General features: G+C 41.1%; 53 protein-coding genes, 4 tRNA genes and 1 pseudogene. 21 read left to right on the top strand and 37 right to left on the bottom strand.

Annotated features, from left to right (window positions below):
* Positions 1 to 483: 483 nt before the first annotated feature.
* Positions 484 to 2,004, top strand: a complete 1,521-nt coding sequence (locus FTU16_RS11900) for a catalase (protein ID WP_111884100.1) — start codon at positions 484 to 486, stop codon at positions 2,002 to 2,004.
* Between the two features lie 82 nt (positions 2,005 to 2,086).
* Here FTU16_RS11900 and FTU16_RS11895 read toward each other — a convergent pair whose 3' ends face one another.
* The 9 genes from FTU16_RS11895 to hcaE all read right to left on the bottom strand — a co-directional run bounded on the left by FTU16_RS11895 (position 2,087) and on the right by hcaE (position 11,020).
* Positions 2,087 to 3,142 (bottom strand): MBL fold metallo-hydrolase, encoded by a 1,056-nt coding sequence (locus FTU16_RS11895; protein WP_180024485.1) that lies wholly within the window; start codon positions 3,140 to 3,142, stop codon positions 2,087 to 2,089.
* Positions 3,143 to 3,202: 60 nt separating this feature from the next.
* Positions 3,203 to 4,144 carry a cation diffusion facilitator family transporter gene (locus tag FTU16_RS11890; RefSeq protein ID WP_180034972.1) on the bottom strand — a complete coding sequence of 314 codons (942 nt, stop codon included), beginning with the start codon at positions 4,142 to 4,144 and terminating at the stop codon, positions 3,203 to 3,205.
* Positions 4,145 to 4,375: 231 nt separating this feature from the next.
* A complete protein-coding gene (locus tag FTU16_RS11885; protein WP_180163331.1) occupies positions 4,376 to 5,278 on the bottom strand; it encodes a DMT family transporter in 903 nt (300 codons plus the stop codon).
* Between the two features lie 436 nt (positions 5,279 to 5,714).
* Entirely contained in the window at positions 5,715 to 6,950 is a 1,236-nt protein-coding gene (hcaD, locus tag FTU16_RS11880) for a 3-phenylpropionate/cinnamic acid dioxygenase ferredoxin--NAD(+) reductase subunit (RefSeq protein WP_168377925.1), read from the bottom strand.
* A gap of 11 nt (positions 6,951 to 6,961) precedes the next feature.
* On the bottom strand, positions 6,962 to 7,924 hold the full coding sequence (locus tag FTU16_RS11875; RefSeq protein ID WP_180163330.1) for a 3-carboxyethylcatechol 2,3-dioxygenase: 963 nt from the start codon (positions 7,922 to 7,924) through the stop codon (positions 6,962 to 6,964).
* 66 nt (positions 7,925 to 7,990) lie between these two features.
* Positions 7,991 to 8,809 carry a 3-phenylpropionate-dihydrodiol/cinnamic acid-dihydrodiol dehydrogenase gene (hcaB, locus tag FTU16_RS11870; RefSeq protein WP_078192772.1) on the bottom strand — a complete coding sequence of 273 codons (819 nt, stop codon included), beginning with the start codon at positions 8,807 to 8,809 and terminating at the stop codon, positions 7,991 to 7,993.
* Between the two features lie 2 nt (positions 8,810 to 8,811).
* On the bottom strand, positions 8,812 to 9,138 hold the full coding sequence (hcaC, locus tag FTU16_RS11865) for a 3-phenylpropionate/cinnamic acid dioxygenase ferredoxin subunit (protein WP_067763933.1): 327 nt from the start codon (positions 9,136 to 9,138) through the stop codon (positions 8,812 to 8,814).
* Positions 9,138 to 9,656 (bottom strand): 3-phenylpropionate/cinnamic acid dioxygenase subunit beta, encoded by a 519-nt coding sequence (gene hcaF / locus FTU16_RS11860; protein ID WP_106985355.1) that lies wholly within the window; start codon positions 9,654 to 9,656, stop codon positions 9,138 to 9,140. The genes hcaC and hcaF overlap by 1 nt, the downstream gene beginning before the upstream one ends.
* On the bottom strand, positions 9,653 to 11,020 hold the full coding sequence (hcaE, locus tag FTU16_RS11855) for a 3-phenylpropionate/cinnamic acid dioxygenase subunit alpha (protein ID WP_078192774.1): 1,368 nt from the start codon (positions 11,018 to 11,020) through the stop codon (positions 9,653 to 9,655). The genes hcaF and hcaE overlap by 4 nt, the downstream gene beginning before the upstream one ends.
* 279 nt (positions 11,021 to 11,299) lie before the next feature.
* Between hcaE and hcaR the strand changes: the two genes are divergently transcribed.
* On the top strand, positions 11,300 to 12,205 hold the full coding sequence (gene hcaR / locus FTU16_RS11850; protein ID WP_078189744.1) for a DNA-binding transcriptional regulator HcaR: 906 nt from the start codon (positions 11,300 to 11,302) through the stop codon (positions 12,203 to 12,205).
* 406 nt (positions 12,206 to 12,611) lie between these two features.
* Here the strand turns inward: hcaR and FTU16_RS11845 are convergent, their stop codons facing one another.
* From FTU16_RS11845 to FTU16_RS16695, 8 genes and pseudogenes are all read right to left on the bottom strand, one after another.
* Positions 12,612 to 13,469, bottom strand: coding sequence for an alpha/beta fold hydrolase (locus tag FTU16_RS11845; protein WP_078192776.1), 858 nt, complete (start codon positions 13,467 to 13,469; stop codon positions 12,612 to 12,614).
* A gap of 293 nt (positions 13,470 to 13,762) precedes the next feature.
* A complete protein-coding gene (locus FTU16_RS11840) occupies positions 13,763 to 15,031 on the bottom strand; it encodes an OprD family outer membrane porin (protein ID WP_180163329.1) in 1,269 nt (422 codons plus the stop codon).
* A gap of 536 nt (positions 15,032 to 15,567) precedes the next feature.
* Positions 15,568 to 16,587, bottom strand: a complete 1,020-nt coding sequence (dmpG, locus tag FTU16_RS11835) for a 4-hydroxy-2-oxovalerate aldolase (protein WP_180163328.1) — start codon at positions 16,585 to 16,587, stop codon at positions 15,568 to 15,570.
* A gap of 11 nt (positions 16,588 to 16,598) precedes the next feature.
* Positions 16,599 to 17,495, bottom strand: a complete 897-nt coding sequence (locus tag FTU16_RS11830) for an acetaldehyde dehydrogenase (acetylating) (protein WP_180163327.1) — start codon at positions 17,493 to 17,495, stop codon at positions 16,599 to 16,601.
* Positions 17,496 to 17,531: 36 nt separating this feature from the next.
* On the bottom strand, positions 17,532 to 18,329 hold the full coding sequence (gene mhpD, locus FTU16_RS11825; RefSeq protein WP_078189749.1) for a 2-keto-4-pentenoate hydratase: 798 nt from the start codon (positions 18,327 to 18,329) through the stop codon (positions 17,532 to 17,534).
* Between the two features lie 692 nt (positions 18,330 to 19,021).
* The gene (locus tag FTU16_RS11820) at positions 19,022 to 19,690 is read right to left on the bottom strand and encodes an HAD-IA family hydrolase (protein ID WP_180026628.1); all 669 of its coding nucleotides are present in this window, start codon (positions 19,688 to 19,690) and stop codon (positions 19,022 to 19,024) included.
* A 153-nt stretch (positions 19,691 to 19,843) separates the two neighbouring features.
* Positions 19,844 to 20,815, bottom strand: a complete 972-nt coding sequence (locus FTU16_RS11815; protein WP_168377932.1) for an RluA family pseudouridine synthase — start codon at positions 20,813 to 20,815, stop codon at positions 19,844 to 19,846.
* A 54-nt stretch (positions 20,816 to 20,869) separates the two neighbouring features.
* A pseudogene (locus tag FTU16_RS16695) lies at positions 20,870 to 21,180 on the bottom strand (hypothetical protein).
* Between the two features lie 394 nt (positions 21,181 to 21,574).
* Between FTU16_RS16695 and FTU16_RS11810 the strand changes: the two are divergent.
* From FTU16_RS11810 to FTU16_RS11785, 6 genes are all read left to right on the top strand, one after another.
* Positions 21,575 to 24,988, top strand: coding sequence for an Rne/Rng family ribonuclease (locus tag FTU16_RS11810; RefSeq protein WP_180163326.1), 3,414 nt, complete (start codon positions 21,575 to 21,577; stop codon positions 24,986 to 24,988).
* Positions 24,989 to 25,173: 185 nt separating this feature from the next.
* Positions 25,174 to 27,015 carry a long-chain-acyl-CoA synthetase gene (locus FTU16_RS11805; protein ID WP_180163325.1) on the top strand — a complete coding sequence of 614 codons (1,842 nt, stop codon included), beginning with the start codon at positions 25,174 to 25,176 and terminating at the stop codon, positions 27,013 to 27,015.
* 140 nt (positions 27,016 to 27,155) lie between these two features.
* Positions 27,156 to 27,231 (top strand) — tRNA-Lys (locus tag FTU16_RS11800).
* A 21-nt stretch (positions 27,232 to 27,252) separates the two neighbouring features.
* Positions 27,253 to 27,328, top strand: a tRNA-Lys gene (locus tag FTU16_RS11795).
* Between the two features lie 49 nt (positions 27,329 to 27,377).
* Positions 27,378 to 27,453, top strand: a tRNA-Lys gene (locus FTU16_RS11790).
* A gap of 262 nt (positions 27,454 to 27,715) precedes the next feature.
* Positions 27,716 to 27,791, top strand: a tRNA-Lys gene (locus FTU16_RS11785).
* 137 nt (positions 27,792 to 27,928) lie between these two features.
* Here FTU16_RS11785 and FTU16_RS11780 read toward each other — a convergent pair.
* A complete protein-coding gene (locus tag FTU16_RS11780) occupies positions 27,929 to 28,582 on the bottom strand; it encodes a hypothetical protein (RefSeq protein WP_180163324.1) in 654 nt (217 codons plus the stop codon).
* Between the two features lie 301 nt (positions 28,583 to 28,883).
* Here FTU16_RS11780 and FTU16_RS11775 point away from each other — a divergent pair, with 301 nt between their 5' ends.
* Positions 28,884 to 29,141: a PspC domain-containing protein gene (locus FTU16_RS11775; RefSeq protein ID WP_180007126.1), complete on the top strand. Its 258-nt coding sequence runs from the start codon at positions 28,884 to 28,886 to the stop codon at positions 29,139 to 29,141.
* Between the two features lie 118 nt (positions 29,142 to 29,259).
* Here the strand turns inward: FTU16_RS11775 and FTU16_RS11770 are convergent, their stop codons facing one another.
* Entirely contained in the window at positions 29,260 to 30,366 is a 1,107-nt protein-coding gene (locus FTU16_RS11770; RefSeq protein ID WP_168377935.1) for an HPP family protein, read from the bottom strand.
* Positions 30,367 to 30,641: 275 nt separating this feature from the next.
* Here FTU16_RS11770 and FTU16_RS11765 point away from each other — a divergent pair, with 275 nt between their 5' ends.
* Positions 30,642 to 31,223 carry a hypothetical protein gene (locus tag FTU16_RS11765; RefSeq protein ID WP_180163323.1) on the top strand — a complete coding sequence of 194 codons (582 nt, stop codon included), beginning with the start codon at positions 30,642 to 30,644 and terminating at the stop codon, positions 31,221 to 31,223.
* On the top strand, positions 31,223 to 31,825 hold the full coding sequence (locus tag FTU16_RS11760; protein WP_168377937.1) for an OmpA family protein: 603 nt from the start codon (positions 31,223 to 31,225) through the stop codon (positions 31,823 to 31,825). Before FTU16_RS11765 ends, FTU16_RS11760 begins: the two co-directional genes overlap by 1 nt.
* A 291-nt stretch (positions 31,826 to 32,116) precedes the next feature.
* Here the strand turns inward: FTU16_RS11760 and FTU16_RS11755 are convergent, their stop codons facing one another.
* A complete protein-coding gene (locus tag FTU16_RS11755) occupies positions 32,117 to 32,371 on the bottom strand; it encodes a hypothetical protein (protein WP_252725794.1) in 255 nt (84 codons plus the stop codon).
* Between the two features lie 344 nt (positions 32,372 to 32,715).
* On the opposite strand from FTU16_RS11755, the gene glyQ reads away from it, so the two are divergent.
* Together glyQ and glyS are read left to right on the top strand one after the other, a co-directional pair.
* A complete protein-coding gene (glyQ, locus tag FTU16_RS11750; protein WP_067666981.1) occupies positions 32,716 to 33,699 on the top strand; it encodes a glycine--tRNA ligase subunit alpha in 984 nt (327 codons plus the stop codon).
* The gene (gene glyS / locus FTU16_RS11745) at positions 33,699 to 35,768 is read left to right on the top strand and encodes a glycine--tRNA ligase subunit beta (RefSeq protein WP_180163322.1); all 2,070 of its coding nucleotides are present in this window, start codon (positions 33,699 to 33,701) and stop codon (positions 35,766 to 35,768) included. The genes glyQ and glyS overlap by 1 nt, the downstream gene beginning before the upstream one ends.
* Positions 35,769 to 36,016: 248 nt before the next feature.
* On the opposite strand, the gene FTU16_RS11740 is transcribed toward glyS, so the two are convergent.
* Positions 36,017 to 36,928, bottom strand: coding sequence for a hypothetical protein (locus tag FTU16_RS11740; RefSeq protein ID WP_180163321.1), 912 nt, complete (start codon positions 36,926 to 36,928; stop codon positions 36,017 to 36,019).
* 233 nt (positions 36,929 to 37,161) lie between these two features.
* On the opposite strand from FTU16_RS11740, the gene FTU16_RS11735 reads away from it, so the two are divergent.
* The 4 genes from FTU16_RS11735 to FTU16_RS11720 all read left to right on the top strand — a co-directional run bounded on the left by FTU16_RS11735 (position 37,162) and on the right by FTU16_RS11720 (position 39,921).
* Positions 37,162 to 37,551 carry a hypothetical protein gene (locus tag FTU16_RS11735; protein WP_078189759.1) on the top strand — a complete coding sequence of 130 codons (390 nt, stop codon included), beginning with the start codon at positions 37,162 to 37,164 and terminating at the stop codon, positions 37,549 to 37,551.
* A 351-nt stretch (positions 37,552 to 37,902) separates the two neighbouring features.
* Complete coding sequence (locus tag FTU16_RS11730) at positions 37,903 to 38,550, top strand: hypothetical protein (protein ID WP_180163320.1); 648 nt, start codon at positions 37,903 to 37,905, stop codon at positions 38,548 to 38,550.
* Between the two features lie 213 nt (positions 38,551 to 38,763).
* Positions 38,764 to 39,300, top strand: a complete 537-nt coding sequence (locus tag FTU16_RS11725; RefSeq protein WP_373683899.1) for a hypothetical protein — start codon at positions 38,764 to 38,766, stop codon at positions 39,298 to 39,300.
* A gap of 111 nt (positions 39,301 to 39,411) precedes the next feature.
* Positions 39,412 to 39,921: a hypothetical protein gene (locus FTU16_RS11720; protein WP_180163319.1), complete on the top strand. Its 510-nt coding sequence runs from the start codon at positions 39,412 to 39,414 to the stop codon at positions 39,919 to 39,921.
* A gap of 30 nt (positions 39,922 to 39,951) precedes the next feature.
* Here the strand turns inward: FTU16_RS11720 and FTU16_RS11715 are convergent, their stop codons facing one another.
* The 4 genes from FTU16_RS11715 to FTU16_RS11700 form a co-directional block, all read right to left on the bottom strand.
* Positions 39,952 to 40,377 carry a hypothetical protein gene (locus FTU16_RS11715; RefSeq protein ID WP_180163318.1) on the bottom strand — a complete coding sequence of 142 codons (426 nt, stop codon included), beginning with the start codon at positions 40,375 to 40,377 and terminating at the stop codon, positions 39,952 to 39,954.
* A gap of 56 nt (positions 40,378 to 40,433) precedes the next feature.
* The gene (locus FTU16_RS11710) at positions 40,434 to 41,387 is read right to left on the bottom strand and encodes a 2-hydroxyacid dehydrogenase (protein WP_180026635.1); all 954 of its coding nucleotides are present in this window, start codon (positions 41,385 to 41,387) and stop codon (positions 40,434 to 40,436) included.
* A 97-nt stretch (positions 41,388 to 41,484) separates the two neighbouring features.
* Positions 41,485 to 41,676: a hypothetical protein gene (locus tag FTU16_RS11705; protein ID WP_078189765.1), complete on the bottom strand. Its 192-nt coding sequence runs from the start codon at positions 41,674 to 41,676 to the stop codon at positions 41,485 to 41,487.
* A gap of 124 nt (positions 41,677 to 41,800) precedes the next feature.
* Positions 41,801 to 43,072, bottom strand: coding sequence for an alpha/beta fold hydrolase (locus FTU16_RS11700; protein ID WP_180163348.1), 1,272 nt, complete (start codon positions 43,070 to 43,072; stop codon positions 41,801 to 41,803).
* 116 nt (positions 43,073 to 43,188) lie between these two features.
* On the opposite strand from FTU16_RS11700, the gene FTU16_RS11695 reads away from it, so the two are divergent.
* Both FTU16_RS11695 and FTU16_RS11690 read left to right on the top strand, forming a co-directional pair.
* Positions 43,189 to 43,965: a class I SAM-dependent methyltransferase gene (locus tag FTU16_RS11695; protein ID WP_180163317.1), complete on the top strand. Its 777-nt coding sequence runs from the start codon at positions 43,189 to 43,191 to the stop codon at positions 43,963 to 43,965.
* A 9-nt stretch (positions 43,966 to 43,974) separates the two neighbouring features.
* Positions 43,975 to 44,553: a hypothetical protein gene (locus FTU16_RS11690; RefSeq protein ID WP_180163316.1), complete on the top strand. Its 579-nt coding sequence runs from the start codon at positions 43,975 to 43,977 to the stop codon at positions 44,551 to 44,553.
* A gap of 77 nt (positions 44,554 to 44,630) precedes the next feature.
* Here FTU16_RS11690 and FTU16_RS11685 read toward each other — a convergent pair whose 3' ends face one another.
* The 3 genes from FTU16_RS11685 to FTU16_RS11675 form a co-directional block, all read right to left on the bottom strand.
* A complete protein-coding gene (locus FTU16_RS11685; RefSeq protein ID WP_180163315.1) occupies positions 44,631 to 45,041 on the bottom strand; it encodes a GFA family protein in 411 nt (136 codons plus the stop codon).
* 73 nt (positions 45,042 to 45,114) lie between these two features.
* Positions 45,115 to 46,320, bottom strand: coding sequence for a TIGR03862 family flavoprotein (locus FTU16_RS11680; protein WP_180163314.1), 1,206 nt, complete (start codon positions 46,318 to 46,320; stop codon positions 45,115 to 45,117).
* Positions 46,321 to 46,326: 6 nt separating this feature from the next.
* Positions 46,327 to 46,977: a DUF938 domain-containing protein gene (locus FTU16_RS11675; protein WP_180163347.1), complete on the bottom strand. Its 651-nt coding sequence runs from the start codon at positions 46,975 to 46,977 to the stop codon at positions 46,327 to 46,329.
* 83 nt (positions 46,978 to 47,060) lie between these two features.
* Between FTU16_RS11675 and FTU16_RS11670 the strand changes: the two genes are divergently transcribed.
* The gene (locus tag FTU16_RS11670; RefSeq protein ID WP_078189771.1) at positions 47,061 to 47,246 is read left to right on the top strand and encodes a DNA gyrase inhibitor YacG; all 186 of its coding nucleotides are present in this window, start codon (positions 47,061 to 47,063) and stop codon (positions 47,244 to 47,246) included.
* Between the two features lie 87 nt (positions 47,247 to 47,333).
* Here the strand turns inward: FTU16_RS11670 and FTU16_RS11665 are convergent, their stop codons facing one another.
* From FTU16_RS11665 to FTU16_RS11645, 5 genes are all read right to left on the bottom strand, one after another.
* Positions 47,334 to 47,978, bottom strand: coding sequence for an MBL fold metallo-hydrolase (locus tag FTU16_RS11665; RefSeq protein WP_180132726.1), 645 nt, complete (start codon positions 47,976 to 47,978; stop codon positions 47,334 to 47,336).
* A gap of 20 nt (positions 47,979 to 47,998) precedes the next feature.
* Positions 47,999 to 49,012 carry a ferrochelatase gene (hemH, locus tag FTU16_RS11660; RefSeq protein ID WP_180163313.1) on the bottom strand — a complete coding sequence of 338 codons (1,014 nt, stop codon included), beginning with the start codon at positions 49,010 to 49,012 and terminating at the stop codon, positions 47,999 to 48,001.
* A 65-nt stretch (positions 49,013 to 49,077) separates the two neighbouring features.
* Complete coding sequence (locus FTU16_RS11655; protein ID WP_067764038.1) at positions 49,078 to 50,106, bottom strand: DUF4062 domain-containing protein; 1,029 nt, start codon at positions 50,104 to 50,106, stop codon at positions 49,078 to 49,080.
* 121 nt (positions 50,107 to 50,227) lie between these two features.
* The gene (gene murI, locus FTU16_RS11650; protein ID WP_180089039.1) at positions 50,228 to 51,112 is read right to left on the bottom strand and encodes a glutamate racemase; all 885 of its coding nucleotides are present in this window, start codon (positions 51,110 to 51,112) and stop codon (positions 50,228 to 50,230) included.
* A gap of 48 nt (positions 51,113 to 51,160) precedes the next feature.
* Entirely contained in the window at positions 51,161 to 51,769 is a 609-nt protein-coding gene (locus tag FTU16_RS11645; protein ID WP_180163312.1) for a DUF1285 domain-containing protein, read from the bottom strand.
* Between the two features lie 194 nt (positions 51,770 to 51,963).
* Here FTU16_RS11645 and FTU16_RS11640 point away from each other — a divergent pair, with 194 nt between their 5' ends.
* Positions 51,964 to 53,676 carry an electron transfer flavoprotein-ubiquinone oxidoreductase gene (locus FTU16_RS11640; protein WP_180163311.1) on the top strand — a complete coding sequence of 571 codons (1,713 nt, stop codon included), beginning with the start codon at positions 51,964 to 51,966 and terminating at the stop codon, positions 53,674 to 53,676.
* Between the two features lie 230 nt (positions 53,677 to 53,906).
* Here FTU16_RS11640 and FTU16_RS11635 read toward each other — a convergent pair whose 3' ends face one another.
* The 4 genes from FTU16_RS11635 to FTU16_RS11620 form a co-directional block, all read right to left on the bottom strand.
* Positions 53,907 to 54,284, bottom strand: coding sequence for a hypothetical protein (locus tag FTU16_RS11635; RefSeq protein WP_180163310.1), 378 nt, complete (start codon positions 54,282 to 54,284; stop codon positions 53,907 to 53,909).
* A gap of 341 nt (positions 54,285 to 54,625) precedes the next feature.
* Complete coding sequence (locus FTU16_RS11630) at positions 54,626 to 55,105, bottom strand: hypothetical protein (protein WP_180163309.1); 480 nt, start codon at positions 55,103 to 55,105, stop codon at positions 54,626 to 54,628.
* Positions 55,106 to 55,233: 128 nt separating this feature from the next.
* Positions 55,234 to 56,025 carry a hypothetical protein gene (locus tag FTU16_RS11625; RefSeq protein ID WP_067764051.1) on the bottom strand — a complete coding sequence of 264 codons (792 nt, stop codon included), beginning with the start codon at positions 56,023 to 56,025 and terminating at the stop codon, positions 55,234 to 55,236.
* A partial coding sequence (locus tag FTU16_RS11620; RefSeq protein ID WP_180163308.1) for a DUF2345 domain-containing protein occupies positions 56,026 to 57,671 on the bottom strand: 1,646 nt, incomplete at its 5' end.

The following is a 57,671-nucleotide window of genomic DNA, read 5'->3' as shown; positions in this document are numbered from 1 at the left end:
TACGATATGCGATCACGTAAGGTTGCCTAGTATGTTGATATGATGTAGGAATCGATTCACGCTGGAGTGACAACACCTGACCTGACAACAATAAAGATAGGTGTGCCAACTAGCATCACCCCATCACCCCATCACCCCATAAAACATTAAAACAAAATATATAAATAATATAAATTCAATAACTTAATCAATAGAATTAACCATTCGTTCAAAACTATACTTCCATTTATCAAAAGCTAAATAAAGTTTTAGAGTAAATGAGTAGATAAAGACTCTTAAGCTTTCAATCACAACAGTTTTATGATATCTCGTCGATTTATTGCTGCCTAAAAATTTTTTACAATAAGAGAAAAACTGTTGTCACATTGTCACTTTAAAATGAATTAACAAAACGGTTAATGTCATGTGCTGTTGAGCGTGTTATCAATTGATAAGGTTATAACTCCCAACTTTAATACATGATTATAATAATGGAGATACTCAATGAGCGACGACGTTAAAAAATGTCCTGTCACCCACCTAACAACTGATGCTGGTGCTCCTGTTGTAGATAATCAGAACAGTATGACGGCAGGTGCACGTGGTCCTTTGCTTGCCCAAGACCTATGGCTTAATGAAAAACTCGGTAATTTCGTTCGTGAAGTAATTCCAGAGCGTCGTATGCATGCCAAAGGTTCTGGTGCTTTCGGTACGTTTACCGTGACTAACGATATTACCCAATATACCCGCGCTAAAATTTTCTCAGAAGTTGGTAAAAAAACTGAACTTTTTGCTCGTTTCTCTACCGTAGCGGGTGAGCGTGGTGCTGCAGATGCAGAACGCGATATTCGTGGTTTTGCCCTTAAATTCTATACTGAAGAAGGTAACTGGGATTTAGTTGGTAATAACACCCCTGTCTTCTTCCTACGTGATGCTCGTAAATTCCCTGACTTAAACAAAGCAGTAAAACGCGATCCTAAAACCAATAAGCGTAGTGCAACTAATAACTGGGATTTTTGGACTTTACTACCTGAAGCTCTACACCAAGTTACGATTGTGATGTCTGACCGCGGTATTCCAGATGGTTACCGTCATATGCATGGTTTTGGCAGTCATACTTTCAGTTTTATTAATGCCAATAATGAACGCTTCTGGGTTAAATTCCACATGCGCACTCAACAAGGCATTAAAAACTTAACCGATGCTGAAGCTGAAGCGATTATTGCCAAAGACCGTGAAAGCTCACAAACCGATCTGTTCAATGCAATTGAACGCGGCGATTTTCCAAAATGGAAAATGTACGTTCAAATCATGCCTGAACTTGATGCAGAAAAAGTACCTTATCACCCATTTGATTTAACCAAAGTATGGCCTAAAGGCGACTATCCGTTGATTGAGGTGGGTGAATTCGAACTCAATCGTAACCCTGAAAACTATTTCCAAGATGTTGAACAAGCCGCTTTCGCACCAAGTAACTTGGTGCCGGGTATTAGCTTCTCACCTGACCGTATGCTGCAAGCGCGTTTATTCAACTATGCTGATGCTGCACGTTATCGCGTGGGTGTAAACCATTACCAAATTCCTGTAAATGCACCACGTTGCCCTGTTCATTCCAACCGTCGTGATGGACAAGGCCGTATGGATGGTAACTATGGTGCAACACCGCATTATGAACCAAACAGCTTCAGCCAATGGCAAGAGCAACCACAATACAAAGAACCACCATTGAAAATTACTGGTGATGCTGACTTGTGGGATTATCGTGAAGATGACAGCGACTATTTCAGTCAACCACGTGCATTATTCAACTTAATGAATGATGAACAAAAACAAGCATTGTTTAATAACACTGCTGGCGCAATGGGCGATGCACTCGACTTCATCAAATATCGTCATATCCGTAACTGTTACGCATGTGATCCAGCTTATGGTGAAGGTGTTGCAAAAGCATTAGGCTTAACTGTAGCGGATGCGCAAGCTGCTCGTGCAACTGATCCAGCTCAAGGTAATCCAGGCTTGCTTTAAGTTTTATCTTTGAATAAAAAAACCACCTTTTAAGGTGGTTTTTTCTTGGCATTAAATATTCCAATTACCTTTTAATTAATTCTTAAACAATCAATTTTTTGCCTTCATGCATGGTTAAAAATGGATTCATTAACTTTGATGTTTTTCGCATTGCATGATGTAAGTCATGTTCAGGTTGGTCTCTAGCTTCATCAGTCAACTGAAAAGTCCGATAATGCATTGCCAATGAACATTTTGACTGTAAATCTTTATGCGCCTGAAAAGCTTCTTCGGGATTCATGTGCAAATATTTCATTAAACGACGTGGCTCATAAGCTCCAATCGGTAATAACGCTACTCGGGGTGCACCTAAGCGTGTATGGATTTGTTTGAAATGCGCGGCATAGCCCGTATCTCCAGCAAAGAAGAAATGTCCTGTACTATGCACGATGGAAAAACCTCCCCATAAGGCATGATTTTGATCTCGCCAACCACGACCTGAACCATGCTGTGCAGGCGTATAAACGATACGCAAATCTTCAAACATTTCCGATTGCCACCAATCAAGTTCAATGACATTGAAATGTGTGGGTAAATAATAAGCATTGCCTAAACCAGTATAAATCGGCATAGCGAATTGTTCATGTAACCAATTCAAGGTTGCTAAATCCATATGATCATAATGATTATGGCTTAGTAAAACCCCATGAATTGTAGGTAATTCTTCTAAGGCAATTCCTGCAGGACAAGCACGTCGTGGTCCAGTCCCTTGACGTGGGCCTGCATACTCCGCCCATACAGGATCGGTCAAAAAATTATATGGCCCAATTTGAATCAAGACCGTCGCATGTCCGACAAACCAAACCAACCAATCATCCATTTTAGCCAATGGCCGATTGTGTGGAATGCTACGCGAAGAAGCAAAAAACTGTTGGTATTCTTGCTCACGATCTACTTTCCATGTATCGCTTTTACGCGTCATGATCCATTTCAGCATATCTTTACGCGTAAACGCATCTGGATTTTGAAGGGTATTAAAGAATTTTTCCCCATTAAAATGGTCAGTTGCCAGATAATCAAATACAGGCTTCGTCCACGTATGTTTCATACAGCTTTTAGTACTGATTTGAAACTGTGCTGATTGAGTTTTTTGATTCATGTGTATTTAAAATTCATTCACTATGCTGACAAACCTTGCAAAGTATTTAACCTCGCAGACCTATTGATCAAGACGACCTTTCATGCGCTCAAGCCAAACCTTCCGAGATTGAGGCTTGACAAAGAGTGCCACAATTTCAGGATGAAGCTGTTTAATTTGTGCTTCAATTCTGTTGACACAAGCTTCTATATCATCTGACGTTAAATTATCTTTAAATTCAAGACTCAAAGATGCCAAAACTTGATGTGCACCCATCTGCTCTGTTAACACCCCATTGGCAGAATGCACTGCTGGATCTTGCTCTGCAACCATCAAGACATTATGCCTCAATTGTGGATCAGCAGTTTCTCCCATGAGCAATCCTTTAGTCTCACGTGCAAGTAAAATTGCTGAAATAGCGAGTACAACCCCAATTAGAATTGATGCCAGACCATCAAGCATTGGCATATTCAGCGCGTGTGATAAATAGATACCGATCAGGGCAATAAACAGACCAATCAGCGCTGCTGAATCTTCAAATAACACGGTAAAGGTCGTCGGATCTTTACTGCGTCGAAATGCTTCAAAATAGCCCTGTTTCCCTTTGATTTTACGAAATGCTTTCAATGCCACAAACCAAGAGGTCCCTTCACACAAAATCGCAATACCTAATACGATATAGTTAATCATCGGATTTTGCATTTCTTCGGGATGATAAATATGACTAACCCCTTGATAAATCGACACGATCGCACCCAAAGCAAAGACCATCAACGCCACAATAAAAGCCCAAAAATACAGCTCTCGCCCATAGCCAAACGGATGGCGTGCATTTGCTGGCTGCTGCGATTTTTTCATACCGTAGAGCAGTAAGATTTCATTTAAAGTATCAACCACAGAGTGAATAGCTTCACTCAACATGGCCGAACTATTCGTGATGTAGGCAGCGACAAACTTCACCAGTGCAATCGCTAAATTGCCGAAGAGCGCTGCATACACCACGATTTTGTTAGATTCAGACATTTAAAATTGTCCTAAATTTATTTTTATCAAACAGATCTATTTGATTTTATAGCTCATTCCATAGTACTCAAACTGACTGTAGCTGTTGTTTGTTATTTTGTTGTTTTTACACCAACTGTCGATTGTTTCGACAATGCCATCATATTCCATGTGAAACACGCTCTTTAGCGCAAAGGTATAGAACAAAAAAGGAAGCCGCAGCTTCCTTATAATTCTCTAGATGTACGAGGTTCAACGTACTTTATTAAAATATTGCTCGCTCCACTCTTTCCAAAAGTACATCACAATACCAAACATCACGACCACGATTCCAACAAAGGCATTGGAGCTAATATGTTCACTGTTCAACGTAGCTCCCAAAACCAATGCTATGACAGGTGTCATCACATTACTGAGTGACACCGTTGATGCGGCCAAACGTCTTATAAGCCAGAAGTAACACAGCATTGCCACAATGGATGACATGATCATGGTAAAGACAAAACCTATCATGGCACGGCCACTTGGCAATTCGGTTGGAAAATGCTGCCAAATAAATGGAATAATGAGCATCGATCCTAAAGCAGAAACAATCAGAGAACCTGTTGCCTGAGACATCGGCTTTAACGGTGCATTAATCTGCTTCACCCAAAAAATCGAACTAATATACGACACCATGCTGATTAGCATCAGTACAACGCCAATTGGATTGACTTTGCTATCAGCAGAATCTGCAAAGACAAAAGTTAGACCTCCCACTGCAACCGCCATGCCCAACCACTGCAAAGCGACCAATTTATGTGTTTTTAAAATTACATGCCCAATCAAACCGGCAATTAAGGGTGAAAAACCAAAAATCAGTGCCATTAAACCAGAGGTGAGATAATTGGCTGCCAGATAAATAAATAACTGTGCGCCAATCAAATTCAAACTCCCTGCCACATAACTTTTTAATGAGGTTTCATCAAACGGCAAAGGATCACGCATCAATTTCAACAAAAACAGCGCAATAATAGATGCACCGAAGTAACGGATAATCAACACCCACATCGGATGTATTTCCTGTACACTCCACACAATCGCGAGCGGCGTCGTCGCCCAAATCAGTACCAAAAGAGCATATATACTTGCCGTCAGCGGCAGTGAAGATTTCATTTCATTCTCAAATTTGATTGTTCTAACGACTTAACCTGAAACCCACTATTCAGATCTGGAACTACTCGTAAGACCATTAACTAATAAAGTTTAAGACCAATTATTGTTCTCCCCTTTATCAACTAAATTGGAGGCGGTATGAATGCCACCCGATCGTTTGGGGTATAAGGACTTCTCTTCAAACGATCAATAATCTCCCCTAACCACTCTTAAAAAAAAGAGGAGGGAAACATCTAAACGAAATCCATTCTTCACAAAGACTACTCCCTCCTTTGAAAAAGGAGGGCTGGGGAGGATTAAAACCGTTGAATAGATCTACATAAGCTAAAACTATATACATGGACTACAAAATAGCTTTATAAGTGCGATGCTAAAACTAAAGACATAAAAAAACAGACCTACGTTACCGCAAGTCTGCTCATCTTAGACATTCAGCTTACTTTACAAGTTTACGTAAATCTTGGCTTAAATCTAAATATTTATCTGCTTCAAACGCTGCATTCTTGCTGATCAGCTTTTTCAGGTGACGCATTTCTTTTGCCGCATTTACCGTAATACCGCCGACAATAACGCCATCAGTCACACCAAACATCACGAATGATGATTCAGCGCGAAGCTCTGGATTGATTTCACCACGAACTTGCCATTCAGCAGCCGCCATGTCACCTACGAACTGATAATTGATGTCCAACTGATCTGTCCAGAACCATGCCGGGTTAGGTGTCGGATGCTCAACGCCCATCACATGACGTGCAAAGATCCCTGCTTGCAGGTTGGCATTTTCCCAAGTTTCGACACGACGGTGGTTACCGCAATTACGAAGTTGAGTTGCCACATCACCTGCTGCATAGATGTCTGCATTTGAAGTCTGGCAGTTTTCATTTACTTTAATCGCGAAATCAACATCCAGGCCAGCTTCTACAGCCAATTGTGCATTTGGCACGATACCAATACCATAAACTACAGCATCAGCGCGAAGTTCTTCACCACCCTCAAGGGTAATCACCACTTCTTCACCATCCAGTTTGCAATCTGCAATTTTGGTTTCCAGACGAACGTCGATCCCTGCCAAACGTTGTTGTTCAAGCAGGAATTCGCTCAGGATACGAGGTGAACAGCGGCCCATCACCATAGGACCCATTTCGATCACAGTTACCTGACACTCTTTGAAACGTGCTGAAGAAGCAAGCTCAAGACCAATCACACCACCGCCGATCAATACAATACGGCGACCCGCTTGTAATACAGGCACCAATGCTTGTGAATCTTCTAGGTTACGTAGCGTATAAACATGTTTACCCAGCGCATCGAAATTCGGTAAACGGCGTGCTGCACCACCGGTTGCTAGAAGCAACTTGTCAAATGCAACAATTTCGCCATTTTTCAGTTCAACTGTTTTTGCATCGCTATGGATTTTCACAACGCCATTGCCACGAATATGTTCAACACCGAGTTCTGCCAATTTTTCTTCTGACAGAATTTCGATTTTGGTCTCTTCAGGTTTTAGAATTACGTCTTTAGACAAAGGCGGACGTTCATAAGGAAGATGTGTTTCATCACCCACCAAAATGATTTTGCCTTCATACTTGTTCGCACGGAGTTCTAAAATGGCGCTAGCACCAGCTTGACCAGCTCCAACAATAACGATGGTTTCGATACCATTTTGGCTCATGGGTTTGTTCCTTATTTCAATTCTGCAGATACGATGCCGAAGCCCGCAATCCACTCACTAATGTCTTCGTAGCAATGTGTTGTCATGTCGTATTCGCCAACTTCATGTAGTGCAGCAAAAGCAGCCATCCAAGAACGAACTTCTTGACCGCCACGACCACCTTCAACACGAATTTCAGCTTCAGTCATCGCTTCAATGGCAGCAAAGTCAGCTTTGGCGAAAGTATCAAGCAATGCACGATCCCATTCTGGGTTTAAAGGCACTGCGACAGAAGTATCACCCGCTGCGAGTTTTTGACCGACAGCAATGATTTTGCCTTGACGTGTATTACGTGCCTCTTCAGTTGGATTACGACCTGCAATCAGGAACTCTTCCACTTCAGGTGGAACTGAACCCATTTGCGGTGTTGGTGGATCATGTGAAAGACCACCTGTACCCAAAATCAATACACGTTCATTCTCTAAGTTCAATGATTGAATAAACTGACCGACTGCACGACCCAAAGCGACTGTACGCTTAGTTGTTGGCATCGGTGCAGCAGCACCATTGATAAAAATTGGAATCGTTGGATAACGATCAAGCTTGCCACCACATAGGAAATGTAATGGTTGAGTCACGCCATGATCTGCTTGCATACGGTATGAGTACGCAACATCAACACCTTCATCCAACACACGACGTACTAAATTCACTGCAGTTTCTTCAGGTACGTTGATGTGATCATTGTCTTTACCATAATCCCAGTCACCTGCGGCTTTGGCACGAATACCCACGCAGAAAGATGGCATGAGGTCATAGAAGAAACCATTGAAATGGTCTGGACCAAAAGTAATGATCAATGTTGGATTATAGTCTTCAACTTCTTTAGCGAGTTTGGCAAAAGTTTCGCGAACTTTTTCCTCTTTGTATTTCTCTTGCGGAGAAGCGAATTCCATTAGGGGACTGTGCGATGCACAAATAAGTTTAACGGCCATGGGTGACTCCTAAACGGAAGGCAGCCAAAAACGGCTGCCGAGTAAGTCCTTTACGGTTTTGGCGAATTAAATCTCGTCAAAGAAGCCAGCACGTGGTTGTCGTAAACCACGGATACCCAGACCACATTCAGCATTAATTAAAACACCAGTTAATGGGCGGTTGTTTTGACGAGAAGCCAATAACACGTATGAACCAGTCATATCTTCAGGTTCGGGTAAGAAATTGAGCGGCATGCCGCGTGCAATCTTCTCAGGATCGCGTGCATCGAGTAGACCGAGGTTTTCTTGGCCTAAAGAAGCAGCACCTTTGATGTTTACATTCATACCCGACGGAGCAACAGCGTTCACTCGTACTTTAGGCGCAAGCTCGTAGGCTAATTCTTTCATGATCCCAACGCCAGCATGCTTAGACGCTGTGTATACAGGGCCTCCGCCTGCCGAATACAGTGCTGAGTTAGACAAAGTAAATATGATAGAACCTTCCGAAGCTATCAATGCATCAAGTGCAGCTTTGGCACCTAAGATGAGAGATTTGGTGTTAATACCCATAATCTCATCAAAAGCTTTTTCCAGCTGTTCACCCGATGTATTGACGATATCTGCGTAATGATCCCAGATACCTGCGTTTCCGACGAAACAGTCAAGTTTGCCATAATGTTCTACAGTTGCTTGAACTGCACGAACATTATCCTCATAGCTGGCTACATCTCCTGCGATCGCAAGCACGCGGTCACCAAAATGTTCTTTCAATGCATCAACTTTCGATTGAGAACGTTGAAGAACAGCAACTTGTGCACCTTCTTCTAAGAAACGTTCAACCAATGCCCAGCCTAAGCCTGAACCACCACCGGTAATAAGTGCAACTTCGCCTTGTAGCCAACCCATGATTACTCTCCTGCCATCTCTACGTATAAAGCACCATCTTCAACAATCACAGGGAATGTTTTGATAGGATCTGTTGCTGGTAAGCATAATGCTTGACCAGTTTTCAAACAGAATCGAGCCGAATGAAGTGGACATTCAACAGTGCCATCATCTTCAAGGTAACCTTCAGACATTGAAGCATTACCATGTGAACAACGGTCGTTCATCGCGAAAAATTCGCCATTGTTGTTGAATACTGCAAGCGCATCGATACCATTCACGCCGCAATCTACTTTCAATGCTTCGCCTTCGTCTAATTCGTCAACTTGGCAAACAAAAATCTTATTCATTAGAAGAACACGCTCAGGTTATGTGAGTTGTAAGTCACCTGATCAAGGGTAATCTTACGGTTGAAGATTTCGAAACCTTGCTCAGTGTCAACTTTGCGGATCTTGTCGTGACGCTTACCACAGTAGATTGTTACATCTTTCTCTTTCTGGGTACGGTACAACAAGTACGTTACGTAAACGTCGTATTCGCCTTCAACTTCTGTCGCTTCAACAATCACATTTGAAACCATGTGTGTTGTACGTGAAGGAGGTTCTTCAGCCCAAGCCATACCTGTCTCTAAACGAGCTACACGGCGTTCCAACAAATCTTTAGTATCGTTAAATACCCAAGTTGTTGGCGGCTCAATCGAACGACGACGGTCACGTGTTTGCGCGTTTGGTGTTGTGCGTAGCGTATAAGAAATATCTTCCGCTAATACAGCTAACCAATCACGGAACTTCCAATCGTCCAGCAATTTTGCTTCACGATAAAGGAACTGACTAATTTGGTGATGGAGTTCTAAACTAACTTGACTCATTTCATAAGCTCCTTCTCATATTCGTCAGCCGCAGCTTCAACGTCTTCCCATTTTTCATGAATCAATAGGTCAGCCCAACGACGGTACATACCGCGCGCTGCAGTTTCAGAGAAAATGTAGTTAGTGATACCCGGGATACCATCTTCACGTACTTTCTCGTTACCTTTACCCATTTCCATAATGAGTTTGTTTTGACGGGCTTTATAACCACGTAAAACTTTTTGAATTTCAATCCAGTTTTCAGAGTCATCTTGCTCTAGGAAACCAGCAGGACCGAAGGCACGTGTTGCAGAACGTTCAAATGCTGCTTGTACATCTTCTGGCGCGTCCGCATCACAGATACAGAATGCCCATACTTCAGTTTTGTTTGGACCACGTGGGTGCCATACACGAAGCGTTGCAGTACCGTTCAACCAAGATAGTGTTGGGAACATAGTGTTGTGACCAGCAAGACGCAGTGCACGAGTTTCACCTAGGCGTTCTTTCACTTCTTCATACGTTTCACGGAAGTAGTTTGCTACTTCACCATCCACCCATACGTTTGCGTCTGGTTTCTCAGTGAAGAAGAAGCCTGAACCGTGACCACGTGAACCGTATTGGATCGCGTCTTTGGCAGTTTCCCAAACTGGACGGGCAGTTTGTGCAGCACCTAATTTCTTAGAAGATTCATCATCTGGTTTCGCGCCAAGTACTTGGATCGCAGATGCATGAGAGAACAACGCGTGGTATTGGTCAGAAGCGAACTGTTCAGCTGCAAATTTCCAGTTACAGTCGATTTCCCATTTGTGTACACCACCAACGATCACAGTACCACCTTCACGACGGTCTACAACGCCGTCCAGGTACCAAGCGATATCGCCCATGTATTCTTCTAGATCTGGAGTTGTTTCATCCCAGCAGCCGAATACTAAGCCTTTGTATGATTTAACGCGGTTAACTTCTACCAGACCCCATTGCTCTTTACATGCACCATGTGGGTAAGCACGATCTTCAAGCGGGATATCTTTTAGAGAACCGTCAATACCGTATGACCAGCCGTGGTATGGGCAAGTAAACGCACGTGTATTACCACAGTCCGCGAAGCTCACACGCATAGAGCGGTGACGACATTGGTTTAAGAATGCTTTGATTGAGCCATCTTTTTGACGTGCCACGATGATTGGATCTTCACCCATATAGGTATTGAAGAAATCGCCGGCTTTAGGAATTTGGCTCTCATGGCATAGGAATAACCATGTACGACCGAACACACGTTCTAGTTCAAGTTCGTAAATGTCTGGATCGGTATAGATAGATGGCGTGATACGTCCATTTTGTGCATCGACTAAAGCATCGATTTCGCGCACATCAATTTTTCCACTCATGAAAAGCTCTCCTGTGACCAGTAAGGCACAAAGTAATAGACTCAACTTTTCAACGATGATGGATTTTAGACCGATTTTCGGGAAATATTTATTTTGTTTTAATTAAGAGATTTTATGGATTATTACGGTAGATTTTTTTTATGGCATTTTTTTTAAATTGCCGAGAACACCATTTATTTCGTGAATGGTAAAATAATCCTCACGCAATAGTTGTTTATAGATTATACTGAACGGACTTCTAAGTAAGACATTTTTTGGATTACTCCACGGGTTGATTATATGGAATTACGACACTTACGCTACTTTATTACTGTCGCTGAAGAACTCAATTTCAGTAAAGCTGCGTTAAAACTTTATACTGCTCAACCTTCTTTAAGCCAACAAATTAAAGATCTTGAAGAAGATGTCGGCGTAAAACTGTTGCACCGTACTAAACGTAAAGTTGAGCTCACAGAAGAAGGTGCCGTATTTCTAGAACAAGCACGTTTAACCTTGGCACAAGCAGACAAAGCTGTGGCTATGGCACGTCAGGTTTCACAAGCCAAACAGCAGATGCTGCGCATTGGTTTTGTCCCTGTTGCAGAGATGAAAATCTTCCCTTATGTGCTGCCAAATTTACGTGTTCAGAACCCAGAACTCAAGATTGAATTACTCAGTTTAAATAACCGTGATCAGATGAAATTGCTGCAAAAAGGTGAACTGGACATCACTTTTACCCGCAATAACTTCCACAGCGACGAAATTGAAAGTCAGTTTGTACTGCGTGAACCGCTGATCTTTATTTTACCCAAAGATCACCCTTTAGCGAAGTACGAGCGCATTCCAGTTAAAGCATTGAATGGGATTGATTTTATCATTCCTGCACGTGAACAATCTGGCACGTTGCATGAAGCCATTTTGGACTTTGCTTCGACCCATGGTATTCAATTTAATATCGTGCAAAAAGCCGACAATATCCTGTTTAACATTAACTCCATCGGCATGGGCTTAGGCTGCACGATCCTACCGGGATACATCGCGCCATTGACCATGAACAATACTGTGATTCGTCCTTTAGATGTCGAATTACCGTATCTAGACCTGTACGTAAGTTACCGAAAAACGGCAAGTTCTGTGGCTGTAGATAAATTCCTTGAACTGCTAACCAAAGTTTTTTATCTAGATATCAATCGCGAACAGCGTTAATTTTCGCCAAGTCATAATTTATAGATATAGCACCATTATTTTTGAAATAAATAATGGTGCTTTTTTTATGGCTAAAAAGTCGCTTTTTTAATCGTTTAAATGTTTTAATCGACGCATTTTATCTATCATGCATATCGACTTGATGGAAAATAACTTATAAATTTTAGTTTAGACATTGATAAAAATTGCTAAGAATAGCCGATTTACAACTTAAGTCTAATAAATAATTCCCCTTCCCCAACCATTTAGATGAGCTTATTTTATGCCTTTTTACTGATTTAGACCGTACACTGTCGACCTTTTAATGAGAATAATACTCACTTAAAGTGTTTCTTTCAAAAGATTTATATAAAAAAAAGGATGGCAAAACCATCCTTTTTTTGAATTTCATGTCAGTGACAAGAAATTACACACCACGCGCTTTTAAATAATCTTTAATCACGGTGTTGAATTCTTCTGCTTTTTCAACTTGAGACCAGTGGCCACATTGGCTGAAAATATGCGCATCAGCATGAGGAACGGTATTCAAAATATCCCACGTACGAGATACAGGAATCACCACGTCTTGTACACCGTGAATCAACAATACTGGCACAGTAATGTCTTTCATTTTTTCGAAGTCGAGTGGGAATTCGAAACGGTCACGGTCGCGTGCGCCAACAACATCCATCAAACGGTTAGATGCATAGTCATTTGCAGCAGATGCAAAACGTACTTTTACCAATTCGTCTGTGATCAAGTCTTTGTTTACAACAAACATAGACAAGGTTTTCTTGATGCCTTCTTCGGTTAATACAGGGTTTGCATGTGCTTTAAGTGCTGCAGTTTGTTTAGCACCGCCTGTACCCATAGAAACGATACCCAATACACGTTCTGGATAGTCCAAAGCCATTTGGAATGCTAACCAGCCACCGAGTGAGTTACCCACTAACCAAGTTTTTTCAATACCTAGGGCATCTAACGTACGTACAGCGTGATCAACCCAAGCACGGATACCATAAGCAGTATTCGGTGCAACAACAGTTTGACCATAACCAATAGTATCGATAGCGATACAACGTGCTTGTTCACCAATTTGTGGAAGGTTTAACCACCAGTTTGCAGCAGCAGATACACCTGTACCTGAACCGTGTAAAAATAGAATTGGTGTGCCTTCACCCACTTCGTGGTAATGCGTTAATTCGCCTTCAGCAGTTTCAATCCATTTATCTTCTAAACCAAAGAATGAATCAGTTGTATAGTCAGGAATCTGAACAGTGCTCATACATGCTCCTCGTATTGCGTAGAGCTTATGTTTCAATCCATAGCGGATTTAAACACAAGGGGGACTCTTTTGGATTTTGTGGTTTTTACAGTCTCATATTACCTGTTCAGCCACTGCTAACTGATACATATTTACGATCATAAACAACAAATAGACTATAATTTAAGTTATTGTTTTTAAATACATAACTCAAAAATATATCCATAAAATCTTTGAGGTATTTCTTTTTTAAATAACCCAGCAAATAAAAAGGGAAGCAATGAATCCACTTCCCTCTTTTTTATCCTGAGAAATTAGAACTTATAGGTATAAGTTGTCGCGACACGGTACTCTTGCAAGTCAGATTTGTAATCGAAATCGGCATCGATATACATTGCCTGGAAGCCTAAGCCCTTCAACTTACCTTCAGGCACGGTGTAGTTCACAATTAAGTTCAATTCATCTGACTTCTGATCTTTAAGACCAGCAATTTCTGCATCTGAACCTGTGAAATACACAGCAGTTGTATTTAAGCCTTTCACACCCATTTCTGAGAAATCATAGCCATAAGTAAAGCCCCATGATTTTTCATTTTTTGCAGTAAATGTTGCTATACCCCAGTTGACTAAGTACGGCTGCGGCACCCATCCACCCAGTGTTGGGAATGCATTATCACCAAACATTTGTTGATAACCCAAACCAAAGGTATGCGAACCGTAATTCACTTTCGCACCAACCGATAACGCTTGGTTATCAATTTCGCCATATAGTTTGTCACCAGAATCCGAGTTATCGAAGTAACGGATATGACTATCCAGTTTGGCTTTTTCACCTAACTTAGTTTTATAGTTCGCGCCGACATATTGCTGTGTGTAAATGTCTTGAACATCGGCATACCAATAGCTACCACCAATTTCAGGTGTAAATTGATGGTCAATACCCGCAATATACATACCATCAGAAGTTGGCCCAAGATCATAATGACCTATGATGCCATCTGGTAATCTTTTACCTGGAGCGAACATTGATAAATCACGGAATTGGTTGTCATAACGGTTATTAATCCCGTCAATGTAAGCCAAAGTTAACTTGGTATCTTTAATCTCTTTCGATTCTAACCATGCACCGCTATAAGTCGTCATTAACTGACGTGATGGATCGAAAACCAACACTGGAGAAACCGGTAATAACTCACCGACTTTCAACTCAGTTTCAGATACTTTAGCTTTCAGGGTCACGCCCACTTTACCAAAGTTATCTTTTGATTCTTTACCGTCGTGCGGCAAGATCCAGTCTGGGTTTTTATCACGTGCATTAAGTTTAAATGCATGTTGAACCAAAAGGTCAGCACCCACTTGAATACCTGCACCAATATCTTGATACCCTGACTTGGCATCCAAAGTCACACCCTGTGACCATGAACCCCAATTACCCGCCGGATTTTCTTTAATTTGACGGTCTAAGTAGAAGTTTTTAAATTTCAATTGTACTTGGCTGTCGTCAACAAAGTCCGCATAAGTTGCAGATGTTCCTAATGTTGCTGTCGCAGCAAGAATTGCTATCCATAAATTTTGACGACGCATGGCTTATTCCCAGTGATCAAATTAAGCTATGACATCATCATGCTCAACAATACCTTGGAAAAAAATCCGACTACAGTATTAAGGTTTATCAGGCTTTTGTGCGACTTGAACTTTGGAAGCTATTTCTGCTTATTTTCCTTAGAGATTAAAACAATAACTCTTTTTTATCATTTAGAACAACTGATTAAATTAACCCCATGTTTTATTAACATAAAATTTAAAGTTTTTTATTTTTTGCAATTACATGCGCTGTATTAATTGCTTTTAAGTTTAAACAAAGTTTTTTGCTGAGATTTATCCTTATTTGAGTTATAAAATTTAGCTATGACATGATATTTAATTTATATAATCATCAACAACTTAAAGTTAAATTTTACTACTATGGCTGCTCGAAATCAGCCATTGGTTCGCAGAATTTTTCTTATTTCAATCCGCTTTCTATGCATCAATTCAATCTCAACTAAAAACCAAGCCCATATAGTCAGTTGAGACATAAAAAAAGCGCCCATTTCGGGCGCTTTTTGACTTAAAGCAAATTAAGCATTGGCTTCTTTTGCTTTAGACATGGTCAATGCCAAGTCTTCAATCATATCTTCTTGACCACCAACCGTACCACGACGACCAAGCTCAAGAAGAATTTCACGAGCAGATACGCCGTATTTCGCTTCAGCGCGTTTTGCGAATAATAGGAATGAAGAATACACACCTGCATAACCTAAAGTTGCTGCATCACGGTCAGCACGGATAGGCTGATGCATCACTGGTATAACCAATTCTTCAGCAACGTCCTGAACTTTGAACAAGTCTACGCCAGTGTCCATACCCATACGGTTCGCCACCGCAACGAATAGTTCTAATGGTGTATTACCTGCGCCTGCGCCTAGGCCAGCAGATGCCAAGTCGACACGGATCGCACCCGCTTCAACAGCAGCAACAGAGTTTGCCACGCCCATACCTAAGTTATGGTGACCATGGAAACCAAGTTCAATCTCTGAACCCAAGTTTGCACGTAAGATACCTACACGGTCAGTCACATCTTGAGGAAGCATGTAACCTGCAGAGTCTGTTACATAAATACAGTTTGCACCGTAAGACACCATTTTTTGTGCTTCTTCGAGTAATTTCTCTGGTGTAGCCATGTGCGCCATCATCAAGAAGCCCACAGTGTCCATGCCGAGTTTACGCGCAGCCGTAATATGCTGTTCAGAAACGTCTGCTTCAGTTGAATGTGTTGCTACACGAATCGTAGAAACACCAACATCATGTGCCATATGCAAATGATCAACCGTACCGATACCAGGAAGTAAAAGTGCAGACACTTTCGCCTGTTTTAGGTTTGGAATAACGGCTTTTAAATATTCTTCATCAGTTGCTGCAGCAAAACCGTAGTTCACTGAGTTACCACCAAGACCGTCACCATGAGTAACTTCGATCAGCGGTACACCGGCATCATCAAGCGCAGTTGAAATAGCAATCATTTGCTCGATTGATGTTTGATGGCGCATTGGGTGCATACCATCACGTAAAGTCATATCGTGAATAATAACCTTAGACATGTGGCTACTCCTTAAGCTTCAACAGTGGATAAAACGCGTTCTGCAAACATTTCTGCAGTACGTGCAGCTGCCGCAGTCATAATGTCGAGGTTACCTGCATATTTAGGAAGATAATCACCTAAACCTTCAACTTCTAAGAAGATTGAAACACGGTTACCGTCAAATACAGGACCATTTACAAGTTTGTAACCTGGTACATATTTTTGAACTTCAAGAATCATCGCATGTACAGATTCAGTGATTGCTGCTTGATCTGGTTCACCTTCAACAAGACAGTGAACAGTATCACGCATCATCAGTGGTGGCTCAGCAGGGTTAATGATGATGATCGCTTTACCTTGTTTCGCACCGCCCACTTTTTCAATAGCGCCGGCAGTGGTACGAGTAAATTCATCAATGTTTTTACGTGTACCTGGACCCACAGATTTTGTTGAAACTGTTGCAATGATTTCGCCATATTCAACAGGCTGAACTCGTGAAATCGCAGCAACCATAGGAATCGTTGCCTGACCACCACATGTCACCATGTTGACGTTCGGAACTTCACCTGCGTTCAATAACGCTTCTAAGTTTACTGGTGGTACGCAGAATGGACCGATTGCAGCAGGTGTTAAGTCAATCATTAACACGCCAAGTTCATTTAATTTGCGGCTGTTTTCAGCATGAACATAGGCAGAAGTTGCATCAAATGCGATTTTAATGTCGTCTTCAATTACGTGTGCAAGTAAACCATCTACGCCTTCAGCAGTGGTTTTTAAACCCATTTTAGCAGCGCGAGCCAAACCTTCAGACGTTGGGTCAATACCGACCATCCATACTGGTTCTAAAAATTCGCTGCGTTGAAGTTTGTAAAGCAAGTCAGTACCAATGTTCCCTGGACCGATCAATGCACATTTAATCTTTTTCATGAATGTGTACTCTTAAAAATTCCGTAAAACCCAAGCTTATTTCGCTGCAAATGCTGCAGTCACAGAACCAAAGCCTTCAATTTCAACTTTGAATTCATCACCAGGATTTGCCACAACCATTGGGCCTAAGGCACCGGTCAATACGATGTCACCTGCAAGCAATGGACGACCACGACGAACCATTTCGTCAGCCAACCACACTGCTGCATTTAATGGGTTAGAAAGACACGCTTTACCCACACCTTGTGAAACCACTTCTTCACCACGAGTCATGACCATTTTGCAATTTACAAGGTCAAGATCTGCAAGTTTTACAGGCTTAGAACCCAGCACAAAACCTGCTGAAGATGCGTTATCTGCCACAGTATCAATCAACGAGATTTTCCAGTTTTCGATACGGCTATCGACCACTTCAATTGCAGGCAGTGCATATTCTGTTGCACTAATAATGTCTGCATAGGTGTGTTTTTCTTTGGTCAAATCTTGGTTAATCACCAAAGCAATTTCTGCTTCAACTTTTGGCTGAATCAATAAACCAGCAGGGATTTCTTCACCATCGCCATACGCCATGTCAGCAAACAACATACCGAAGTCAGGTTGATCAACGCCTAACTGCGCTTGTACAACTTTTGAAGTTAAGCCAATTTTACGACCTACAAGGCGACGACCTTCTGCCACCGCACGTTTGGTATTCACTTCTTGAACGGCATAAGCAATATCTACATCAGCACTTTCACCACCAAGTTGTGGACGGATTGGTGCAATCGCAGCCTGATTTACTTCCGCATCGCGTAATGCTTGCGCAACTGATTCAACAACAGCAGAATTCGACATCAATGTTTCCTTAAACTGCAAAAATTGGATGCACAACGTGTTTCATCCCGATCACCATCAAAATCAAAGTGATGAAAGTCATGTCAGGATTCGCCTAAAGCATTTCACTTGACATACTACACGTTATGTTTAGATGCATTTAGCATCGAGATTTTAGAAAGTGAATACCAATACTTATTTTATTTATGACTATAGCTATTAGCTATAAATTAATCATTATTTATTATTAATATTCAAAAACTTAAGTCAAAATAATTAAATAAAATTCACTATTTTTTTCGCCCTTAAATCTGAATCTCTACTAAAAAACTTGGCTTATACGACTAAAAGATAAGATTAAAAGATTATTTTAGCGTCAGCCTAATACCCGAATAACAATGTTCAATTATGATAAATTAAGTACGCCACTTTCTTCAAATAAAAATAATTCAATAAATAACAACAAGATAAATCATAAAATTCAAACAAAACCCTATCCTGGCTTGTGCTAAAAAAGCAAATAGTCGCGCCAAACTACACAGATAAATCAGCTTGAGGACCGCTTGTTATTGTTAAAAAATCTAGTGTTATCAGTTTTTTAAAATAATTCAGTTCAATACTTCTCAAAAGAGATGAATGATGTATTACCCCCTATGATTGGCAATAAAAAAGGTGAAAACCAGTTTCACCTTTTTACTCGTTTGTATCCGCAACTAGACAGCGAGACGCAATTTAACGTGTTCCAGTAGAAATTCCGCCAAATCATCGACTGTATGTGCAATATGTAGGGGGTGAAAATGTTGCAGGGTTTCAACCGTATGCACCCCATAGCTCACACCTACACGCGGCATCTGAATATTCAGTGCCATTTCCAAGTCATACGATGTATCACCGACCATAATGGCTTGATCGGCACGCAGCCCCGTTTCCGCCAAAATTTCTGCCAACATCAACGGATCTGGCTTAGATTTGGTTTCACTGGCTGCACGTGTCGCACGAAACAGCGCATGACTTTGCGTTTGAGCCAAGACTCGATCTAAACCTTTACGGCTTTTCCCCGTTGCAACAGCCAATTGTAAACCTGCATCACGTAGTTCCTGCAACATGTCAGCGACACCATCAAACCACATATCACCTTTGGAATGGGCAACATAGTGATCGGCATAGCTTTGCAAAATTTCGCTGTGCAATTCGGGAACCGTCGGAAATAAACGCTGTGCGACTTCTGGTAGACCTAAACCAATAATACTTTTCGCATCAGCATCGGTCAGCGGCTGTGAATATTGATCCGCTGCGAATTTTAAACTCGCCACAATTTGACCCACAGAATCAAATAAAGTGCCATCCCAATCGAAAATGACTAGTTTTACAGCTGAGTTCATACGTTTTCCTAGATTTGATTCAGTGTTGACACCCTCTCCTGAGCAAAATTTAAAGCCATGCTGTTAAATTAAAGTTCAAGCGAGGGTTTGGGGAGAAGTCAAATATACCCCTTGCGAAGCAGTACTGCTCAGGGAGAGAAGTCATATTTAAACTTACTCGCCATCTTCCGAAGACTTCACCACTTTGTCGGCTTTTTGAGCGCGAAGCTGAGCCACAAGGCTTTGCATATCTTCTGGCAATGGCGCTTCAATGGTTTGGTAACCTGGAATTTCTAAACGCATGGCATGTAGACATAAACGACGTGGCTTTGGACCACGGTATTCTGTTTCATGACCATATTTTTCATCGCCCACCAATGGGTGACCAATACTTAAACCATGTACACGGATCTGATGGGTACGGCCCGAAAGTGGAGACGCATACACCAATGTGGCATGCATAAAACGTTCTTTCACGTTCCACAACGTCTTCGACTCTTTACCTTCTTTAGGTGACACACGTACACGACGCTCGCCATTCGCCAGTTCATAACGATGCAATGGCTGATCAATCAGTTGCTTATCCAAACTCACCACACCCTTCACCACAGCAGCATAAGTTTTTTGGATTTTGTGCTCACGTAACATGTCTTGCAGGCTTTTTAACACGCTACGTTTTTTCGAAATCATCACCAAACCAGAAGTGTCGCGGTCAATTCGGTGAATCAGCTCAAGGTATTTCTTCCCTGTTGCGGCACGTAAACCTTCGATCAAGCCATACGCCACACCACTCCCGCCGTGAACAGCAATACCAGAAGGTTTATTCACTACCATTAAGCCTTCATCTTCGTACACCACACGGCTCAGTAAGCTTTGCGCTACTTTGTCCGATACGGGAACCGCAGACTCATCTTTTTGCTCATAGCGAATTGGAGCAACTCGAACTTGGTCACCAATATTGAGCTTGGTTTCGGCTTTGACGCGTTTTTTATTGACGCGGACTTGGCTTTCACGAATCAGACGATAAATGCGACTTTTAGGCACACCTTTAAGACGACTAAACAGGAAATTATCAATACGTTGACCCGCCTGATGCTCGTCCACTTCAAACCAGGTGACGCTTTGCCATTCTTGCGTAGAATTCATACAGTTAAGAGACCTAAAAAAATACTAAAATTGATTAAAAACTGATCATTTAAGCTATACTTTTCGCAAGAAACATAAGCTTAGCCCATAGGCAGATGATGCAAGGTTTGATATAGTCAGCGCACGGAAACCACCGTAACTGAGTAAAAGTTGATTCATTTCAGTATTTACTGTCATTGAGCTTTCAAGCAATTACTCATTTAGCTCGGAAAGGTCCCAAAAGAATTATGCCGACGCCGAAGGCTTATTATATCGGCAAAACTGCAAACTGTTGCGTTTAATTGTGCCGTAGGTACATAAAACACAGTTTGCCCCAAAAAAATATGTGCCAACCAAGGTTGGTTTTTAAACGTAAACTGATACACATCAGACCAGTCGCTCCCTGGAAATCGTGTTCAGGCCACAACGTTTGATGCATTGGATCTGCACAGTTTGTAAAGGTACGATGATAATTCCGTATCAAGACGCTCTATCAGATATGAATGGATGCTCTTCGAGCAATGTGACAGTGAAAGTTACTCACATCCAATGCACCGTTTGTCCGCCAGTGAAACGCATTCAGGTGACTTTAATCGTTTAAAAGATTGAAGCCGTATTGCCATCATCAATACGTGAATCAAAAACCGTTGCCCACCCAAAGAAGGTCGGTACACATGCACAGAGGATGTTTTTCGATCTGTGTAACTTGATCCATGCTATCTGATGCTCGCTACGAGTCAGGCGATGTTCTTCTGTGTATCACTATTAGGTGTTACACCCATGAAACGTATGTTGATTAATGCAACACATGCCGAAGAAATTCGCGTTGCACTTGTCACTGGTCAGCGTCTTTACGATTTTGACTTAGAGAATCGTACCCGTGAACAAAAAAAATCGAATATCTATAAAGGTCATGTGACCCGCGTAGAACCTTCATTAGAAGCTGTATTTGTTGAATACGGTGCAGGTCGTCAAGGCTTCTTGTCGATGCGCGAAATTGCCAATTCTTATTACAAAGCAGATCCTCGCCAAACTTCAAACATCCGCGAATTGATCACTGAAGGCACTGAACTTTTGGTTCAAGTGGAAAAAGAAGAACGTGGTAATAAAGGTGCTGCCCTTTCTACATTTATCTCACTTGCTGGTCGTTATTTGGTATTGATGCCAAACAACCCGAAAGGTGGCGGTATTAGCCGTCAAATTTCAGGTTCAGTTCGTGAAGAATTGAAAGAAATGTTGGCGTCTTTAAATGTCCCTCGTGGCATGAGCGTGATTGTACGTACTGCAGGTATTGGTCGTTCTCAAGAAGAACTCCAACTTGACCTTCAACACTTGCTGGACCTTTGGGCACAAATCCAAAGCACATCAAGTTCTGGTCCATCACCAATGTTGGTTCACCAAGAAGCCGGTGTGGTTACACGTGCGATCCGTGACTATTTACGTGATGATGTTGCTGAAATTCTGATTGACTCTGAGCAAGCGTATAACGAAGCGTATAACTTTGTTAAAGCAGTGATGCCACGTCAAATCGACAAATTAAAAACCTATACTTTAAATGAACCGTTATTCGCTCATTTTGGTATTGAAAGTCAAATCCAAACTGCCTATGAACGTGAAGTAAAACTTCCTTCAGGTGGTTCAATTGTGATTGACCAAACTGAAGCATTGGTTTCAATTGACATCAACTCAGCAAAATCAACTCGTGGTAGCGATGTAGAAGATACTGCACTCAATACCAACCTTGAAGCTGCTGAAGAAATTGCACGCCAATTACGCTTACGTGATATCGGTGGTTTAGTTGTGATCGATTTCATCGACATGACCAAAGACCGCAACCAACGTATGGTTGAAGCAAAACTTCGTGAAGCAACACAAAGCGACCGTGCCCGTATTCAATTCGGCCAATTGTCTCGCTTTGGTTTAATGGAAATGAGCCGTCAACGCTTACGCCCATCACTTGAAGAAGCCACTGGTTATGTTTGCCCTCGCTGTCATGGCACAGGTATGGTACGTGACCTACGCTCTCTATCACTTTCAATCATGCGCAAAGTGGAAGAAATTGCACTACGTGAACGTCATGGTGAAGTTCAAGTACAAGTTCCTGTTGAAATCGCTGCATTCTTATTGAATGAAAAGCGTCACAGCCTTGTTTATTTAGAGCAAACTTCAAATGTACGTGTGACTGTGCTTCCTCACCCACACTTAGAAACACCACATTACGAAATTTCGTATAATCCTGAAGGCTTTGCACCAACCAGCTATGAACGTACTGAAGCTACACGTTCAAGTGAAAAAGAGTTGGGCTACGAAGCATCTGAATGGCACTTAGGTGAAGAACAGACTGCTGCGCAACAACAAGCACCTGCACCACAACAAGAAAAAGGCCATAAGAAGAACAAGCAACAACCTGTTGCTGCCCAACAAGCACCTGCACAAGTTGCCGCTCCTGCAGCATCATCTAGTCCATGTGCATGGTTAGAAAACTTATTTGTTCAAAAACAAGCTGCAACCGTTGACCAGTCGCGTACTGCAAACAATGCCGCTGCTGCAATTGAACAAATGGTAAATGGCGGTGCTGCAAGCCGTGGCCAGTTTGGTCAAATTACCCCTGCATCGGCAGTGCCTGCTGTTGTCGCAGACAATAATGCTTACCTTGCGCCTTCTTCTGTTGTGCACAAACAAGAACGTGACAGCCATTCAGAAAAAGCTGAACGTGAAGAAAAACGTCACAACAAAAAGCGTACTAAGCATAAAGAGCCACGTGAACAAGAAGCTCAACCGCATCAAGTTCATGAGGAAGTGTTACAACCTTCACGTCAAGACCGTCAAGAACAGCGTAATAACGAAGCACGTCAAAACGAACGCCAAGAGCAACGTTCTGAACGTCAAGACAACCGTCAAGACCAACGTGAAAACCGTCGTAACTCACGTCGTCAACACAACAACGAACAAGTACAGCAAGATGTTCAAAACAATGAACAACCGCAGTCTGTTCCACGTCGTGACCGCAACAACCAACAACGTCCAAATCGCCCAAATCGCCACCGCGATCAAAGCGTATTGAACGAGCAAGCGATTGCTCAGGAAGTTGCAGCTGAGCAACAACCTGAAAACCGCAATCAACGTCAACCTAAAGTTGAAGTTGTTGATGCACCACGTCAAGACGTGATGCCAACAGCACTTGTGGTGAATGTTGATCAAGCTCAAAGCGAAATCGTAGCGCTAAATACTGCTCCAGCAGTTGAAAAAACTATAGAAACCCCAGTTGTCGAAAAGGCCGCTGTCGTTGAAGCAGCAAAAGTGGAAAAACTTGCGACTGAAACAAAAGAAGCAGCGCATAAACCACAGCATGCGCAGCAAAAACCGTCTCGTGCAAGCAATGACCCACGTCAACGCCGCCGCGAACAGCGTGCAGCTCGTGCTCAACAAGCACAGGCTCCGAAAATTGCGCCATCTCAAGTGCCGACACTAAGTCAATACACTGTAAGCAGCTTGATTAAGCATGTATACGGTGAAGACTGCTCTGTACTGATTGAGCAATTTGGCTTAATTCCAACATTCAACCGTGCATTGCAAAAATTCACGGAAGAATATGCCGCGACTTTGACTGCACCCGCAGCTGAAGCAGCTGTAGAGAAAAAGCCTGTCACTCGTGATGTTCAAGTTGCAAAAGCTGCACCTGAAGCTGAACCAGCGCCAATGTTGGATTTGACACCACCAAAGCCTGTGTCAGATAAACGTGTTGCTAATGACCCACGTGAGCGTCGTCGCCTTGCTAAACTTGCCGCTGAACAAGCGAAACAAGACCAAGCAAAAGCACATGCTGAGGTGGAAGCTACGCCTGTCGCAGACACTGCTGTTGAGGCGCCTGTAGTTGCAGAAGCTAAAGCTGCTACAGTTGAAGTCAATGTATCCGACGTTGCAGTTCAAACTGAAGCACCTGTGCCCGCTCAAGCTGAAGTACCGACACCCGTTCAAGCTGAACTGGATGTGAGTGCGCAGCCTGAAAAGACGGAAGAAGTGTCTGAAGCTCCTACTAAACCAGTAGAAGAAAAAGCTCAAGCCTTTGAAACGGAAAAGAAAGTTGAGGTTCCTGTAGACGAAAACTCGGCCGCTGAAGGTGAAAAACCTGCACGCCCTCGTCGTCCTCGCGGTCGTCCACCGAAAAAAGCAAACACCGCAACTGAGCAGTAATTTGCTATTTTGCAGGTGAATAAAAAAATCCAGTCATTTCGGTGACTGGTTTTTTTTTGATACTTTTGTCAAATTAGGTTGATTGCACTAGATCGAAACGATTAAAAGACAATTGTAGAATTTGCTGCAAATTTCATTGCAAAGAAATAGACCGTATCGGATTACGAAAAATAAATAGGATTCACATGAGCCAAACTACACAACACGACCTTATTGGGATTGCTGATGTTGCAGCAAAAATTCCCGCGTTCATTAGCAAAGTACCCAACCTGTTGAGTGGTCTAAAGCAAGCCTATTTACGTACCCCAAATACTTCCGCAGGCTTAGGAATTGCATTTGAAAAAGCCGTAAAGCGTAATCCTAAAGGTTATGCGCTTTATTTTGAAGAGCAAAAATATACCTATAACGAATTAAATGAATGGGCCAATCAAATTGGTCACTATTACCTAGCACTCGGTGCAAAAAAAGGTGATGTGATTGCAGTGATGATCGAGAACCGATCTGAACTCGTGGCAACTATCGTGGCATTAGCCAAAATTGGCGTCACCAGCGCCTTGGTCAACACCTCACAAGTCGGCAAAGTCCTGACACACAGTATCAACTTAGTAAACCCAATTGCGGTAATTGTGGGCGAAGAATGCCGTCAAGCCGTAGAAGAGATTCGTAATGATCTCAGTGTGGCTGCAGATCGTTTACATTGGTTCGCAGATCAGGCCACCCGTGTAGATGCCGGTAAAGCACCTAAAGGCTTTTTAAACCTTGCAGTAGCGATTGATGAATTTCCAAAATTCAACACACCCACCACTGCAAGCGTAAAAGGCAAAGACGGCCTATTTTATATCTACACCTCTGGGACAACAGGCTTACCTAAAGCGGTGATTTTCACCAACAGCCGTTGGACTTTGGCTTATGGAACATATGGTCACGTCCTCAATTTGAACAAAGATGATGTGATGTATGTGACCTTGCCGCTCTATCATGCTACAGGTACTGTGGTTTGTTGGTGTGGGGTGATTGCAGGTAGTGCTACCCTTGCTCTGCGCCGCAAGTTCTCGACCTCTTCATTTTGGAAAGATGTACAAAAATTTGATGCATCAGCCATTGGCTATGTGGGCGAACTTTGCCGCTATTTAATGGATGCCCCACATTCAGACCTTGAAAAAGGCCATCGTGTGAAAAAAATGATTGGTAACGGCATGCGACCAAACATTTGGGATAAGTTTAAAGAACGCTTTGGGGTCGAAGAAGTCCTTGAACTCTATGCGTCAAGTGAAGGCAACGTCGGCTTTAGTAATGTGTTTAACTTCGACAATACCGTTGGTTTTTCACCAACGCCTTATGCGATTATTCAGTTTGATAAAGAAAAAAATGAAGCTGTACATGATGCTAAAGGTCGCTGCATTAAAGTGAAAAAAGGCGAAGTCGGCTTACTCATCGGTAAAATTACCCGTCGCTCACCTTTCGATGGCTATACCGACACGGAAAAAAACAAATCCGTCATTATGAAAGATGTGTTCAAGCATGGTGATTCATACTTCAACACTGGCGACTTGGTCCGTGACATTGGCTTCCGACATGCACAATTTGTCGACCGTCTAGGCGATACCTTCCGCTGGAAAGGTGAAAACGTCTCAACCACTGAAGTTGAAAACATGGTGAGTGAGTACGATAAAATTGCTGAAGCTGTGGTTTATGGCGTAGAAATTCCAGACACCAATGGCCGTGCAGGTATGGCTGCCATCACGCTCACCGATGGTGCCGAACTCAACGAACAAGATTGTAGTGAAATGGTTCTACAATTTAAAAAATGCTTACCAGCGTATGCTGTACCGGTATTTTTACGTGTACAGAAAAAAGTCGAAACCACAGGTACGTTTAAATACCAAAAAAATAAGCTGAAAGAACAAGCCTTTGATCCTCAGCAAACGGATGAGCGAATCTTGGTTTTACTGCCGAACGCGAGTGCTTATTGTGACTTGACCCCTGAAATTTATAATAATATTCAGGCCTATCAATACCGTTTCTAAATCAAACTTGCTCATTTTGACGACAATCACCCGTCAAAATGAGCCACATTGTTGTATTTATAATCAAACACAAGCAAGTTTATGATTTTTTACTTGCGCTTGAAGCAGATCTTGCTACAATACGCACCATCAAGCGAAATGGGTCGTTAGCTCAGTTGGTAGAGCAGTAGACTTTTAATCTATTGGTCCCGCGTTCGAGTCGCGGACGACCCACCATTTCCTTCGATACCACAAGATGGGTCGTTAGCTCAGTTGGTAGAGCAGTAGACTTTTAATCTATTGGTCCCGCGTTCGAGTCGCGGACGACCCACCATCTTTCTATAATGCCAGTTTTAGATTACAATCTTGTGCATACCCCCTAAGGGTCGTTAGCTCAGTTGGTAGAGCAGTAGACTTTTAATCTATTGGTCCCGCGTTCGAGTCGCGGACGACCCACCATTCTTTCTTAGGGCTTCTTTCTTTCGGCAGTTGAAGAAAAAGAAACCTGCAGGTTCCGACCAAGACAAACCATCACCATTATTGGTTTTGATTCGCCATTCTCGAAATTTTGCTATAGCGATGTTGCGAAGTATCATTCTTGTCTTGCTAGATGAAGTATTTGACCTGAAAAATTTTAGATAACAAATATTCCCTAGTACTCAAAATTACGCGCTTCGTTTATCTTGCTAAAATTTTAAAATGTTATTTTAAAATTTTCTCAGGGTTGTTAGCTCAGTTGGTAGAGCAGTAGACTCTTAATCTATTGGTCGTGGGTTCGAACCCCACACAACCCACCAATTCTATTTAGTCTTTACTATGTCGTATTAATAATTCAATTTTTTATAAGCCAATAGCATTCGATCCACCAAGAACTACGAATTTCACGCCGACGCTCAAACTCAATTTATAATTTTATTTATTTTATCCGCAGCATTTAATTTGGGTCTTTCACCAAGGTATAGGCATGTTGAGGCTGAGGATAACCTTTAGAAAATAATTCCTGATTTCGGTCGACTTCACCTTGACGAATTTTGTCCAAATCCATAATGATTTTATTTTCATTAATCACGTGATAATAAAAATTCACGCCTTCTTTTCGATGAACCACCAGCTCGGTATGTGCTTCATTGACACTCCACGTATCCTTACGGTATTTCACATTAATGCCTGGCGTATTGGTTTTTTCAGCAAACACTTTACCAATTTGAATAATACTGCGGTGTACCGTGCCATCTGGTAATAAGTTAAGAATGAACTCCGCATCGCCTTCTGGGCATGGAATAAAACTGTCATCGCATTTTACTTTGGCATGAAAACGTCCAATAAAAATTTTGGCATGCTCAGGAACAGGAGCTGACTTTATGTCATCGTCATTCGGTAATGTCGCCTGCCCTGCCACTTGGGTTAATTTTTTTCCATGATCTTGCTTCGCTTGAACTTCCGATGCGACAGTTGATGCTGAACTTTCACCCTTATCCGCTGCGGGTTGATGCGTTGGACTACAACCAATAAAAGAGAGGCTGAACACTCCTGCAAACACTGAAAGATATGCAAATTTCATCAAAAAAGGTGAAGCCGATGTTTTCATATAATGTGCCAAGACCAATCATTCATTGGTTTTTTCAGTTCTTGCTGACTTAATATTGTAATCAAAAAATCAACGCTGTATACATATATTTGCGATATATGTTAATCATATCTCATTGTTATCGTTGATATTTAATTAATACTCAAGCTATTTTAAAGGCAAACTAATCAAACTAATTCTTCAAATTACATAACTTTACTTAATTTTTTTCTGCACCCTTTAAATCCTAAAGCTTGTCACCATTACTATAATATGAATTTGGAAATATTCAAATTTGTTCTATTTTTTTAAGGAGACCTGAATGGCCAATGTTGGTTTATATCGCTCAAACCGCTCTAACATGATTGCTGGTGTGATGGGGGGTATTGCTGAACGTTTTGGTTGGAACGTAAATTTACTGCGTATTATTTTTATCTTTGTATCATGCTTAAGCGCAGCCTTTCCCGGTATTTTGGTGTACTTGGTTTTATGGTTAGTCATGCCTAAAGCACAAGATAACTTTTTCCGTACCAATGGCTATTCAGATCCAATCCGTACTGTGAATGATGACAGACGTTAAAATCCCTTGACCCAGTTTGGTCGCTACGGTTTCTCCCCCAAGATTCCGTAGCTTTTTTTTGCCTACATTTTGGCAAAACCATATTTAAGTCTGATGAATTTAAATCAAAGTTTAAGGCTTAAGATTTTGTTTGCTGATTTAACTGTTGATATAACGCTGCGATCATATCAGCACGGCTAATCATTCCCACCAACCGTTTTTGCTCAACGACTGGAATATAATTAAAAGATCTTTCCACAAAATACGGCACCAAATCTTCAATCGGTTGATCTGGCTGCACGGTCACCACTTTGGGATTCATAATTTGATAAACGTGATTTTCCCAACTGGCTTTGGGGTCTGCGGCACGTTTAAACCATTCCACTACATCATATAAAGCCAAATTTCCCACCAAGCGATCCAGATCACTCACCACTGGCAAACTCATCAAATTGACTTGTTTAAACTTTTCCAATGCTGACTGAATATCATCTTCTGCACGCAAGCTAATCACTTGCTGGCTCATGAGATCACGACAATGAAACTGGCTTAGACCACGACGACTAGCTAACTGCTGTGCTTCTAAAATGATTTTTTGTAGGTCGTATTCACTGATATCGAGTAACTGACTTTGCTGTTCTAAGACTTGCTGAATATCCGCAGGTTGAATCGACACTTTTTGTGTCGGTGTTGGATCTGTCGTCCGTGTATTAACTTGTGATTTTTGTGGATACTGCTTACCTAGTAATCGGTTATAAATAATAGCAACCACCATCAAGAGGACCGAATTTAAAAGGACTGGATAAAAAAGAAAGGCGTAGCCTAAATCATGGACAGCCTCGCCGCCCAATACCGCGGTAATCGCTACTGCCCCACTCGGTGGATGCAATGAGTCCGTGGTCATCATTAAGATAATCGCTAATGCAACTGCGATACTAAAAGCTTCGGTTAAATTAGGAATATACATCGCACAAGTCACGCCAATCAAAGCCGCAAGACTATTACCGACCACCATATTCCACGGCTGTGCCAAAGGACTAGCAGGTACAGCAAAGAGCAGCACAGACGATGCGCCCATCGGGGCGATATACCATGCATTTAAGTCACCTAGCGCTAACCAACTAATCAGCGAAGAAATACTCAAGCCAAGCAAAGCACCTACCCCACATAGGATGCGATCTTTTAATGGTAAAACTTTAAAGTTGGGTTTAAGCGTATTAAGCCAAGCTGATTTTGCGTGAAACACGAGATGCCTGATTGATTATTCGAACAGATGGGCGATTATAAAACGAAGTCTCTTATAAGATGTATTTATTTTATACCTTTATCTTATAAAATTTTCTACTGAACAATATCTAATCCAAATTAAAGCCGAAAGAACTGAATAATGCTCACGAGTCAATCACCTGCTCATCTCTCTTATTTCATTAACGTTTTACAACAAAACCTAGACAGGCTAGCTGTTTAAAATTCCCTATAGTCAAAAGACCTATAAAAATATTTGAAAAAAGGATGTTCTGAATGAATAAAAATATCTTCGCAATGTGTGCCCTCTGTATGCTTGGCTTGGGTTTATCGGCCTGCTCCAAAGAACCTCAACAAGCCAATCCGCCAGCCAATGATAATACACCTCAAGAAATGGCCCCAGCTGAAACTGCAAAAAATGGGGATGATCTTATTCGAGAACCAGCACCACAAGTTGAAGCACCAGCGCCTCAACCCACTTTAGCTGAAATCCCCATGAGTAAAGGCACTTTAGGTTTACAAAGCATCAAGGTGATTGGAAAAATTTTAACCGTAAAAGTGATAGCTCAACCTAACCCTGCCCCAAATGGAAACACTGAATTTATGAGCACATCCATCAATTTGGAACAAACCAATTATATTGATGATGACACAGCCAAAAAAGTAGGACTGCTGCAAGATGATGCTGGCATTTGGATGGCAGCACCTTTAAATGCAACAAATAAAGCTATCCAAAAAGCCAGTTATGAACCTATTTTACTCACCTTTAAATTCCCTGCGCCGCCTGAAAGCACCAAGACCATTAGCATCAATTTAGGTAATGCAGGTTCTTTTGACGGCATACCGGTTGAACGCTAATGAGAACATTACTGTATAGCGCAAGTTTGAGCTTATTGATTGCAGGATGTGTAGATTCCAAAACTGATCCACCGCAGACTGAACAGAACGTCGCAGAAATAGACAACACTCAGACTGTGCCAGAACAGCAGCCGAAGCCATCTGAACCAAGTCAACCTCAGGCAGAAGCCAGTAATTTATCGGCTGTCGGTTCAGATTTAAGTGCCAATCATAATGAATTTAATATTCAGGTGAATTTAAGTTCGGATGTGCTGTTTGATTTTGGCAAAGCCAATTTAAAACCCGAAGCTGAACCTGAGTTACAGCAAGCAGCCCAGACCTTAAAAAGCAAAGGTAAAGGCATTATTGCCATTGTCGGCCATACCGATAATATTGGTTCAGATGCCGCCAACCAAAAACTGTCGTTACAACGGGCTGAAGCGGTGCGTGATTATTTTAAAGCCCAAGGTATTGATTTAAATTATCAAATCAGCGGGATGGGAGAAAGTCAGCCGCTTAAACCGAATACCCTATCTAATGGTGAGGACAATCCTGAAGGTCGTCAGAAAAATCGACGGGTTGAAATTGTAATTAATAAAACCAAAAGCTTATCTGAGTCATAAAGCCTTGATAAAAATGAGTCTAAACGACTCATTTTTTATTTTACGACTAAATTTTTAGTGGTGAATTTTGATTCTTTTTTTGAGAATATCTCTAAACGATAGACGCGCCAAAGTCATATAGCAAACGTTCATTGAGCGGCGATATTTTTTATTCGATTTTCGTATGCTGTACCAAGCCACCTAAGTTGCAAAAGACGTTATAAAAGACCGATTACCCTGTTGGTTATTTGGGATTTTTTTGAAAATTACAGGCTGAATTTTCTTAAAAGATATTGATTTTATCTATCAAATTTAATCGATTACGCATCCGATACTTAATACATAGCATGAGCTGCCTTGCACCTCAGTCACTTCATGCCGATACAAATCTGGTCTAAATAATTTAACTCTTGGTAAATCAATGATGCTTCGCTCACATATAAATTCACCACCTGCTTTCGATTTTTTAATCACGATATTCAACCTAAAATGCTGCCCATATTGTACAGAGTCTTGACGTGGTGGAATCATTGAACCCACAGGAAAACGAAGAAAATAGGCACACATTTAAGTCCTAAATGGTTTTGTAATAACAACATTTTATCTGAACCCGAATGCTGTCTTCCTTTTATCAATGCAACCATTTAAAACCCATAAGTCTTTGAATAATTTTATTATTCCTAAATTTTATTGTATTTTTATAGCATGATCATCGTTAACAACAGTATCACTGATGAAGTTGTCTTATTGCCACCATATTTCACCAATAAAGACTCAGCTTCATTTAAAACCCGCAGTGCCTTTATTCTATCTGGCATTAAAAGCCCACTTGTTCACGCGAAACCTTTGCCACACACCCCCAAAATCCTTATAATTGAGCACAATTTTTATCTAATTTTAAGTGGATGACCATGAGTCGCGCCATATCGCATATTGATACCTTCCAAGGCTTAATTCTTGCCTTACAAAACTACTGGGCTGAACAAGGCTGTGTAATTCTTCAACCATACGATATGGAAATGGGTGCGGGTACATTCCACACTGCAACTTTCCTACGTGCCTTAGGCCCTGAAACTTGGAATGCTGCTTATGTTCAGCCATCTCGCCGTCCGAAAGATGGCCGTTATGGTGAGAACCCAAACCGCCTACAACACTACTACCAATTCCAAGTGGTGCTGAAACCAAACCCAGACAACATCCAACAGTTGTACTTAGATTCATTAAAAGCCATTGGTATTGATACCCTTGTTCACGACATTCGTTTCGTGGAAGACAACTGGGAATCTCCAACACTTGGCGCATGGGGCTTAGGTTGGGAAGTTTGGTTAAACGGCATGGAAGTGACTCAGTTCACTTACTTCCAACAAGTCGGTGGTGTTGAGTGCTACCCTGTGACAGGTGAAATCACTTACGGTCTAGAACGTCTGGCGATGTACCTCCAAGGTGTAGACTCTGTTTATGATTTGGTTTGGACCAAAGGTCAGTTTGGTACTGTAACTTATGGCGACGTGTTCCACCAAAACGAAGTGGAACAATCAACCTATAACTTTGAATATGCCAACGTTGAAAAAATGTTTGAATTATTCGACTTCTATGAAGCTGAAGCGACTCGTTTAATGGAAGCTGAACTTCCACTACCTGCTTATGAGCAAGTAATTAAAGCATCGCATAGCTTTAACTTGCTTGATGCACGTGGCGCAATTTCAGTAACTGAACGTCAACGTTACATTTTACGTGTCCGTACATTGGCTCGTGCTATTGCACAAAGCTATGTCGCTGCGCGTGCGAAGCTTGGCTTCCCGATGGCAGAACCTGCTTTACGTGACGAAGTCCTTGCTCAACTCAAAGCTCAAGTTGAAGCGGAAGCAAAAGTAGAATCTAAGGAGAGCAAATAATGTCTAAACATACAGTATTGTTCGAATTAGGCTGCGAAGAACTTCCACCAAAAAGCTTAAAAAAATTACGTGATGCACTACATGCAGAAACGGTAAAAGGCTTAAAAGACGCAGGTCTAGCATTCGATTCAATTGAAGCTTATGCAGCACCACGCCGCCTTGCACTTAAAATTGTGAATATTGATGCAGCGCAAGCCGACACACAAAAACGTTTTGATGGCCCTGCAAAACAAGCAGCATTTGATGCCGAAGGCAAACCGACTAAAGCACTTGAAGGCTTTATGCGCGGTCAAGGCATTACAGTTGATCAAGTATCAACTTTCCAAGCAGGTAAAGTTGAAAAAGTGTGCTACTTAAAAGATGTAAAAGGTCAAAGCCTTGATGTTTTACTTCCTCAAATTTTACAACACGCTTTAGATAACCTACCTATCGCAAAACGCATGCGTTCTGCGGCAAGCCGTACTGAGTTTGTACGTCCTGTAAAATGGGTTGTTTTGTTGAAAGACAGTGATGTAATTGAAGCAACCATTCAGGATCACCAAGCAGGTAACGTAACTTATGGTCACCGTTTCCATGCTCCTGAAGCAATTACACTTGCAAATGCCGATGCTTATCTTGATGCCCTTCGTACTGCAAAAGTGATTGCAAACTTTGAAGAGCGCCAAGCCATCATCGACCAACAAGTGAAAGCTTTGGCGGATGAAGTGAATGCCATTGCGATTGTCCCTGCGGACTTACGTGACGAAGTAACAGCATTGGTTGAATGGCCAGTTGCGCTTCGTGCAAGCTTCGAAGAACGTTTCCTTGCTGTTCCTCAAGAAGCACTCATCACCACGATGCAGGACAACCAAAAATATTTCTGCTTAGTAAATGCCGACAATAAACTTCAACCTTACTTCATTACTGTGTCAAACATTGAGTCGAAAGATCCGTCTCAAATTATTGAAGGTAACGAAAAAGTTGTTCGTCCACGTTTGTCAGATGCTGAATTCTTCTTCTTGCAAGACCAAAAGCAACCGCTTGCATCTCGTAAAGAGAAACTTGCAAACATGGTCTTCCAAGCTGAGCTTGGCACACTATGGAACAAGTCTGAACGTATCGCGACTTTGGCTGTTGCACTTTCTGCAATCACTGGGGCAAACCCAGCAGATGCTGAAAAAGCTGCGCTCCTTGCAAAATGCGACTTAACCTCTGAACTTGTAGGTGAATTCCCAGAGCTTCAAGGTATTGCGGGTACTTACTACGCACGTATTGAAGGCGAAAATGATGAAGTTGCTGAATCTTTAGGTGAACAATACTTACCTAAATTTGCAGGTGACGTTTTACCAAAAACTAAGACCGGTACAACGCTTGCGCTTGCTGACCGTTTAGATACGCTCACAGGTATTTTTGGTATTGGTCAGGCGCCTACAGGTTCTAAAGACCCGTTTGCATTACGTCGTTCAGCCATTGGTATCTTGCGTCTTGTGACTGAAAATGATTTAGATGTTTCGATTGAAGATCTAATCAAACTTGCACTTGCTGCTTATGGCGATGTATTAAAAGATCACGATAAGACTTTAGCGGATGCTGTTGCATTCCTTGAAGGTCGTTACCGTGCGAAATACGAAGACCAAGGCGTGGCTGTAGATGTGATTCAAGCTGTTCAAGCACTTTCTCCAAAATCACCACTTGATTTTGATAAACGTGTAAATGCAGTAAATCATTTCCGTAACTTACCTGAAGCTGCTGCACTTGCCGCTGCAAACAAGCGTGTTGCCAACATTCTTGCGAAAGAAGCTGCCCCTGAAGGCGCTGTGGTTGAAGCCAACTTGGTTGAAGATGCTGAAAAAGCATTGTTCGCTGAACTTGCGAAAATCACACCTGTGGTTGAGCCGTTATTTGCTGCGAAGGACTACACTGCTGCCCTTTCTGCACTTGCTGCACTTCGTGCGCCAGTCGATGCGTTCTTTGACGGTGTAATGGTGATGGCAGATGATGCTGACCTAAAAGCGAACCGTTTACGTATGCTTGCACAGCTTCGTGATTTGTTCACGAAAGTGGCTGATATTTCAGTACTTCAACACTAAGTTTAAGCATTAATTAAAAACCCGCTTTAAAGCGGGTTTTTTTATTTATCTGAATTTAAATTTTAAATGAAAACTCAACCGTTCTTTTTCTAAATTATGAATAGATCGAGTCGCGATTTTGACCCTTTCATTTAAATTAACTAAGCGAGTATTTAAATCTGCTCGACTTAAATCATCGGCTGACTGCAAAACACTACTATGCTGTTGATTCGAAATATTTGTTTTTTTAATTTCAACTATATTTGTCATTAGCGTGCCTTTCCCTTTAACTCAGCTAAAGAATGCTCTAAAGCCAATCTTGAGCTGAAAAAATTTAAGAGCCATTCATAAGAGCCCAAAAACTCTTGATTGCTCTGAAAGAAATTAGCTTCTTTCGCAGCAATACAAACGATAAAAATCACTTCATTAGAAGTGATACTCTTTATAGGATAACAAAGTTGTGACCAATTTTCATTCAATTTAGTACTCCCCTTTATATATTTTTTGTTTTCAGTTTTTACTAACTCTTTTTGTACATCATCTACAACCACAATGTTTTTTGTTATTAATGCTTGCGATATTGCACTTTCAGAGGATCTAAGCTCATCAATACAAGTATTTGGCCTTGCTGTATAAGGTAAAAAATATGCCCATTTTTTTAAAGTATTATTTTCAACCTCCATAAGTGCAATTTTAAAATAAACATTTGGATACAATGTCTTATAACAAACTTCTAAAGCTTTTATTATATTTTTTATTTGTTCTTCTGGCTGTGTAATGTTTTTGAATACTGTACTAGCCGTTGGTTGACTTTGCCCTTCCTGTAAAAGTTCCTCAACTGCCTTCGCAAATCTTTTACGTTTCTCTTCGACAACAGTTTCAATGGTTTCAAGCAATACTACTGCAAAACGATCAACTACATTTTGTTTATCAATTTTTTCCTGCAGATAAGCAATAAAAATAGAAATTATACCCCCAAAAAAAATCGATAAAAAAATGACTGCTCCACTCCAATCTACAATCAAGCTACCCAATTTTCCTAGATTAGTTTTTAAGGCAATCTTCTGTTCGTCACTTCCTAATGCAAAAACAAGATAACCATTAATAGCAACAACAAATGCAACTATAAACTTATAAAGTCTAGACTTGAAAAACTCATTTAATTTAATTAACGAAGGCATGTTCAACCTAAAAAAGTGATTTTATATATATGTTTTATTTACATATTATTAAGCTAATCGAAATCTACAACATTATATCTCAATTTTAAACTTTCTATTTCCATATTCTTTATTCACAAATAAAAATTTTTAAGAATAAAAAATACAGCCTATATCAACACTCTAAATCCTATATGCATTTCCCTCTAGATTCCCTATACTCAATCCAACAACACTCAACAAGAATGAAACTTATGAAATTGAAAGCATTCCTTTTGACTGGTCTTGCAGGTCTAACACTTTCTGCATGTACATCTGCACCAACAATTCCACAACTTGAAACAGGTGTATTACAAGAAGTTCAAAACATTGATGTCTACCCAGATACCACAGATAACAAAGCAAAACTGACTAAATTTGTAGATAAATGCGTGATTGAATTTACAGGCAATTTAGAAGAAGCAAAATCTGTTGAACAATGGTCATTTAAAGGCTTAACCCTCATTTCAGGTGGTACAGCAACCTTTGCCAAAGATGGTACAAGTTCAGCGCACAATTTTGATTTAAATGCTGCGGATGTACAAAAGAACTTCCTTGCATTACGCGGTCATTTTGCAAAAGATGCGCTTACACAATGTGAATAAATAATAAAAACCATATCTCCAAAATGGAGGTATGGTTTCATTTTTCGTTGAATCTTGAACCATAATCTGTTCAAACCCATAATTTTTAATCATGAAAATCGTAACTAGAACCACACCACAGCAACGCGCAAAACACACATAAGCCACTGTATTTTCATAAAATTACAATACTGCATTAACTTAACCAAGTTTCCACACTTCAAACTTCCGCGTATCTGAGCTGTTATTGCATTGTGTGATTTATCGCACAAAACCACTTTTTGCTTTTTTTACTCTTAAGATGTCCTCTGCTCCAAAAGCGCAAATGCTGAGTGCAACAGCAGCGTTCAATAAAAGAGGACAATTGCAAAGATGAAACCTTTATTTAAAACAACACTGATCACCGCAGCATTATTCGCAAGCACCCCACTATTTGCGAACACCGCAGTAGAAGCCAATGCGAAAGTTGAAACACAGCAACCGTCTGTACTGCAAAATCTAAAACAAGACATTAATCAGTCTGCGCATGCAGCCGGTGACAAAATTGAAAAAGGCGTCGATAAGACCAAAACATTCACCCAAGAAAAGTGGCAAGACACCAAAGAATTCAGTGCTGACAAAAAGCAAGATGCAAAAAATAAATGGGCTGACCTAAAACAGTCTAAAGATGAAAAGTCAGATGCAGCGAAAGCCAAGATCGATGCCAAGGCTGAGCAAAATAAAGCTAAGCTTGATGAGCGCAAAGCACAGCTCGATGAAAAAGCTGCAAAAGACAAAGCAAAACTCGATGAACGTAAAAGCAATGTCGACAACAAAGTTAATCAAACCAAGAGTTATTTAGGTGAAAAAGCTCAGGAAGGTCGCCAATTTGCCAGTGAAAAATGGCAACAAACCAAAGCGAATTTCCAAAAAGGTCAAGAAGCTAATGTGAGTGGCAGTAGCAATGTACAGTTGCAAACGCCTGTCGCACAAGCTGAAGTCCATAGCTCACATGAAGCCAGCTTAGGTGCTCACAAATAAGTAAACTGGCTTTCATACCCTCCCCTCCAGAGAGTAGGCTCACCCTTCGGTGGGCCTTTTTTTACCTTATGCAAAATACAAACGTGTACAAAGCTGTCATATGCTGTATTGATTTTGCTACGGCAAGTTTTTTTCGCTGCAATTTTTCCTATAATGCGTTAAAACCATTCATCAGATAGAAAATCTATAAAATTCAGAGGTGAAGCTGTGAAGATTTCATTAAAAACAACGTTATGCCTAAGCTTAATATTCACGACACCCATGCTTTGGGCACAAGAAAACACAGCAGCGCAAAGTACTGAGCAACAAGCGAAAAAGCCTGTGAGCCCTTATGGTGATAATCCAAATTTATTGCATGTTTGGGCCTATAAAGCCCAAGAAGGCGTGGTCGGTGCTGCTAAAAATATTGGCGAAATGACTGAACGTGGGATTTCTAAAATTAAGCCTTCGGTTGACCAAGCTTGGGACAATACGAAAACTGCTACTCAAAATACAGTGCAACAGGTTGATCAGGGCGCACAGCAAGCCACCCAAAACGTTAATGAAAAATTGAAGCAAACCCGTGAAAATATCACAGGCAAAACCAGCCAACCTGCGCCCATTAGCCAACAGTCATTGAGCGAACCGTATTCAGGCAATACGATTAATACGGCTCCAAGCAACAATGCGGGGCAAAATAATAATCAATATCCACAAAGTAGTTATCCATCGAGTTCAACGTCTACGACCTATCCAGTGACTGATTTATAATTTAGCACCACATTTAAAAGCTCAACTTTGGTTGGGCTTTTTTAAAACCAAAATTAAATACTTTTGGTCTTTGGCCTATGCCTATAAAAACAATGAATTAATGAGAAAAAAATGCGAATTTTATTTGGTATCTTGCTTGGCATTCTGCTCTGTGTTGGCTCTATGATTGGCTTACAACGTTTTCCACAATTGTTGAAAAGTTATCCACAGTTGCAAACTATTTTTCCCCAATTGTACGATTCATACCAATATAATCATGATGCCGAAGGTAAATTATTACAAACCTTAGAGATGCTAGATGACGAAGAATACAAATCGACTGAAGGCAATGAAGCGACACTGTATCAACTCGATGATCAATGCAAAATAAACCTCTATGTTTTTGGTGAATCCTATCAAAGCCTAACAAGTTATTATTTTCACAAAGGTCAGATTATACGTGCCTATGAAACATATCTGACTTATCCAAACGGTGGCTTTTACGCTGAACCCAATACCAAAGAGCCTTTTAAACTTGAAAAAAGTTATTTACAAATCATGATGCCAAACAATATCAAGACTGAACTTGAATTTGAGCAAATCAAAAATCATTTCAATGCTAAATTTTTCAAAAAATGCTGAAATTTAACTATTAAATTAAACATTAATGCATTAAGCAGTAGGCTTGAGATATCGCCTACGTACAAACGATGCTGTACAGATTTGAATAAGCATCAACAGGCAAAATGGATAGTCAACCCAGACGGATAAATGCTCAATATGAGCAACCTCTCCAAAGACAGAAAAATAGACCTGCCCCACAATAATAGGCACCACAACAAGCCATAGTCCCCAATACCAATAGCGATTTAAAAAATCAATAAGCGCTAAGACGCAATGCGCAATAAAAAATACCGAAACCAACACAACTTGTAAGGTCGGCATGAATTTATGAACTTCAAAATCAGGGTTCTGGAATAAATAATTTTCACTGATATTTAGTACATAACTGTACCATGCCCAAGTGATGCATGCGGTAAAGAGAATCAGCATGCAAAATAATCTTAAACTTTTTTTATTGGCAAGATCGACCTGCATAGACATCCCTATTTATATGGAGCATTGTTCAAAAATAATGTTCCTTAAACTCGATTTTAATTCACCTGTCGAATTACCATCCCAGCTTTAAAGGCTTCTACATTTTCCACCAATTGCTGCACAATGCGTTGTCGCGCATCGACGCTGCCCCATGCACTATGTGGGGTAATGATTAAATTTGGAATACTTGGGTCAAGCAACACATTGCCCTGCTTGGGTGGCTCAACGGTCAAGACATCGGTTGCCGCACCTGCGATCTTTCCTGATTTTAATGCCTCGGCTAATGCAGTTTCATTGACAACACCACCTCGTGCGCAATTGATCACAAAGGCCGATGCTTTCATTTGAGCCAAGCTTTCATAATCGAGTAAATCACGGGTTTCCTCTGTTAAAGGACAATGCAAACTGAGAAAATCGACCTGCGCTAGCATCTCAGAAAAGGCCACTCGCTCAGCCACCATAGGTCGATTCGGTAGCGCACCAATCATAATTTTCATGCCAAAAGCTTTAGCCAAATGTGCCACGGCTTGCCCCAATTCGCCATAGCCGACAATCCCCAAAGTCTTACCGGCCAACTCAATAATTGGAAAATCCAGTAAGCAGAACTGATCCGCTTTTTGCCAATTTCCTTGTTGAACCGCCCGATCATACTGTCGAAATGATGTCGCCAAGTTCAACATTAACATCAAGGTATGCTGTGCGACCGCAGCGGTGCCATAAGCTTGGCAATTACACACCACGATGCCTTGTTGCTGTGCTTGTACAAGGTCAACGTTATTGGTGCCAGTGGCAGAAATTAAGATCAGTTTTAATTGCGGATTGAGCTGCATGTACTCAGCATTGATGTGTACTTTATTGCTGATAATCACATCAGCCCCTTGTATGCGCTGGGCAACCTCTGCAGCCGCTGTTGCGGGATAGAGCATCAATTCATCAAACTGTGCTTCTAGTCCGCTAAAATCTAAGTCTTGTTTATCTAGAGACTGATAATCTAGAAATACCGCTTTCATGGCTGCTTCCCTTCTGGCCGATTATAAAGATTCGATTGTGAATGATTAAAACCTGTGATGCACCAAAGTGCAATCGAACAGCATATAAAAAAACCCGCTATTTCGCGGGTTTATCGAGATGATGTTGCAGTGAATTTCGAATTTTGAGTATGACATAAATGGTCAGTATCGTAAGTAACAACATACTGCTGCTAAAAATTAGTATGCTTGAACTAACCCCCTGTGCATAGGCTGAACCCATGGTCAGCACTAAGATGAATAATACAGCAAGCATCTGTGTTGAATGCATACTGATACCCCTCATATTCCTTATGATGATTTAGGTAGTATGATTGTTTTTCATACTACCTTTCTTTCATCATAATCCCTTCCTACAAATTAGCAAGCTTTGGATTTTCAACTAAATGTCGCGCTTAAATTTGTTCGGGTTGCACCACGAATTGACAAGATGCATCGGCATTTTCCACAAAGAAGACTTGACCAAATTCATCGCTACTCAAACGTAGTTCTTTATAGTTCAGCGTGTAATAGCCCACATATTTCTGCATTAAAATCGGATGCATACCAGTCGCAAGCTCGTCTTGAGCTAAGACCAATTTCATTACCTGACGGTCATTCATCACCACCATGTAACGCTCATCTTGGACTTGGACGTAAACTAGACCTGTGCCTTTTGGCTGTAAAGGAATCAAAAACTTATGGTTCAGCGCAATCACACCGGCTGCATAGCTTTCAATTTTTTGGCTAATCACATTAAACACTAAACCATGTTCAAACTGGTCGAGTAGTAGGCTACGATTTTCCTGTGGTAAAAAGGTCGTGATCCCCAACTTTTGCAGATCTTGCTCACTGACTTGTTTGTTATTAAACAATACCCGTAATAAGGTTTGTTTTTGTTTGGCATCAAAAAACTGAGGGTCAAGCTGAAACGAATTGCTTTTTAAAATTTCACCCAAGGCATCACGATGGCGTGTCAGTAAATTTTCGATGACTTTTCGATAATAAAATTTGCTGTTTTTCTTAACCCGACGCATTTTTTGATAAAAATACGGCGCATCAAAAGGATGTCTCAAGAAATCATTTAACAGTTCAGAACTCGCCAATACCGCAATGGCATCATGCCCTGTAAACGGCAGATGTAACACATGCACATGCGGAATTAAGGCCTGTAGTTTTTCAAAGTGTGCGCGATCTTCTGGACAATAAGGATCATACACCACGATATATTCGCGTGTAGTCGATACGTCTTCAGCAAGTACCCGCATATTGGCATGCAGATTGGGTTGAAAGAACATGCCATAGCGTGTATCGACAATGTCTTCAGGGTCTATGGAGTACTGCGGCACCATACTGACCACGCGCTGAAAACCAAATAAGCTGGCATACTTAATGGCAGCATAGCCGCCCATGGAACCACCATAAGCAATACGCAGATCAAATTGTTCGAGGATCGGCTTGATGGCTTGATACATCGGCTGCATTGATGATGCTGGAAACCACGATTTTTGTTTCGGCATCACACCGATCACATTAAAATCATATTTTTGCAAAGACTTCTCGGCATTGATGCTCAAGCCCTTGGCACGGGTAATCAAATCACCGAAGGAGAAAATAAGCTCACGAGAACTGCCAGGCTGAAAAATGACACGAATTTGATCATCTTCAAAAATGATGTGCTTTTCCATTGTACTTTGCTCCAGTCCTTGTTGCGTCACGCTTTTCCTTCCTTGTTGCATTCAAAGTTTAATTTATTCCGAATATGCTATTTTATAGAGGCCATACAGATTAAAAAGTGCAGAATATGACACATTCAATACATCCTGCCGCACAACCAGGCTTTAGCTCTGCAGCTGAACTCTATCAACAAGCCCGCCCTGACTACCCGATTGAAATCAGTGCATGGCTACAACAACATTTAGCTTTAGCCCCTCAAGCCCATTTGGTGGACTTAGGCTCAGGTACAGGCAAATTTCTCGAGTATATTCGTCCACTCAGTGAAAATATCACCGCGATCGAACCTGTGCATGAAATGCTGCAACAATTGCAGAAAAAACATCCGCATATTGCAACTTTAGCCGCCCAAAGTGATCAGATTCCACTGCATGATCATTCTGTGGCAGCGGTATTTTGTGCCCAATCATTTCATTGGTTTGCCACCCCTGAAACCCTCAATGAAATCAGTCGTATCTTAGTTCCCAATGGAGATCTTGTATTGATTTGGAACCAGCGTGATATCCAAGTCAATTGGGTCAAACAACTCGCTGATGTCTTGAGTGAACTCGAAGGTGACACACCACGTTATCATAGTGGGCAATGGCAAAAAGTGTTTGAGCAGCAGCAAACATTTAAATTAATTGCCGAAACCACCTTTCAACAATTGCATCATGGTACAGTGGAACACGTGGTTTCCAAACGATTATTGTCCACCAGTTTTATTGCAGCGTTAAGCCTGGATGGACAACAAAAACTGAAACAACAATTTGAAAATATCGTGGCTGAATCAACCCAAAAGACTGCACAGGATTTCATTGATTTTCCGTATATCACGCATGTCTATATCTTTAGAAAAACACATTAGGACACGATTATGCTCTTGCCAATCTCTTTTAAAAAACTCTGTGTCATCTTCCTCATGGGTACGGTGCTAGGACTCACTGCATGTGAAAAATCATCTAAAACGGTGGAACAAAATAGTGAAATCAGTTCCGATGATCAAATCATGAAAGAGCTAAATAGTGATCCTATTAAAAACTTTGCCAAGACCCCAGATGATCTACACGACTTAACGCTACTGACGCAATATGACGAGAGCTTTAGTCAAATTAGCGATGAGATGGAAGATGAGCTGATGAAACTGCGTGAGGAAGGCAAACTCACTGATGAATTTGCTACACAGCGTAAGCGTGACAACATCCAGTCGGCGCTGAATATGCTCAAAGAACTCGAAATGAAAACTGAGCAAGGCCGTTATATTCAAGGCTTGATGTATCAATATTGGGACAATCAATCACAAATTTATCGTGAGAAAAATCAAGCAGCCGATGGCGAGTTAAAAAATCCAAGTGACAGTGTCAAAGGTCTCGGTCAGTTTATTCATGCTCAAGAACAATTGGGACATTGGCAAGAACAATATCCCGAGCTTAAACATCCTGCTCAAGCTCAATAAATTAAAAGTCGAAAAATGACTTAAACAAAAAGGGTTCCACGTGAACCCTTTTTTATTTAGAAATACAACGCAAAAAATTAAGGACGCTCTGCATATTGCGGTAAATCATCATGAATACTGTCCCATTCAGCTTTGGATGCGACAAAGATATGACAGGTCGGTTTCTGCGTCAGAGGCGTATCTAAGGTACCTATACGTAGGCGGTAATAATCAGGCGTTTCAGCCTTAATACTGATGATCGGCGAACCACACTCACTACAAAAACAGCGCTGCGTAGTGGCCGTGGACGCATACTGTTTCAGAAACTGCTCACCAGCCACAATTTTAAAATCTGCTTTAGCAATCGGGGCATTGGTCGCAAATGCTGTACCATTGGCTTTTCTACACCGAGAACAATGACATTGCACGATTTCACCAATCGGACCATTGATCTCATAACAAACCGCTCCACACAAGCAGCTTCCGGTATATTGTTCTTGTACGCGCATAGTGGTCTTTCTTAGAAGAATTTCATCTCAAAATATCACAACTCCTCAGCAAGATTGTGACAATTTGAAGCGCTTAGTTCTGCAAAGAAACCAGATAGTTTTGAACCCCTTCACCTGCTGCTCGACCGGTCGCAAGGCATGCTGTCAGTAAATAGCCTCCAGTAGGCGCATCCCAATCCAACATTTCACCGCAAGCAAATACTGCAGGATTGCTCTTCAATTGTAAGCCATCATTTAGGACTGAACGCTTCACACCACCTGCGCAGCTAATCGCCTCATCTATCGGGCGAAATCCATCGAGTTGAATATCTAAATGTTTAATTTTCGCAGCAAGTAATGCAGGCTTATGCCACAAAGATTTATCCACAAGTTCACGGACCAGCGCAGCTCTCGCCACATCTAAACCGGCTTTACGCCAAACATTGGTTAAAGATTGCTTCTTCGAAGGCTGTAATTTCTTTGCCAATTGCTCAATACTTTGGTCTGGCAATAAGTCCAAAGTGAGCTGCATGGGCTGAGCAGATTTCACCTGTTGACGCAAAGCTCGACCTTGTTTGTAGATCAATCCACTTTCCAGTCCATAGTGTGAAATAATGATATCGCCTTGGGTCGGCTCGGCTTGATCGACCCATGCATTGACCCGCTTTAAAGGCTGTCCAAACACGGGTTGCATGAACTTCGACCAAACGCGTTCCACACCGGCATTACTGGCCTGAAAAGCTTCAATACACTCAGGCTGCAGCCATTTTTGCCATGCGCCATCACTGCCTAAACGTGACCAAGACACTGCGCCACATGCCATAATAATCGCATCAAAGCCAAACGCTTGATTTGATCCATCAACAAGGTTTTGAATCGTCAGCTGATTGGACTGTAAGTCCAAAACTTGATGTCGATAATGAAACTGCACCCCGTCGAGACTGAGACGTTTTAACCATGAACGCAGCAAAGGCGCAGCTTTCATTTCAATAGGAAATACCCGACCCGATGAACCAATATAGGTTTCAATACCCAGTCCCATCATCCATTGTTGAATCCATGCTGCATCCCACTGCTTAACCCATGGGCTCAGCCATTCCACTTGATCATAGCGCTGCACAAATTGTTCAATGGGTTCTGCATGCGAAATATTCAGCCCTGTCTTGCCAGCCATTAAAAATTTTCGCGCTGCCGACGGTTTTTGCTCATAAACATGAATGTCATAGTCAAATTGGCTAAGCACTTCCGCCGCCATCAATCCCGCAGGACCTGCACCAATAATTGCAATACGCTGAGTCATGCCCAATTATTCCGCCTGTTCTTTGACAGGATTTTGTCCCTGTAAAGGCTGAAAATCATCAAAACGTGTGGTGTAATCTACAGGCTTGGTAATGATTAACTGCTGACAGAGTTCACCACGTTCTAGATATTTAATCTCAAAGTGTGTACGTGCTGAAGTCTCTGCAATGCGTTCTTTGACAAAAGGTAGCTTCCAAACATCGATTAACTGCTGCTGCGCTTCCTCAATATATTCAGGAATATTACTCGCCAAGGTAATCTGACCACCCGGCTGCAAACGCGACAATAGAAATTCAAAAAACGGCATATTTAACCAGCGCTGTGCAGGATTATGCGGTTCAGGGTTTGGATACAAAATAAAGAATTGCTGTACTTGCGCAGGATGTAAGGCATGTACTACCCAAGGTAATGCATCAGCATGAATTGGAGTTAAATTGTTTTGCCCCTCAAGTTGATGCTGCTTTTGCATTGCCACAAATTTTTCACGGGTGCGCTCTACTGCGATCAACTGAAATTCAGGATGTTGTGCAGTGAATAATAAGGCGTGCTTTCCTTTGCCTGCACCAATTTCCACACAAATTGGAGTTGGCTGAATGGATTGAAAATCACGGGGAGCATGCATACGCTGCGCTTGAAATTGACGAATAGGCATAAACAGATCAAACTAAACAGAACGGCATAAGTCTAACAACTGCGACTGTATTTGCCTAATTGAATCATCCGTTTTTGCTGGAGTTAAGCATGCCCACCACCATGAATTGTCCACGCTGCGGCGCATTGACGACTTGGGAAAATAATGAATATCGCCCGTTTTGCTCAGATCGTTGCAAATTGATTGATCTCGGTGCATGGGCCAATGATGAATATCGTCTGCCGACACAAGATGCACCTCAGGCTGATGGCGGCCGTGAAGAAGATCAGTTCTAAATACGTTTAGCTCAGATTTAAATATAAAAAAAGGTCTAACCTAGTAGACCTTTTTTTATTTTACCGAATCCAGTTAAAGCATATTGCTTAACCCGCTTTACTTGCAACAAAAGGATTGTGCTGCTTTTCATAACCAATGGTACTCATTGGCCCATGCCCAGAAATAAACTGAGTATCGTCAGGTAAACTAAAGCATTCGCGTTGAATCGAGTCTAATAGCTGCTGATGATTGCCACGCGGAAAGTCAGTACGGCCGATAGAACCTTTAAATAATACATCACCTGTCCATAACACCCCATATTTAGCGTTATAGAACATAACGTGGCCTGGTGTATGCCCCGGTGCAAAACGTACTTCAAACTCTTCTTCACCCAGTTTCAGTGTTTCGCCACCTTCTAACCACTGAGTCACATGGACATTTTCAGGGATCGGAAAGCCATATTTGGCTGATACATCTTGAATCATGTCGAGCCAAAATGCATCTTCTTTATGCGGGCCAATCACCGGAACATTCCATGCTTGGGTTAATGCCCCAACCGCACCCGCATGGTCTAAATGGCCATGCGTTAACCACAAGGCTTTGACCGTTAAACCGAGCGCTTCAACTTCGGCTTTTAATTTTTCCGGCTCTCCCCCTGCATCAATCAAGACCGCTTCTTTCGACTCAGAGTCCCAAACAATGGAACAGTTTTGTTGAAATGCCGTGACGGGCACGATTTTAACTTGCAACATAGGGCGACAACCTCAAGGCGTTAATGGGCTAATGTTTGCTTTAAGGCATCAAGATTAGCTTGAAGTAACAAATTGAGCAATCCAACATGATCATCCCGCGCATTTAATGCGGGAATATAACCATATTCGCCACCTCCTGCTGCTTGGAAAATTTCAGCATTTTGCAGCGCCAACTCTTCTAGCGTTTCCAAACAATCCGCTGAAAATGCTGGGCTCATGACCTGTACCGATTTCACGCCTTGTTTGCCCCATGCTTCTAAGGTGGCATCGGTATAAGGCTTCACCCACTCTTGCTTACCAAAACGCGATTGGAAACTAATTTCATACTGTTCAGCAGTTAAACCCAAGGCTTTTGCAACCAAATGCCCAGTCACACGGCAACGATCTGCATAGGGATCACCTTTATCGGCATAAGGCTGTGGAATACCGTGGAATGACATCAATAATTTATCTGGTACACCATGTTTAGCTTGATAATCACGCACACTTTGCGCCAAGGCCTGTATAAACACAGGATGCTGGTAATAGTCACGAATAATGCTCAGACCCGGTAAATTACGTTGCTGCGGAATCCATTGTGCGATCGCATCATATAGCGGCGCAGTCGATGTTGCTGAATATTGTGGGAATAGTGGAAACAGGACGATGTGGTCTTGTGGCTGCTCAGCCAATTGCGCTAAAGCGGCAGAAATCCCCGGATTACCATAAGTCATGGCCGGAATCACATTTAGTTCAAATTCTGGATATTTTGCTGTGAGATGCTGTTTTACTGCGGCGACTTGCTCAAATAAAATTTCACGCATGGGCGAATCATTGCCCCAAACCATTTCATAGGCATGCGCCACACGCTTTGGTCGAAATGGCAAAATGAACAAACGTAGAATGATTTGCCATATCGGTTTCGGGATTTCAATCACCCGCTGATCTGACAAAAACTGTTGCAGAAAACGACGCACTGCGGGCACAGTTGGCGCATCAGGCGTACCTAGATTCGCCAGAATAATGGTGACTTTAGCTTTCTCGACAGGCAACATTACGCTTTTTCCATCAATTTGAATGACGCTAATGTAGCAGCTTTTTATCTATTTAATAAAATAGATTAATATGCAGATTTAAATTGAAAAACTCGATCATTATCTAGCAAATTACTTTCTAGTAATTTTTGACCTTTACTTGTCACTTGCCACAACATCCGCTGACGGTCATCTCGGCCATTGGGCACAATCCAGTCATTCTGCCGCATCTGGCTTTTAATGCTGTGTAAAGCACGAATATTCACTTGTGCCCGCGCAACCGCATGTGCACGCGGCATCTCAATACGAGCATCATCCAAACCTGTTTCATTCAAAAACTCATTCATTCGTTTAGAGAAGAATTCTTCAGGGGTTGGATTAACAAAGGTTGCGCCTAAAATCGACAAGAGCTGCGCCCACGTCATTTTCTTCTGTACTTTTAATTCTTTGAAATTACCATCTTGATAAGCGTGCATGCGGTATTCAAATGAAAATAGTTCATGCATCGACACTTTTGGTAAAGATAGGAATGGATCAACTTCGCGTTTTCCAGACTCTGTTTCGAGTTGAACTAACTGGGCTTTTAAACGATCAATTTCATCATGTAAAGCTTGAGTATTCTGTGGGCGCACCCAACCTGTAACAGGATAGCGTTCTAGCATTTGTGGCATGTTCAATCGAACTGCCATTTCTAAATCACGCAAACTACGATAGGTAAAAACTTGATCAACTTCATTTTGTAATAGTTTTCTAAATTCTTTAAATTTTTCACGAAGTTCAGGTTTAGCATCATGTAACGCATCATCACGTGAATCTGGATCATCATGCATAAACACAATGACAGGTTTTTGCTTGGTCACCGCATAGATGTATTCAAGGTGCATATAGCCCACACCAGACACAGACTGCTCACCGTATTGACTGCCCAATAAAATCATCACATAGTCACAATCGTCAATTTGACGACGTGCAAAAGCAGTGCTCAATGGTGTGCGTTGTTCTAGCCCCCATGAGAAAAACCCCATTCCTACAAGCGTCTGAGCCAAAATGATCCGTTCTGGCTGCATTTCGCTACCAGATGTGGAAATGAATACTTGATAACGCTTATCGAGCATTAGTGATCCTCTCCCGCTGCATAACGCACTCAGCATCGAATTGATCTTAGCTGGAAAATGCGACATGACTACCCCAATAAAAAACTAATTTTTTCATTTAACGTTGTCCAAAATGACTGATTTAGTCTTCTGAACTTATAAGTCCGATGTTGGCAATGTTCCAAGAAATATCATCTTGAATCAGGCGCGCCACAACCGGTTTTAAATTTTCCGCATTATTGCCACTGACATAGCATTCTATACGCAAACAATTTTCTCTTTTCTGATCAAATAATAACTCATTTTTAATCAAAATTCGGGCTGTTTGTCGTGCAACTGCAAAACCTGAGTCAATTAATGTCAGCTTCTGACCAAAAATATACTGAATTGCCGATTTTAGGAAGGGGTAATGCGTACATCCAAGCACTAAATAATCTGCACCGGCATCTACAACTGGCTGTAATATCTCGGTTAATGTCTGCAGGCAAGGCTCAGTCATTTGCGCACCTGCTTCAACAAAGGGCACCAATTCCAGACTGGTCACTGACAAAACTTGCACCCCTGCAGGTTCAGCAAAACGATGCATCACATCTTTAATCAACTTTCCACGAAATGTCGCAGGTGTTGCAAGAACAGCCACTGTTTTACTTTTTGTTTGCAGAACGGCAGGCTTTAACGCAGGAACTAAACCAATAATGGGGAAGTTCTCCCCATAATGTTCACGCAAATAATCCAAACTAAAAGCAGATGCCGTGTTACATGCCACGACAGCGACTTTACAGCCTTGGCGGTATAACCACTCTATGGCATGTGCAGTCAACTCACGTATATTTTGATCATCACGTGGCCCATAGGGTACATGTGCAGTATCGGCATAATACACAATGCGTTCATTCGGCAAGTAGCGCGCAATTTCTAAAGCCACAGATAAGCCACCAATCCCCGAATCAAATAAACCGATCGGTGCATCTGCGCCAGCTTTCGGCATGGGTACATCCAGTGGGTAAATGGGGTGAATGGCGGTCATAGGGTCACTTATATATTGTTCAGAATGACAAGGTGGAAAGCTTAAACCTCAGGTGCCTAATTGCAAGCGCAAATCACCACTTTGTAACACTAAAATGGATTCACCTTTTTCATTTTCAAGCAGTTCACCCATCTCAACCAAATGAAAGAATGCGGCACGCTGGATCAGTGCATTAATTCCAAAACGCACATGTACATAAGGGCGCAATTCACCTTGATATTCACGCATAAAAATAGGATGTTCATCATCCACAACAATCACGTCTTGTGTTGTGGTCGTAAACTGGATATAGCGCTTGTTTTCTAGCTCAAGCGTATCGACTTGATTAACAAATAAAGGCTCATCTTCCACCTGTATTTCAATTTGCTCGACTGGGGTCTTTAAATAGAACTTGCTGTCTTCTTTCCATAGTACTGTCGAGAACAAGTCAATAAGCGCTTGGCGTTTGATCAATTGACCATCGTGCCACCATTCTCCGTTGGCTAAAACCTTCAGATCCATTGCACCACAATGCTTTGGATGCCATTGATCTAATGGGGGGATTGACCTTTTGTGACCGGACTGTCCATCTTTTAAGTATTGTGCAATGTTCATTAAATTTCTATCATCCCTATTAATGAATTTTTTCGTCGGGTTTTCGTTCAATTGCTGCTTCATCCGCCTAATAAATACCTTAGTGACGGAAAAATAATATGATTCAGCCAATTGGCTAGAACTCGGTTTAAAACTATACTAGCCCACAATATCAAAGACACGATAGAAAAATTGTGTCTGGGCATTAAGAACACTCATGGCAGCACCATTTAAATGAATTGAATGGATGCCACCTTCCGAAATATGAGGAGTCCTACATGGAACACATCGAACGTGAATCGATGGAGTTTGACGTAGTTATCGTCGGTGCAGGTCCTGCCGGCCTATCTGCTGCGATTAAAATTCGTCAACTTGCAATTGAAAATAACCTAAACGATCTGTCCGTTTGTGTCGTGGAAAAGGGCTCCGAAGTGGGTGCGCATATTCTATCGGGTGCTGTGCTTGAACCCCGCGCGATGAATGAGTTGTTCCCAGATTGGAAAGAACAAGGCGCACCGTTAAATGTGCCTGTCACTGAAGACAAAACCTATTTCTTATTGTCTGATGAAAAATCACAAGAAGCACCGCATTGGATGGTGCCTAAAACCATGCATAACGATGGCAACTATGTTATTTCGTTAGGTAACGTGGTTCGTTGGTTGGGCGCTAAAGCTGAAGAATTAGAAGTGTCTATTTTCCCAGGCTTTGCCGCGTCTGAAATCCTTTACCATGAAGATGGTACTGTGAAAGGTATTCAGACTGGTGACATGGGCATTGGTAAAGATGGCGAACCAACGCATAACTTTACTCCTGGCTATGAACTGCATGCCAAATACACATTATTTGCTGAAGGCTGTCGTGGTCATTTGGGTAAACGTCTGATTGCTCAGTTCAATTTAGATAAAGATGCTGATCCGCAACATTACGGTATTGGTATTAAAGAACTTTGGGAAATCGATCCTGCTAAACACAAGCCAGGTTTGGTGATGCACGGTGCAGGTTGGCCTTTAAATGAAACAGGTTCTTCAGGCGGTTGGTGGTTATACCACGCTGAAAACAACCAAGTGACTTTGGGTATGATCGTTGACTTGTCATACACCAATCCACACATGTATCCATTTATGGAAATGCAGCGCTGGAAAACACATCCACTGATCAAGCAATATCTTGAGGGTGGTAAGCGTATTTCTTATGGCGCACGTGCGGTTGTAAAAGGTGGCTTCAACTCACTACCTAAATTCACTTTCCCAGGTGGTAGCTTAATTGGTGATGACGCAGGTTTCCTAAACTTTGCAAAAATCAAAGGCTCTCATACAGCAATGAAATCAGGCATGCTGTGCGGTGAAGCTGTATTTGAAGCGATTGCTGCGGGTGTGGAAAAAGGTGGTGACCTTGCCATTGCACGTGTGACTGAAGGTGAAGACTTCTTCGCTAAAGAGTTAACTGCGTACACAGACAAGTTCAACAAAAGTTGGTTGAAAGAAGAGTTATATAACTCTCGTAACTTCGGCCCTGCTATGCATAAGTTTGGTCAATGGATGGGTGGTGCGTTCAACTTTGTTGATCAAAACATCTTTAAAGTGCCGTTCACGCTGCATGACTTACAGCCCGACTTCAGCGCTTTAAAAACTGTCGATGCTGCGAACTTCAAACCGAATTATCCAAAACCAGATGGTAAAATTACATTTGACCGTTTGTCTTCAGTATTCGTATCGAATACCGTTCACGAAGAGAACCAGCCTGCTCACTTGAAACTGACAGATGCGTCTATTCCTGTAAATGTGAACTTACCAAAATGGGATGAGCCTGCTCAGCGCTACTGCCCTGCTGGTGTTTATGAAATTATGGAAGAGAATGACGGTTCTAAACGTTTCCAAATTAACGCGGCCAACTGTGTACACTGTAAAACGTGTGACATCAAAGATCCGTCTCAAAACATTACTTGGGTAACACCTGAGGGTGGCGGTGGTCCTAATTATCCTAATATGTAATCTCTTTTGAGATTGAAATAAACCCGCTTAATGCGGGTTTATTTTTTAATAGACAATCACACTCTTTAAATAAATATTATTACAAAAAAACTAATTCCTATAAAAAATGAATTTCATAAGTATTTCATTTAAAATAATTATCAATGTATTATTTTATATCCACTAGATTTAGATATTTTATAAATAATTAAAATAAATAACCTCACTAAGCCTAAATACAAATTTAAATTTCATCTATATAGTAATATAATTTTTTTAGACCCTTCAATTTTATAATAATTAATTTTAATTTCTCTAGAACTTTCCATATTACAAAGCTTACTTACAACTTCATCTCCTCCACCGTACATTGTAATTTCCTTATTTTCGATCAGAAAATTAAACGATGTCGGCTCTTCATGATTTCGATGAATTTTTTCCAACTTATATTTTAAAGTTAGATCTTTTATTTTAGAAAAATCAGTACTATTAAATGGGAAAATCCCCCTATTACACCCACCTAAAAAAAGCACTTGTTTATTTTTCTCGTATAAATATGCTATTTTTTCGTCATCAGCATATACATGCGAGCTAATGAGCATCATAAAAACTAATATATTCTTCTTCATTTTAATGGCCTACTCTCTCTAATTTGAGTAACCCTATATTGATCATACTGAACAGCATCACTTTGAAAATATGCATTATCAGGATGATGAGATAATCATTTTTTAGCCATCACATTATAATTTATTCTGACCTAAAATACTGTAGCTCAATCAAATACTACATCTATATTTAAGTATTATTTTTTTAAAACAAGTAATTTAATTTCACCAAAAATTTAAAATGATAGCTTTAAACCCAATATCTTTATTTAATAAACTTATAAGTCTATAAAATATTGAGTTTGCTTGAGACAACAAACCCGCTTAGGCGGGTTAATTTTAAATTATTATAAAAAAATCAACTACCTTCTTATTTCAAACGCTTGAAAGTTATTAGGATACTTCTGTTTTCTATATTGTTCAGATTTTACAATAAATATAACATCAAACAATCCCTCATAAGAATATATATACCTATAATTACTTAATCTTGAGTCAAAATCAATTTTCTTAAAATTTAAAGAACTATTATTTTCAAAAAAATTGTCATTAAAATTTGGGATAAATTTAGTATAAAATACATTTTTACTATGTAATTTAATAACACTCCATTCAGAATCACCAACATTTTTAATTAAATTAACTTGCAAGTCTGGAAAGTTCGGGATATTAAAATATACTCCTTGCTCCTTCTTAAAGTTATTATTTTTGTGGGCTAAAATTTCTAACTTACCAAGCATTAAATCTGATTTATTAAAATCTCCATTTTTTACACAAAAAATAATTCTTTCAATTAATAATTGGTAATTAATATTATTTTTTGAAATAAATTCATTATTCATATTCAATCCATTTATCGACTTATCATTAACACTATTATTTGCATAACAGCCGAAAAAACTAGTACTTACCCATACGATTACTAGTAAAAAAATACGCATTCCATATCCCTTACAAGTATGATTTGAAATTAATTTTCGTAATAGCCATTCTCAAACAAAGGATCAAGTTGACCATTTTCCAACTTCCACGATGATACACTGAAATCATGCTCACCATCAGCATCAAATAAATCGACACCTTTACCATCCTCGGGATATTCAGGATAAATGTAAGCATTATCTCCATATTTTTTATAAAATTGACTACACCACATATATGGATTTACCACCCTAAAAGGGGGAATTTTTCCATCAATTTCAATGTATCCTTTTCCATTTGGCAAGTCATCAATGACATCATCTAAAATATCTTCTGCTTCTTCAGCACAGGTATCATTCAAAATTACATTATAAGGTTTTCCTTTAAGCACTGCCGCTTCAACTTTTGCTACTTTTTGTTTAATTTTATGAAATTTTTTTTCCGTGATATTTATTTTAAATATTTGAACAACTTCATAAATTAAATAAGAAGTTGTACTTGGCCTTTTATTTACGTATCCATTTGCATAAATTTTTTCATTTCCGTCTATCTCTTCTTCACCTTTTTTATATTCTATATCTCCCAACTCTTCTGTTGGGCCAAAACTAAAAAAGGCCTCCACAACATTATTTTTGGTTATGTAAAAGAAAGCATGGCCATAATCACTACCCTCCCCTTGCAAAATTTGAACTTTTTCAACTTTATTTTTTAAAATACCTACTTTGCGTTCAACAAAAGCTGTTTCTGCTAAATTTGCTTCAAATCCAACCAACAAAGAATAATTATCAATTTTAATTTCAGTTTCAGGCTTTCCTTCTTGTGTATCAACCATTTGACTCATTTAATTATTATCCTTTAAAAAATCTTCAGCATCTTGACCAACCAAAATTCTTAATTTTTCCTTCTGCTGAGTAAAAATACGTTTTGTCATTGCGTTAATGTCACTTATTCCAGCCAAGTATTCTCCATTTGGTTTTACAATCACATATTTTTCATTTGGCATTATTTTTTGAGTATGATCTATGACCTTAATTTGTTGACTGAAGCTTTTCAGTTCATTTGGCAAGGTTGTGATTGGAACATTTACTTGTTGAGGCCCCACAAACTTATGCTGCCCTGCCTTCACCTCAAACTTACCGCTAGTAGTAGGCAATACACCCGCACTACTAATTTCAATCTGACTACCACCAGCAACTAAAACAATTTTTTTGCTTGCTTTGATTTCAACTTTATCTTCCGTGGAAATAATTTGAATACCTTTTCGGGCAATCAGATCCGCCCCATCTCCTTGCGCTTGGATTTCAACTTTGCCTTTACCAGCATAAGCTCTTAAGCTTTCTTGTGCTGCAAATAGACTGATCTTGTTTTGTGCATGGGCAATCAAGGATTTTTGGCTACTGAGGTTGATGCTATCGCCTGCACTTTGGCTGATCTGCCCATCCGCTGAAAGATGAATATCTTCCTGACTACTCACAGCAATGGAGTTTGGTGCAGATAAAATCATTAAGGCTTGTTTAAAGGCATCAGCTTTTTCTTTACTGCCTTTTTCGATTTGGCCAAGGAAGTTTTTCAGATTATCTAAGACTTCAAGCGGGTCAGTTTGCTGGTTTTTCGCCACTTCACTTAAGGCTTTACTGCTGTTTAAGTTGGCTTCGATTTGTTCTTTCGCCGCTTGTGCGTCGAGGTGCATTGCTGCTGCTTGTTGTTGTGGGTGTGTACTAACAAGTAGCCCCTGTCCTGCACGCACTGCACCCCATTGGTCGGTTCTCAGTTCAAAGCCTTCGCCTCTTCCCTCACTTTCTGCGGTTTCTTTGGGATGACTGAGGTTCCCTAGGTTGAGCTGAGTGGCGCCATGGGTACTTTGTAATTGTGTTGAGATTTGTCCAGTCGTGTCATCAAAGCGAAGTTGTCCAAAGCCTTCACCTTGGACTTCCTTACTTTTTATTCCAGCCAGTTTTTTGGTCTCAGGTAGTTTGCCTTTACTATCAAATTGGGTTGGACTGCGCTTTGCTTCATGTATGCGCCCCACCACAAATGGTCGGTCGATATTGCCGTCAAAGAAATCGATGACCACGATTTCATTAATACGTGGTAAGAAACGTGCACCATAGCCTTCACCGGCCCATGGGGTAAGCACATCTACCCATGCAGAATCCGTATCATTGTCATTACTACCTGCACCGCCATCATGGCTGTGGTCATCACCACGGGTAAATAAGAAGCGGACTTTGATACGCCCCCATTCATCGACATGTATTTCTTCACCGCTTGGCCCAACGACTTTGGCACGTTGCGGATGGGTGCTTGGACGGTGTTCGAGTGGGTTATATTCAGGAACGGTCGCAATATTGCGGCGTTGCAATGTGAGCTGATTGGCCTGACGCTCGGCCTGTTCATGGATGGGTTTAATATTCCACTGGCTTTGTTCAATCAGTTGATTGACCTGTTCAGTGAGATCTTTGGGTAAGTTATTTTGGTTATAGAATT

This window comes from Acinetobacter sp. YH12069 (assembly GCF_013419675.1).
Lineage (GTDB): Bacteria > Pseudomonadota > Gammaproteobacteria > Pseudomonadales > Moraxellaceae > Acinetobacter > Acinetobacter amyesii.
The sequence above is the reverse complement of the archived record's forward strand: the minus strand, read 5'-3'. Positions and strand labels throughout refer to the sequence as shown.

Bases quoted from the DNA above. Each gene is read 5' to 3' on its own strand.
- FTU16_RS11900 (WP_111884100.1), top strand. From the start codon at position 484: ATGAGCGACGACGTTAAAAAATGTCCTGTCACCCACCTAACAACTGAT.
- FTU16_RS11895 (WP_180024485.1), bottom strand. From the start codon at position 3,142: ATGAATCAAAAAACTCAATCAGCACAGTTTCAAATCAGTACTAAAAGC.
- FTU16_RS11890 (WP_180034972.1), bottom strand. From the start codon at position 4,144: ATGTCTGAATCTAACAAAATCGTGGTGTATGCAGCGCTCTTCGGCAAT.
- FTU16_RS11885 (WP_180163331.1), bottom strand. From the start codon at position 5,278: ATGAAATCTTCACTGCCGCTGACGGCAAGTATATATGCTCTTTTGGTA.
- hcaD (WP_168377925.1), bottom strand. From the start codon at position 6,950: ATGAGCCAAAATGGTATCGAAACCATCGTTATTGTTGGAGCTGGTCAA.
- FTU16_RS11875 (WP_180163330.1), bottom strand. From the start codon at position 7,924: ATGGCCGTTAAACTTATTTGTGCATCGCACAGTCCCCTAATGGAATTC.
- hcaB (WP_078192772.1), bottom strand. From the start codon at position 8,809: ATGGGTTGGCTACAAGGCGAAGTTGCACTTATTACCGGTGGTGGTTCA.
- hcaC (WP_067763933.1), bottom strand. From the start codon at position 9,138: ATGAATAAGATTTTTGTTTGCCAAGTTGACGAATTAGACGAAGGCGAA.
- hcaF (WP_106985355.1), bottom strand. From the start codon at position 9,656: ATGAGTCAAGTTAGTTTAGAACTCCATCACCAAATTAGTCAGTTCCTT.
- hcaE (WP_078192774.1), bottom strand. From the start codon at position 11,020: ATGAGTGGAAAAATTGATGTGCGCGAAATCGATGCTTTAGTCGATGCA.
- hcaR (WP_078189744.1), top strand. From the start codon at position 11,300: ATGGAATTACGACACTTACGCTACTTTATTACTGTCGCTGAAGAACTC.
- FTU16_RS11845 (WP_078192776.1), bottom strand. From the start codon at position 13,469: ATGAGCACTGTTCAGATTCCTGACTATACAACTGATTCATTCTTTGGT.
- FTU16_RS11840 (WP_180163329.1), bottom strand. From the start codon at position 15,031: ATGCGTCGTCAAAATTTATGGATAGCAATTCTTGCTGCGACAGCAACA.
- dmpG (WP_180163328.1), bottom strand. From the start codon at position 16,587: ATGTCTAAGGTTATTATTCACGATATGACTTTACGTGATGGTATGCAC.
- FTU16_RS11830 (WP_180163327.1), bottom strand. From the start codon at position 17,495: ATGAAAAAGATTAAATGTGCATTGATCGGTCCAGGGAACATTGGTACT.
- mhpD (WP_078189749.1), bottom strand. From the start codon at position 18,329: ATGTCGAATTCTGCTGTTGTTGAATCAGTTGCGCAAGCATTACGCGAT.
- FTU16_RS11820 (WP_180026628.1), bottom strand. From the start codon at position 19,690: ATGAACTCAGCTGTAAAACTAGTCATTTTCGATTGGGATGGCACTTTA.
- FTU16_RS11815 (WP_168377932.1), bottom strand. From the start codon at position 20,815: ATGAATTCTACGCAAGAATGGCAAAGCGTCACCTGGTTTGAAGTGGAC.
- FTU16_RS11810 (WP_180163326.1), top strand. From the start codon at position 21,575: ATGAAACGTATGTTGATTAATGCAACACATGCCGAAGAAATTCGCGTT.
- FTU16_RS11805 (WP_180163325.1), top strand. From the start codon at position 25,174: ATGAGCCAAACTACACAACACGACCTTATTGGGATTGCTGATGTTGCA.
- FTU16_RS11780 (WP_180163324.1), bottom strand. From the start codon at position 28,582: ATGAAAACATCGGCTTCACCTTTTTTGATGAAATTTGCATATCTTTCA.
- FTU16_RS11775 (WP_180007126.1), top strand. From the start codon at position 28,884: ATGGCCAATGTTGGTTTATATCGCTCAAACCGCTCTAACATGATTGCT.
- FTU16_RS11765 (WP_180163323.1), top strand. From the start codon at position 30,642: ATGAATAAAAATATCTTCGCAATGTGTGCCCTCTGTATGCTTGGCTTG.
- FTU16_RS11760 (WP_168377937.1), top strand. From the start codon at position 31,223: ATGAGAACATTACTGTATAGCGCAAGTTTGAGCTTATTGATTGCAGGA.
- FTU16_RS11755 (WP_252725794.1), bottom strand. From the start codon at position 32,371: ATGTGTGCCTATTTTCTTCGTTTTCCTGTGGGTTCAATGATTCCACCA.
- glyQ (WP_067666981.1), top strand. From the start codon at position 32,716: ATGAGTCGCGCCATATCGCATATTGATACCTTCCAAGGCTTAATTCTT.
- glyS (WP_180163322.1), top strand. From the start codon at position 33,699: ATGTCTAAACATACAGTATTGTTCGAATTAGGCTGCGAAGAACTTCCA.
- FTU16_RS11740 (WP_180163321.1), bottom strand. From the start codon at position 36,928: ATGCCTTCGTTAATTAAATTAAATGAGTTTTTCAAGTCTAGACTTTAT.
- FTU16_RS11735 (WP_078189759.1), top strand. From the start codon at position 37,162: ATGAAATTGAAAGCATTCCTTTTGACTGGTCTTGCAGGTCTAACACTT.
- FTU16_RS11730 (WP_180163320.1), top strand. From the start codon at position 37,903: ATGAAACCTTTATTTAAAACAACACTGATCACCGCAGCATTATTCGCA.
- FTU16_RS11720 (WP_180163319.1), top strand. From the start codon at position 39,412: ATGCGAATTTTATTTGGTATCTTGCTTGGCATTCTGCTCTGTGTTGGC.
- FTU16_RS11715 (WP_180163318.1), bottom strand. From the start codon at position 40,377: ATGCAGGTCGATCTTGCCAATAAAAAAAGTTTAAGATTATTTTGCATG.
- FTU16_RS11710 (WP_180026635.1), bottom strand. From the start codon at position 41,387: ATGAAAGCGGTATTTCTAGATTATCAGTCTCTAGATAAACAAGACTTA.
- FTU16_RS11705 (WP_078189765.1), bottom strand. From the start codon at position 41,676: ATGCATTCAACACAGATGCTTGCTGTATTATTCATCTTAGTGCTGACC.
- FTU16_RS11700 (WP_180163348.1), bottom strand. From the start codon at position 43,072: ATGGAAAAGCACATCATTTTTGAAGATGATCAAATTCGTGTCATTTTT.
- FTU16_RS11695 (WP_180163317.1), top strand. From the start codon at position 43,189: ATGACACATTCAATACATCCTGCCGCACAACCAGGCTTTAGCTCTGCA.
- FTU16_RS11690 (WP_180163316.1), top strand. From the start codon at position 43,975: ATGCTCTTGCCAATCTCTTTTAAAAAACTCTGTGTCATCTTCCTCATG.
- FTU16_RS11685 (WP_180163315.1), bottom strand. From the start codon at position 45,041: ATGCGCGTACAAGAACAATATACCGGAAGCTGCTTGTGTGGAGCGGTT.
- FTU16_RS11680 (WP_180163314.1), bottom strand. From the start codon at position 46,320: ATGACTCAGCGTATTGCAATTATTGGTGCAGGTCCTGCGGGATTGATG.
- FTU16_RS11670 (WP_078189771.1), top strand. From the start codon at position 47,061: ATGCCCACCACCATGAATTGTCCACGCTGCGGCGCATTGACGACTTGG.
- FTU16_RS11665 (WP_180132726.1), bottom strand. From the start codon at position 47,978: ATGTTGCAAGTTAAAATCGTGCCCGTCACGGCATTTCAACAAAACTGT.
- hemH (WP_180163313.1), bottom strand. From the start codon at position 49,012: ATGTTGCCTGTCGAGAAAGCTAAAGTCACCATTATTCTGGCGAATCTA.
- FTU16_RS11655 (WP_067764038.1), bottom strand. From the start codon at position 50,106: ATGCTCGATAAGCGTTATCAAGTATTCATTTCCACATCTGGTAGCGAA.
- murI (WP_180089039.1), bottom strand. From the start codon at position 51,112: ATGACCGCCATTCACCCCATTTACCCACTGGATGTACCCATGCCGAAA.
- FTU16_RS11645 (WP_180163312.1), bottom strand. From the start codon at position 51,769: ATGAAGCAGCAATTGAACGAAAACCCGACGAAAAAATTCATTAATAGG.
- FTU16_RS11640 (WP_180163311.1), top strand. From the start codon at position 51,964: ATGGAACACATCGAACGTGAATCGATGGAGTTTGACGTAGTTATCGTC.
- FTU16_RS11635 (WP_180163310.1), bottom strand. From the start codon at position 54,284: ATGAAGAAGAATATATTAGTTTTTATGATGCTCATTAGCTCGCATGTA.
- FTU16_RS11630 (WP_180163309.1), bottom strand. From the start codon at position 55,105: ATGAATAATGAATTTATTTCAAAAAATAATATTAATTACCAATTATTA.
- FTU16_RS11625 (WP_067764051.1), bottom strand. From the start codon at position 56,025: ATGAGTCAAATGGTTGATACACAAGAAGGAAAGCCTGAAACTGAAATT.